The following is a 54984-nucleotide window of genomic DNA, read 5'->3' as shown; positions in this document are numbered from 1 at the left end:
GATCTGGTCCGCGACCGCGAGGCACAGCGTGGCGGGCAGCGACGCGAACGCGAGAAGCGTTCGCCGGAAGAGGAAGCCAAGCGGCGCGAGAAGATGGAAGAGCGCAAGGCCAAGGCGGTCGATCTGGTCTGTGCCACCTTTTCCGACCTCATGGCCGATCGCGGCGAAGCCGAACGCATCTGGGCTTCGGTGCTCAAGGAAGTGGTCAAGCGGCGCAATCCCGGCTTCAGCGAGAGCTATTACGGCTACCGAACCTTCGGCAACCTGCTCGAAGAGGCGGCTAGCCGTGGCCTGCTGCTGGTCGGGCGCGACGACAAGTCCGGCACCTACGTGACGCGTGCACGGCCGCAGGATAGCGAGCCGGTCGTCGCCGACGCAGCGCCTGAAGTGCAACTGGAAGCTCCGGAAACGCCGGCTGCCGGCGAAACGGAAGCTGTGGCGGCACCTGTCGAGGAAAAATCGGGCGGTCGTCGTCGCGGTGGCCGGCGTACGCGCAAGGATAGCCGGCCGGAAGAGCCAGCGCAGGTGTCCGTTGAGAGCGTTTCGCCAGTGGCCGAGCCTGTCTCGTCCGAGCCGCCTCAGCCAGCGCCGGTGGTGATCGCTGAAACCACGGACAAACCCAAGCGCGGCGCTCGACGCCCGCGCAAGGCGGCCGAGGCCGTCGTCGAAACGACGGAAGCGCCGGCGGCGACGCCGCTCGAAACAGTCGCCGTGGCGGAAGAGAAGAAGCCGGCCAGAAAAACGACGCGCAGCCGCAAGCCGAAAAAGGCCGATGGCGCCAAGAAGTCCGACGAATCGGCCGGCTAGATCACTTTCAGCAACATCGTCCGCAGTTCCTCGGCCCGTCGGCGACCCTCACGGGTCTGCACGACGGCATGGAACCAGGGATCGAACTGCAACCGCAACTCCTCATGCGTTTGCGCGGCGAAGGCGGCTTCGACGATGTGCAGATGGGCGAACGGGCCGCAGAAGGTCTTCAAGGTGTTCTGGATGAAGTTGCGCGCCTGCTCCATATCCTTGGAATTGGCCGGTTGCGGTGCCGGACGGAAGGCCGTGATCGACGGTAGCGGTTCGGCTGGTGCAGGTTGGGTGGCGCCGGTTGCGGCATCCTTGACGGCACCGATTTCGATGAAGCCGGATTCCTCAAGCAGTCCCAATGTGTGCTGGAGGTCGTCGGCCTGCAGCATCTCCCGCAATTCATCGACGGTACGTTTGCCGTCGACCATGATCAGTACTCGTCGCTGACGCGGGGTCAGCCCGCCGGACTTGGCGGTGAGCTCTTCATGCCCTTTCTGTGTCTTGGCGAATACCACGCCCATGTTTGTCTCCGTTGGTTTTTTTAAAAATAGTGCAACGGATTGTACAGAAAAAGAAAAGCCCGCCAAGAGGCGGGCTTCGTCATCGACGGTGCAGGTCGTCAGTTCAGGCGGCGGCCTGAACCGGAATCTTGTGGCCGCGACGGACGATACGGTTCTGCGAATCGACGTAGATCAGGTCCGGCTCGTGGCGGGCCAGTTCAACCTCGGTATAGGCGGCGAAGGTGGCAATGATCAGGATGTCACCCGGTGCGGCGCGGCGGGCAGCCGAGCCATTGACCGAGATCACGCCTGAACCGCGTTCGGCACGAATCGCGTAGGTGGTGAAACGCTCGCCGTTGTTGACGTTCCAGATGTCGATCTGCTCGTATTCCTTGATATTGGCGGCTTCCAGCAGATCTTCATCGATCGCGCAGGAGCCTTCGTAATGCAGGTCGGCGTGGGTTGCCGTCACGCGATGCAGCTTGGATTTCAACATGGTTCTCTGCATGGTTTTTCACTCATCCAGAAAGTTGGGGGAAGCGAATTTTAACGGCATTGGACTCGCTGTCAACGATCTTTTTCGAGTGAAATCAGTCCTCGCGGAATGTTCTGGCCAGCGCATTGCTGATCGGTTGGGCAAGATACTGGAGTAGCGTGCGTTCACCGGTGTTGATGATGACTTCGGCGGGAATGCCGGGTTGTATCCGCAGATTCAAACGCTTCAGGTGTTGCAGGCCTTCGGCGGTCAGATGGATGTGACTGGTGAAGTAGGGGGTACCGGTCATCTCGTCGATCAGGCGGTCGCCGGCCAGGTGCACCAGGCGCCCTTCGACCACCGGTGTGGTGGTGGCCTTGAAGCCGGTGAAACGGATGTCGGCGAGCTGGTCGATGCGTACGCTGTCGACGTCGGCCGGTGAAATACGCGCCTCGATCACCAGATCGGCGCCGGCCGGGACGATATCGAGAATATGGGTGCCGGGCTGCAGCACGGCGCCGGGTGAATTGGTGCGCAGGCCGATCACCTGGCCAGCCACCGGGGCCCGTATGCTGGCACGCTTGACGCGATCTTCCAGCGACATCGATTTTTTCAGCAACTCGTCGAGTTTCTTCTGGGTTTCGGTCAGTGCATCGATGTCGGCAGTGCGGAATTCGGCCTTGCGGAAGTCGATGAGCAGTCGGGTTTCCCGTTGCTGGACGCGAAGGTTGGCGATGTTGGCATCGTTTTCGGCAATATCGCCGCGCAATTCGGAAATCTGTCGATCGATCTGGCTGAGTTTGTGCCGGCTGATGAAATTGCCAGCGACCAGTCGTTGCAAGTCGCTGAGTTCGGATTGCAGGGACTGCAGTATTTCCTGTTTGCGGGCATTGATCTGCTGCAAGCCGGCAATCTGGGATTCGGATTGCTGGATGCGCCCCTGCAAGACCTTGATCTCGCCCTGGCGGGATCCCTTGCGTGCCTGGAAGAGTGCGCTTTCACTGTCGATGAATTGGGCGAGATGCGGGATCTCGCCGGCGAAATCGTCGGGAAAGACAATTGCCGGTAAACCGTCACGCTCGGCTTTCAGCCTGGCCTCGGTGGCGCGCAGGGCATGCACCTGGCTGTCGCCGACTTCCATGTCGGCCTGGAATTGCGTCTGGTCGAGCGTGATCAGCAATTGCCCCGGCTCGACATGCTGTCCCTCGCGGACATGAATCTCGCGAACGATACCGCCTTCAAGATGCTGGATGCTCTTGCGTTCAAGTTCGACCTTGACCACGCCGGCGGCAACCACGGCGCTGGCAATCGGGGCGAAAAAGGCCCAGCCGCCGAAGAGAACGAAGGCCGACAGGATGACGCCCAGGCCGATCCGGCGCGCCCGCCCCGTGTCGACAATGGCCGCCAGTTCGTCAGATACGGGGGGCAGTTCGGTGCCGACGGGGTTCATGCCCAGGCCTCCTTGATCTGTCGAACCGGCGCCAGTTTGTTCAGTTCGGCGAGTACGCGGTCGCGGGGGCCGAACATCGACAGGCTGCCATCGGCCAGCACCAGCAGTTTGTCGGTGGCGGAAAGAATCCGGGTCTTGTGGGTGATCAGGAACACGGTCGAGGCGTTTTCCCGAAGGATATCCAGCGTTTCCAGAAGCGCCTCTTCGCCGACGTGATCGAGGTTGGCGTTGGGTTCGTCGAGGACGATCAGGCACGGCCGGCCGTAAATTGCCCTGGCAATGCCCAGGCGCTGGCGCTGGCCGCCGGAAAGCTTGCTGCCGCCGTTGCCCAGTTGCGTATCGTAGCCTTGCGGAAGGCGCAGGATCATGTCGTGGATGCCGGCGTCGCGTGCTGCCTGGACGACCTTCTCCGGATCGGCCGGACCGAATCGGGCAATATTGTCGCTGACGCTGCCTTCGAACAGTTCGATGTCCTGGGGCAGATAGCCGATGTGACTGCCCAGCTCATCCTTGTTCCAGCCGTGGATTTCGGCACCGTCCAGTCTGACGCTACCTTTGACGCAGGGCCAGATGCCGAGGAGGGCACGGGCCAGCGTCGACTTGCCGGCGGCGCTGGGGCCGATCACGCCGACGATGGTCCCCGGGGCGCAGTGGAAGGAAACATCGCTGAGCAAGGGGCTGTTGCCGCCGGGTGCAGTCACGACGATGTCTTCGACGCGCACTTCGCCGCGCGGCGTCGGCAGTGTCATCCGGGTTTCTGGGGCGGGATCGGCGTGCAGACTGGCGTTCAGTCGCTGGTATTGTTCGCGGGCGGTGGCAAATTGCTTCCAGCTGCCAAGCATCTGATCGATCGGGGCCAGCGCGCGGCCAAGCAGGATCGAGCCGGCGATCATCATGCCCGGCGATATTTCCTGACGAATGGCCAGATAGGCGCCCAGGCCGAGGATCAGTGACTGGATGATGATGCGCAGGCTTTTCGAGACGGCGGTCAGGATCGACGAAATTTCCGCGGCGGCGTTCTGCTTGACCAGAGCACCCCGGCCTTCCGATAGCCAGCGCTGGCGGAGCCGGGACAGCATGCCCATGGCGCTCATGACTTCGCTGTTGCGCAGCACTTGCGTGAGCATCCGGCCGGCCTCGTGGTAAGCCTGTTCGGCCGCCTTCTGGTGCTGGCCGGTCAGGCGTTCGTTGGCCAGGGTGATGCCGAGTAGGAGCAGGGCGCTGAGCAGGCCGATCAAACCGATCCACGGATGGAAGGCAAACATCACCAGCAGATAGACGGGTACCCAGGGCGTATCGAAAAAGGCAAACAGGCCGTGCGATGAGACGAACTGGCGTATGCCCTTGAGATCCTGCAGCGGTTGCGTGCCTGCGGCCATGCCGGCGGAGAGCCAGGCCTGACGGTAACCGACATCGAACAGCAAGGGGGCAAGCTGCAGGTCGAGACGATTGCTGACCCGGCGCATGATGTCCTGGCGTGCCCATTCGAGCACCCCCATGGCGATCAGGAAAACCAGCATCAGCAGGGTCAGCATGTACAGCGTCGGCATGCTGGCGCCGACGACTACCCGGTCATAGACCTGCAGCATGTAGATGGCCGGAACGAGCATGGCAATGTTGATGCACATGCTGAACAGGCCCACGTTGATGAAGCTGTCCCGGCAGGCGCGCAGGGACAGCCGTATCGTCTGATGCGGAACGGTCAGCATCGAATGCGGGCCGGGCGCCGGGGCTTACTGGAAGCAGGGGATGGAATAGACATCGTCGACGAAATTGAGATCGACGATATCCGCTTCCGGGGTATCCGCGACGAACTTGATTTCCTCGAACCACCAGGCCGTCATCTTGTTGCCGTTGCTGATGTCGGTGATGTCCGTGTAGCCGCCGTACTTGTTCTTCTGGATGATGAACTGGCTGGCGTCACCGACCAGGGTCAGTGTGTCGTTACCGCAACCGCCATCGACCACGGTCTTGTTGGCAAAACTGCCAAGGATCAGTTGATCGTCGCCCGAACCCATGTGAATGAGCTTCTTGTTGGTCCCGACATAGACCGTGTCGTTGCCACAGGAGGCATCGAGGTAGCCTTCATTCACGCCAATCCAGGCCTGGTCGTGGCCGGCGCCGAGTTGAACGGTGTCGATGCTGCCGAGAACCACCAGCTTGTCGTCCCCCCAGCCGAGCGAGGCGTGTTTCAGGTTGCCGGCGACATGAATGCTGTCATTGTTCGATCCCCCATTGATCGAGCAGGTGACGTTACCGGCGACGTACACCTGATCGTTGCCATTGCCCAGGCTGGCGTAGCGCAGGTCGCCCTCGACCACGATGCGGTCATTGCCGCTGCCGGTGTGCAGGTTGTCGGCGTTACCCTCGGCGAGGATGACGTTGTCGCCGTCGTGCAGGCAAGCCGTCTTCAGGTCGCCACCGGCGCGGACGTAATCCTTGCCGCTGTAGCCGATGATGGTGTCGATGTTCTTTTCAACCACGGTACAGTTGTCGCCGTGGCCGAGGTTGGCGTGCCTCAGGTCGCCGCCGACCAGCAGTTTGTCATTGTTCTTGCCGGTGAATACGCAATCGGCGTTGCCGCCGACAGTGATCTGGTTATTGCCGTCGCCGAGGTGGGCGTAGCGGAGGTTGCCGCCGACAGTGACGATGTCGTCGCCAGCCCCGCAGGCCGCATTGACATGATCGAGATTGCCGCCAACTTCCAGTTGGTCGTTGCCTGCGCCAAGATCAACGTGGCGGGCGTTGCCCATGATCTTGACCGTGTCGTCGCCGCGGCCGGCGTTCACATGGTCGACATTGCCGCCAATGGTGATGCTGTCATTGCCGTCGCCGGTGTCGATGCTACGGACGTGCCCGGAAATCTTGAAGACATCGTTGCCCTTGCCGAGGCTGACATTACGGATATCCCCGGTGATGTCGTAAGTGGCGTTGATCGAGCGGTCGTGAATATCGGTTCTGGAATTGCTGCTCATGGTTTGCTCCTGGATTATGGCGCGCTTCACCGCAGGCTGCGGCTAGTGAAGTGGCATATTCTAAATGCAAACCGGTGCTTCGTGTATACCGTCGGTATATGTTATTGGATTAGATTTCCAGGTTGTCGATCAGCCGGGTCTTGCCCAGGCGGCTGGCGGCAAGGATCACCAGCGCCTGCTTGTCGTCGCCGGCCGGGGACAGGTCGTGCTGGCGACGGATGGCGATGTAATCGGTGGTCCAGCCCTTGGCATTCAGTTCGGCGATGGCGGCTTGTTCCAATACCGCGAAATCGCGGTTGCCATTGCGGACGGCGTCGCGGATTTCGTTGAGCAGCCGGTACAGGCGCGGTGCTTCGGCGCGTTCGTCGGCGCTCAGGTAGCCGTTGCGCGAGGACAGCGCCAGGCCGTCGTCGGCGCGCACGGTTTCGCCGCCGATGATGTCGATCGGCAGCAGCAGTTGCCGGGTCATGTTGCGGATGACCATCAACTGCTGGTAGTCCTTCTTGCCGAACAATGCCGCCTGCGGCTGGACGCAGTTGAACAGCTTGGTGACGACGGTGGCAACGCCGCGGAAGTGGCCGGGGCGGAACTCGCCGTCGAGGATGTTCTGGATGCCCGGCGGTTCGACGAAGTATTCCTGCGGCTCGGGGTAGAGGTCGGCTTCGGTCGGTGCGAACAGGACGTCGACGCCGGCGGCGGTGAGCTTGTCGCAGTCGGCCTGGAAGGTGCGCGGGTACTTGTCGAAATCCTCGTTCGGGCCGAACTGCAGGCGATTGACGAAGATCGACGCGACCACGGTGTCACCGTGCGCACGGGCCTGTTCCATCAGGCTGATGTGGCCGGCGTGCAGGTTGCCCATGGTCGGCACGAAAACGATGCGGCCACGCTTGGCCAGCGCGCCGCGCAGGTCGGCGATGCGGGAATGGATGTGCATGATCTCAGGCAGCGTAGGTGTGTTCCGGGCCGGGGTAGCTGCCGTCCTTGACGGCGGCAACGGCGCGGCAGGCAGCGTCGTGCAGGCTGCTGGCGCCGTCCATGAAATTGCGGACAAACTTGGCCTTCTTGCCCGGCGGGATGTCGAAAGCGTCGTGCAGCACCATGACCTGGCCCGAACAATCCTTGCCGGCACCGATGCCGATGGTGATGATGTGCAGCGCAGCCGTGACTTCGGTCGCAAGCGCGGCGGGAATCGCTTCGAGCACGATCATCGTGGCGCCGGCATGCTGTACTGCGACGGCGTCGTCGAGCAGCTTGCGGGCGGCGCTGTCGCCTTTACCCTGGACCTTGTAGCCGCCGAGCGCATGCACCGACTGCGGCGTCAGGCCGACGTGGGCGCAGACCGGGATGCCGCGGCTGACCAGGAATTGAATGGTCGGGGCCATCTCGGCACCGCCTTCGAGCTTGACCATCTGTGCCCCTGCGGCCATCAGCGTGACGGCGTTGCGGAAGGCGGCTTCCGGGGATTCCTGGAAACTGCCGAACGGCATGTCGGCAATGATGAAGGCGCGTTCGGCACCGCGCTTGACGGCGGCGGTGTGGTAGGCGACGTCGGCGACGGTGACCGGCAGCGTGGTGTCGTGGCCCTGGATGACGTTGCCGAGCGAATCGCCGATCAGCAGGCAGTCGACGCCGGCGCCGTCGAGCAGGCGGGCGAAGCTGGCGTCGTAGCAGGTGAACATGGCGACCTTCTCGCCGGCAGCATAGAGCTTGGCGAGGTCGGCCTGGGTCAGGCGGCGGGTGATGCTTTGAGCAGACATGGGCGTCCCGTGGCGTTGTTGACGGCGCCAAGGATACACAGCGGCGCCGAAGTGGCAAGGGTTAAATCAAAGGCGGCAGATACCCTGGTTGGCAACCGCCGGCAGCCAGGCGGCCAGACGGCCGCGACCGGGGATGGCCAAGTCCGGCGCCAGGTCGGCCAGCGGCTGCAGGACGAAGGCACGCAGGTGCAGGCGCGGGTGCGGCAGCGTCAGGCGCGGCGTCGCCAGCATCAGGTCGTCGTAGAGCAGGATGTCGAGGTCGAGCGTGCGCGGGCCGTTGCGTTCGGCACGGACGCGCCCGAAGGCTTGTTCGATGCCGAGCAGCGCGTCGAGCAAGGCTTCCGGCGCCAGCGTGGTGTCGATCAGGGCGGCGGCATTGACGAATTCCGGCTGGTCGGCGATGCCGACCGGCGCCGTGCGGTAAAGCGCCGATTTGGCCAGCAGACGGCTTTGCGGCAACTGGTCGAGCGCGGCAAAAGCGGCGTTGACGGTGGCCGCCGGGTCGCCAAGATTGGCGCCCAGGGCAATGTAGGCGAGACTCATGCGTCGCTGGCTTGGGGCGTGGCGTTGGCCGGTTTTTTCCGGCGCCGGCGCTTCTTCTTGTCGCCGGCGGCTTCCGGCAGCAGCATTTCGGCGCGCTTGTCGCCTTCGGCGTTCTGGAAGCGCGTCCACCATTCGACCAGTTCCATGTCGATTTCGCCGGCCTGCGCGCGCAGCAGCAGGAAGTCGTAACCGGCACGGAAGCGCGGTTGTTCGAGCAGGGCGTAGGGGCGCTTGCCGGCGCGCTGTTCGAAACGCGGTTGCAGCGCCCAGATGTCCTTGATGTCGCCGGCAATGCGGCGGGTGATGGCGAGTTTTTCGCCCTGCACGTCGAGGACCGTGTCCATGGCCTGGAACAGCGCCGGAATCTTGGCTTCGCCCTTGGCCTTCATCTTGTCCCAGTGCGCCAGCACTTCGTGCCAGAGCAGGGTCGCGAACAGGAAGCCGGGCGAGGTGCCCTTGCCGCGACGGACGCGTTCGTCGGTGCTGGCCAGCGCCAGCATGACGAACTTCTCGCCGAGCGGCTGTTCGAGGATCACGTCGAGCAGCGGCAGCAGGCCGTGGTGCAGGCCCTCGTCGCGCAGTTGCGTGATGCACTTGACCGAGTGACCCGAGGTCAGCAGCTTGAGCATCTCGTCGAACAGGCGGGCAGCGGGAACGTTTTCCAGCAGTTCGGCCATCTCGCGGATCGGCTTTTTCGCCTCGGGGTCGATCGACAGGCCGAGCTTGGCCGCCAGGCGCACGGCGCGCAACATGCGCACCGGGTCCTCGCGGTAGCGGGCACGCGGTTCGCCGATCATGCGCAGCGTCCTGGCCTTGAGGTCGCCGACGCCGTGGTGGTAGTCGATGACGGTTTCGGTCGTCGGATCGTAATACAGTGCGTTGGCGGTGAAGTCGCGGCGGGCGGCGTCTTCCGCCTGCGAGCCGAAGACGTTGTCGTGCAGCACGCGGCCGTGTTCGTCCTTCTTCGTCGTCTCGTCGAGCGTGCCGCGGAAGGTGGTCACTTCGATGACTTCCTGGCCCATCATCACATGGACGATCTGGAAGCGGCGGCCGATGATGCGCGAGCGGCGGAAGCAGCGGCGCACTTCTTCCGGCGTGGCATTGGTGGCGACGTCGAAATCCTTGGGGTCGGCGCCGATCAGCAGATCGCGCACGGCGCCGCCGACGACGTAGGCCTTGAAGCCTTCGGCCTGCAGCGTCTCGCAGGTACGCCGGCTGCCGCTGGACAGGCGGTCGCGGGTGATGCCGTGGCTGGAGACGGGAATCACGGCCGGCTCATGCCGGTTGCCCTTGTTCTTGTTGCCGCGGAAGACGCGGGAAATGAGTTTGCGGATCACGGGTGCCTGAGGGTCAAGCGCATGTTGCGCTGCGAAAAGCGGGAATTTTACCGCAATGTGATGATTTTCCAGCCCATTTCAGTGGCGTGATGACACAGTTTGTCATCCGGATCGACGGCGACCGGGGTGCGGACGTGCTTCATCAGCGGCAGATCGTTGTGCGAATCGCTGTAGAAATAGCTGTTGTCGAAGCTGCCCCACCACAGGCCGTGCGCTTCCAGCCACTGCTCGACGCGGACGATCTTGCCGGCCTGGAACGACGGCGTGCCGGTCGACGTGCCGAAGAAAGCGCCGTCCTTGACGTCGACCGCCGGAATCGTGCCGATCAGGTGATGGATGCCGAATTCGCGGGCAATCGGGCCGGTGACGAAACTGTTGGTGGCGGTGACGATCACGCACAGGTCGCCGGCATCGAGGTGGCTGCGCACCAGCGCCCGCGCCTGGTCGCCGATCAGCGGGCGGATGTGGCGGTCCATGTACTCGCGGTGCCAGGCGTCGAGTTCGGCGCGCGGGTGGCGGGTCAGCGGCGCCAGCTGGAATTCGAGGAAGGCGTCGATGTCGAGCGTGCCGGCCTTGTAGTGCTCGTAGAACTCGACGTTCTTGGCTTCCTGGACTTCGCGATCGACGACGCCCTTGGAAATAAGGAACTGCGCCCATTCGAAGTCGGAATCGCCGGCGAGCAGGGTGTTGTCGAGATCAAAAAGGGCGAGGTTCATACGGTGGCTTCCTGAGTGAGTAGTTCGCGCAGCAACGGCAGCGTCACCGCGCGCTTGTGTTCTAGGGTGTAACGGTCGAGGGCGACGATCAGCGCCGACAGCGCGCGCATGTTGCGCGGCGCGTGGCGCATCAGGTAGTCGATGGCTTCGGGCGTCAGCTTGAGCGCCCGTTCCCTGGCCTGGGCGGCGAGCGCGGCGGCCTTTTCGGCGTCGGACAGCGGCTGCAGCCGGTAGATCAGGCCGGCGCCGAGGCGGGTGCGCAGGTCCTCGCGCAGTGCCAGGTGCGAGGGCGGCTGGCCGGCGGCGGTGAGCAGGCGTTCGCCACTGGCGCGGAGCTGGTTGAACAGCGCGAACAGGGCAATCTGGCCGCTGGCGTCGAGTGCTTCGACATTGTCCACGGCCAGCGGGCCGTCGGCGGTGACGCCGTCGAGGCCGGGATTGGCGGCGGCGTCGATGTAGTTGAAACCGCAGGCGAGCAGCACGTGGGTCTTGCCGCAACCGGCCTCACCGTGCAGGCAGAAGGCGGTCGCTTCCAGCGTGCCGGCCAGCCAGCCGGTCAATGCCGCCAACGTCTCGTCGTTGCCGCCGGCAACGAAATTGTCCAGCGACGGCGGGCTTTCCGGCAGCAGGTCGAGGATCAGCTGGCGCATTGTCGGCTTATTGCCAGCGCAGCATCGCGTACTGCTTCTTACCCCGGCGCAGGATGGTGAAGCGGCCGTAGAGGCGGTCGTCGCCGACGAGGCGGTGGTCGAGCGAATCGGCCTTGTTGCCGTTGATCGTCACGCTGCCGCCCTGGATAAAGGTGCGCGCTTCCGACTTCGACTTGGCCAGGCCGCTGGCTGCCAGCGCGTCGATCAGGCCGTCGGCGGCGCTGTCGAGCGCAATGCCGGGCATGCCGTCCTGGGCCAGTTGTTCGAGGTCGTTTTCGGTCAGATCGGCCAGTTGGCCGGAGAACAGGCATTCGGTGATGCGCCGCGCCGCCATCAGCGCGACTTCGCCATGCACCAGGCGGGTCGCCTCTTCGGCCAGGATGCGCTGGGCTTCGGGCTTGCCGCCGCTGGCCTGGTCGGCCGCTTCGATCTCGTTGATGCGTTCGATCGGCAGGAAGGTGAAGAACTTGAGGAACTTGTAGACGTCGGCGTCGGCCGTGTTCAGCCAGAACTGGTAGAAGGCGTAGGGCGAGGTCTTCTTCGGGTCGAGCCAGATGGCGCCCGATTCGGTCTTGCCGAACTTGGTGCCGTCGGCCTTGGTGATAAGCGGCACGGTCATGCCATAGACCTGCGTCTGGTGCAGGCGACGGGTCAGGTCGGTACCGGCGACGATATTACCCCACTGGTCGGAACCGCCGACCTGCAGCTTGCAGCCGAATTGCTTGAACAGTTCGGCGAAATCGTAGCCCTGCAGCAGGCTGTAGGAGAACTCGGTGTAGGAAATCCCCTGGTCCTCGCGCACCAGTCGCTGCTGCACGGATTCCTTCTTGATCATGGCATTGACCGAGAAGTGCTTGCCGATGTCGCGCAGGAATTCCAGGCAGTTCATGGCGCCGAACCAGTCGTGGTTGTTCGCCATCAGCGCCGCGTTGTCGCCCTCGAAACTCAGGAAGGGCTCGACCTGGCCGCGAATCTTGCCGACCCAGGAAGCGATCACCTCCGGCGTGTTGAGCTTGCGCTCGGTCGCCTTGAAGCTCGGGTCGCCGATCATGCCGGTGGCACCGCCGACCAGCGCGATCGGCCGGTGCCCGGCCTGCTGGAAGCGCTTGAGGATGAGTACCGGCACCAGGTGGCCGAGATGCAGGCTGTCGGCGGTCGGATCGAAGCCGCAATACAGCGTGATCTTCTCCTCCTGCAGCATTTTGTCGAGCGTTTCCGCGTCGGTGAGCTGGGCGATCAGACCGCGCTCATGCAGATCCTGAAGCAGGGGGGACTGGTACATCGGTGAAATCTCCACGGGATGGGCGCCATGCCGGGCGCCGGAAAGACGGACCCGCGATTTTAGCAGACCCGGCGCCATGGGTTAGGGGCTCGGCCGGCTTTCGGGTAAAATCGCAGTTTTTTCCAGCGGCCCTTGGGCTGCTTCCGGCGAGCTTTCAAGATCATGACCCAGAATACCTCCCTCTCCTACCGTGATGCCGGTGTCGACATCGATGCCGGCGATGCCCTCGTCGAGCGCATCAAGCCCCTGGCCAAGAAGACGCTGCGCGACGGCGTGCTCGGCGGCATTGGCGGCTTCGGCGCCCTGTTCGAAGTGCCCAAGCGTTACAAGGAGCCGGTGCTGGTGTCCGGGACCGACGGTGTCGGGACCAAGCTGAAGCTGGCGTTCGACCTTAATCGTCACGACACCGTCGGCCAGGATCTGGTCGCGATGAGCGTCAATGACATTCTGGTGCTTGGCGCCGAATCGCTGTTCTTCCTCGATTACTTTGCCTGCGGCAAGCTCGATGTCGATACCGCCGCTGCCGTCGTCGGCGGCATCGCCAAGGGCTGCGAACTGGCCGGTTGCGCGCTGATCGGTGGCGAAACCGCCGAAATGCCGGGCATGTACCCGGCCGGCGAATACGATCTCGCCGGTTTCGCGGTCGGCGTCGTTGAAAAATCCAAGGCCATCGACGGCAAGTCGATTGCCCCGGGCGACGTCGTGCTCGGCCTGGCGTCTTCCGGCGCCCACTCCAACGGCTACTCGCTGGTGCGCAAGATCATCGACCGTTCCAAGCCGGACATGAACGCGCCGTTCGACGGCGATCGTTCGCTGGCCGACGTGGTCATGGCGCCGACCCGCATCTACGTCAAGCAGGTGCTGGCGACGATGGAAAAGGTCGCGATCAAGGGCATGGCCCACATCACCGGTGGCGGCCTGCTCGAAAACGTGCCGCGCGTGCTCCCGGAAAACACCGTCGCCGAACTGGAAAAGGCCGCCTGGCCGCGTCCCAAGCTGTTTGACTGGATGCAGGCCGAAGGCAATGTCGCCGAGAGCGAGATGCACCGCACCTTCAACTGCGGTATCGGCCTGGTCGTTGTCGTCGCTGCGGCCGACGCCGATGCGGCGATGGCCGAGCTGAAGGCGCAGGGCGAAGCGGTTTACCGCATCGGCACGATCCGGGCCCGTCAGGGTGACGAGGCGCAGACCGTCGTCATCTGATCTTGTCAGGCGGGTCGCGGCGCTCTGCTGCGGCCTGGGCCTGACCCTGGCGGCGGTTGCCGAGGCGCCGTCGCCGGTCGCCGTGGTCGAAGGGCTGGCCAGTTACTACGGCAGCAAGTTCCATGGCCGCAAGACGGCCAGCGGTGAGGTTTTCGACAAGACCGTCTTCAGCGCCGCCAGCAACCGCTTCCCGCTCGGCAGCCACGTTGCCGTGCTGCGTCCGTCCAATGGCCTGTGCGTCGTGGTCCGCATCAATGACCGCATGCATCGCCGGCATCGGACGCGGGTCATCGATATTTCGAAATCTGCCGCCGATTACCTGGAAATGCTCCAGGCCGGTGTCGTCAAGGTCAAGGTTGCCTTGCTCGACGAGTCCCTGCAGGCCCGTGGCCATCTCGCCTGCGCCGACGCCTTCGCTTCTCCCGCAAGGGAAAACGCTGACGCGGTCGGTGTCGGAGGCGATGTTGGGTACAATCCGTCTGGAATGATCAATCTCGGGCCAAGCCCAGGAATCTCCCCACCATGAACAAGATGAAACGTCGTGGCGTTCTTGCGCTTTCCTTTACCGGTCTGCTGGGACTTGGTTTCTATGCCTGGTCGGCCAACCGCAGCGAAGCGCCGGCGCCCGCGCCGGCCCAGAAGGCCGCCGCACCGGCAGCTCAGGCGGCACCGGCACGGCCGGTGGCGGTCGAAGTCGCCACCGTGCTGGCGGTTGATTTCGCCGATGACACCACCGCCGTCGGCACGCTGAAGGCTGCCGAATCGGTCGTGCTGCGTCCGGAAGTCAGCGGGCGCATCACCCGGATCGGCTTTCGCGATGGTGCGCTGGTCAACAAGGGCGATCTGCTGATCGCCTTCGATGCCACCATTCCCGACGCCGAACTGGCGCAGGCCCGGGCCAATCGCGACCTGGCGCTGGCCAGCTTCAAGCGCAACCAGGAACTACTGGAAAAGAAATTCATCAGCCCGCAGGCGCTCGATGCTTCGGCAGCGACGTTGAAGGTGCAGGAAGCGGCGGTCCAGCTGGCGGCGGCCAAGGCAGCGAAGATGCGCATCCAGGCGCCGTTCCGCGGCATCGTCGGGTTGCGTGACGTGAGCGTCGGCAGCTATATCAAGGAAGGCGAGGCGCTGGTCAATATCGAGGACGTCAGCAGCCTGCGCGTCGATTTCCGTCTGGCTGAAACCTGGCTGGAGCGGGTCAAGGCTGGGCAGTCGCTGGAGCTGGGCAGCGATGCGCTGCCGGGGCAGCGATTCGTCGCCAAGGTCGAGGCCATCGATCCGCAGATCGATCCGAACGGCCGCTCGATCGCCGTGCGTGCGCGGCTGGACAATGCCGCCGGTCAGTTGCGGCCGGGCATGTTCGTCCGTCTGCGGCTGGCCTTCGGCGAGCGCAAGGGCGTGCTGATGGTGCCGGAAGAAGCCATCATGCCGGGCGCCAAGCCGGCCGTGTTCAAGGTGGTCGATGGCAAGGCCGAGCGGGTTGTGGTCCGTACCGGCATCCGCCGCGATGCCCAGGTCGAGATTGTCGACGGACTGGCGGCGGGCGATGTCGTGGTCAGTGCTGGCCAGCTGAAGCTGCGCCCGGGGGCGCCGGTGACGGTGCCGGGAGCGAAGGCGGCTGAAGGCGCCCAGGGCAAGCCATGAGAATTTCGGAAATCTGCATCGAACGGCCGGTCTTCGCGACCGTGCTGTCGCTGGTCGTGATGCTGATCGGTATCGTTTCCTACGATCGCCTGTCGGTGCGCGAGTACCCGAAGATCGACGAGCCGGTGGTCACGGTGACCAGCGATTACCGTGGCGCCTCGGCCGACATCATCGAGTCGCAGGTGACCAAGCCGCTCGAGGATTCGCTGGCCGGCATCGAGGGCGTCGAGGTGATCACCTCGATCTCACGCGCCGAGCGCAGCCAGATTTCGGTGCGCTTCAAGCTCGAACGCGAGCCGGATTCGGCCGCTGCCGACGTCCGCGACCGCGTTTCGCGAGTGCGTAACCGCCTGCCCGACGAAGTCGACGAGCCGGTCATCGCCAAGGTCGAGGCCGACGCCAACCCGATCATCTGGCTGGCGTTCTCGTCCGAGAAACATTCGCCGCTGGAAGTCACCGACGTCGCCAACCGTATCGTCAAGCCCAAGCTGCAGACGCTGACCGGTGCTGCCGACGTGCGCGTGTTCGGCGAGCGCAAGTTCGCCATGCGCATCTGGCTGGACAAGCAGCGGCTGGCGGCCTATCGGCTGACGCCGGCCGATGTTGAGGATGCTTTGCGCCGGCAGAATGTCGAAGTGCCGGCCGGGCGTATCGAGAGCGTCGAGCGCGAGTTTTCCGTGGTGTCGACCACTGACTTGCGTACGCCGGAAGAATTCAGCGCGGTCATCCTGCGCAATGTCGATGGTTACCCGGTGCGTATCGGCGATGTCGCGCGGGTCGAGATCGGCGCTGCCGCCGAACGGACTTCGGTGCGCTTCAAGGGGCGCTCGGCGGTGTCGCTGGGCGTGATCAAGCAGGCCACGGCCAACCCGCTCGAACTGTCGAAGGCCCTGCGCGCCGAACTGCCGCGTATCACCGAAGAGCTGCCCGAGGGCATGCGCGTCGATATTTCCTACGATTCGTCGGTGTTCATCGACCGCTCGATCAAGTCGGTGTTCACCACCATCGCCGAAGCCATCGTGCTGGTGCTGGCGATCATCTTCTTCTTCCTGCGCAACCTGCGGGCGACGCTGATTCCGCTGGTCACCATCCCGGTCTCGCTGATCGGTGCCTTCGCCATCATGTTCGTGCTTGGCTTCACCATCAACACGCTGACGCTGCTGGCGCTGGTGCTGGCCATCGGCCTGGTCGTCGACGACGCCATCGTGATGCTGGAGAACATCTACCGCCACATCGAGGAAGGCATGTCGCGGCGCGAGGCGGCGTTCAAGGGGGCGAAGGAAATCGGCTTTGCCGTGGTCGCGATGACGTTGACGCTGGCCGCCGTGTACGCGCCGGTCGCGTTCATGACCGGGCGCACCGGCAAGCTGTTCATCGAGTTCGCGCTGACCCTGGCCGGCGCCGTGCTGGTGTCCGGTTTCGTTGCGCTGACGCTGTCGCCGATGATGTGCTCGGTGCTGCTCAAGCACGAGGAAAAGCATTCGAAGGGCTTCATGCTGATCGAGTCCTTCCTCAACTGGCTCAACACCGGCTATCGTCGCGTGCTGACGCAGGCGCTGGCCCATCGCTGGATCGTCTTCGTCGCTTTCGTCGCCGTCGCCGTCGCCTGCGGCGTCCTGCTCAAGGCGCTGAAATCCGAACTGGCGCCGATCGAGGATCGCGGCGTGATCATCGGCGTGTTCAACGGGCCGGATGGCGCCACGCTGGACTACACCGAGAAGTACGCGCAGCAACTGGAAAACATCTACAGCCAGACCCGGGATATCGAGCGCTATTTCGTCGTTTCCGGCAACCCGACCGTGAACCAGGGCATTTCCTTCGTCGGCCTGAGCGACTGGAGCGAGCGCTCGCGCAGTTCGTCCGACATCGCCAAGGAACTGTTCCCCAAGTTCGCCGCCGTGCCCGGCGTCATGGCTTTCCCGGTGACGCCGCCGTCGCTCGGCCAGAGTCCGCGCGAGCGGCCGATCAATTTCGTCATCGTCACCTCGGCGCCTTATGAGGAACTGCAGCAGGTGACCCAGCAATTCCTCGGCGAACTGGCGAAGAATCCGGGGCTGACCAACGTCGATACCGACCTCAAGCTGAACAAGCCGGAGCTGTCGGTGGTGGTGCGGCGCGACAAGGCGGCCGACGTGGGCGTACCGGTCGAGACCATCGGCCGGACGCTGGAAACCTTCCTCGGTGGCCGCCAGGTGACCCGCTTCAAGCGCGACGGCGAGCAGTACGACGTGATCGTCCAGGTCGCCGACAGCGACCGCCGGTCGCCCGACGACATCCGCGACATCTACGTGCGCGGCGGCGATGGCAGCATGATTTCGCTCGACAACCTGCTCGACGTCCAGGAAACCGTGGCGCCCCGGGAGCTCAACCACTTCGGCCAGCGCCGGGCGGTGACCATCACCGCCAACCTGGCGCCGGGCTACACCATGGGTGAGGCGCTGACCTACATGGACGGGGTCGCCGGGCAGATGCTCAAACCGGGCTACGCCGTCGATTACAACGGGCAGACGCGCGAGTTCCGCCAGTCGTCGGCGTCGCTGGCGATCACTTTCGTGCTGGCGCTGGCTTTCATCTACCTGGTCCTGGCGGCGCAGTTCGAGAGTTTCCGCGATCCGCTGATCATCATGCTAACCGTGCCGCTGTCGATGGCCGGCGCGCTGTTCGCGCTCTGGGCGACCGACGGCACGCTCAATGTTTACAGCCAGATCGGCCTGGTCACGCTGGTCGGCCTGATTACCAAGCACGGCATCCTGATCGTCGAATTCGCCAACCAGCTGCAGGAAAAGGGCCGGGAACTGCGCGAAGCGGTGATTGAAGCCGCCGAACTGCGCTTGCGTCCGATCCTGATGACTACCGGGGCCATGGTCCTCGGCGCCGTGCCGCTGGCGCTGGCCACCGGCGCCGGGGCCGAATCGCGTCAGCAGATCGGTTGGGTCATCGTCGGCGGTCTGCTGCTCGGTACCTTCCTGACGCTGTTCGTGGTGCCGGCGGTCTATACCCTGCTGGCCACCCGGATCCAGCCGCATCCTGCTGAAACCCCGCTTTCCGAAGAAGCTCATTGATGAAACTCTTTTCTCCCCTCTATCGCCGGGCCATGGACTGGTCGCGTCATCCACGCGCGCCCTGGTATCTGGGCGGTCTGAGTTTTGCCGAATCGTCCTTTTTTCCGGTGCCGCCCGATGTCATGCTGGCGCCGATGGCGCTGGCCAACCCGCCGCGCTGGTGGCGGCTGGCGCTGATCACCACCTTGGCATCGGTGCTTGGCGGTCTGGCCGGCTACCTGATCGGTTATTTCGCCCTCGATGCGATCCAGCCCTGGCTGCAGGAAAGCCGTTACTGGCCGGCTTACCAGACGGCGGTCGAGTGGTTCGGGAAATGGGGCTTCTGGGCGGTCTTCGTCGCTGGCTTCTCGCCCATTCCCTACAAGGTATTCACCATCGCCGCTGGTGCCTTGTCGATGGCGCTGTTGCCGTTTACGCTGGCTTCCATCGTCGGCCGCGGCCTGCGCTTTTTCCTGGTTGCCGGCCTGATGGCCTGGGGTGGGGCACGGATGGAGGAAGCACTGCATCGCTATATCGACAGGCTGGGCTGGGCAGTGGTGCTTGTCGTGGTGATCGTGGGCTTGTGGATCGGCCTGCGCTGAACCGGGATACGGGGAGAAAATAAATGGACAATAAACTCAAGGTGTTCATCGTCGACGACGATCCGATTCTGCTGGAGGTGCTCGGCGCCGTGCTTGAGGCGGATTTCGACCGGGAATTCTTCGGCTCGGGCGAGGATTGCCTGGCGCGGATTGCCGAGTGCAAGCCGGATATCGTCATCCTCGACCTGACCCTGCCGGGCATCAGCGGTTTCGAGGTCTGCCAGCGTTTGAAGGAGGATTGGGATACGCAGGATATTCCCATCCTGTTCGTTTCGGCCAGTGACGATATCGACACCCGGCTGCAATGCTACGAAGCCGGCGGCGAGGATTTCATCACCAAGCCTTTCGACCCGGACGAGCTTCTGCGCAAGGTCAAGGTGGCGGCGCGCATCCTGGGCGAGAAGCGCAACCTGCACGAGCAGGCCGGTTATGCGCAGCGCACGGCGATGTCGGCGATGGTCAGTATGGGCGAACTGGGCGTCGTCCTGCAGTTCCTGAGCAAGTCCTTCGCTTGCGGGACTTCGGAAGAACTGGCGGTGGCCTTGCTCGACAGCATGCGCCAGTATGATCTGAATGCCGCCGTCCAGCTGCGCATGGACGACCGTAGCCAGTCGTTCAGCGAAAATGGCCACGACCTGCCGCTGGAAGTCTCGGTACTCAATCATGTCCGGCATTCCGGGCGGATTTTTCAGTTCAAGACGCGCTGCGTGTTCAATTACGGACACGTCACCTTGCTGGTCAACAACATGCCGCTGGACGATCCGGACCGCTGCGGTCGTATCCGCGACAACGGGGCCTTGCTGGCCGAAGGCGCCGATGCCCGGATGCGGGCGATTGAGGCCGAGGAACTGGCGCGCCACCGGCGGGCGGGCATCGAGGCGGCCTTGCCGCGGGTGCAGTCCACGCTCGATTCAGTGCAGGCCAACTACCGCCGGAATTCGATGGAGCTGACCGAGATCATGATCGAATTCCAGGAAGCGCTGGGCCGCTCGATGATGTCGCTGGGGCTCACCGAAAGCCAGGAGGAGTCGATGACCACCTTGGCCGCGGATTACATGCAGCGCATGGTCGCCAGCCAGGATGCCAGTTTGCAGACCATCGGCCAGTTGCAGGAACTGGCGCAAAGCCTGGCGCAGGTGCTCAGGCGTTGAGGAAGCGGGCGACGCGCTCGCTGACGCGTTCGCTCAAGCCGGCGTCGATGCAGTCGAAAGTCTCGGCGGCAAAGGAATTGCCCAGCCAGGTGATTTGCCGCTTGGCCAGTTGCCGGGTGGCGAAGACACCGCGATCGCGCATTTCCTGGCGCGGAATCAGGCCATCCTGGGCCTCCCAGACCTGGCGGTAACCGACGCAGCGCATCGCCGGCAGTTCGGGGTCGAGCCGGTATTTCTGCCGCAGCATCGCCACTTCTTCGTCCAGGCCGGCGAGCAGCATTTCGTCGAAGCGGCGGGCGATGCGTTCGTGCAGGACGGCACGGTCCGACGGCAGCAAGGCCAGTTGCAGGAAATCCCAGAGCGGTTTTTCCTGTTCGCTTTCAGCGAGTTGCACCGACATCGGCCGGCCGCCGGCGAGGCAGACTTCGAGCGCCCGCTGGATGCGCTGACTATCGTTGGGCGGCAGTCGGGCGGCAGTCACCGGGTCGAGTTCGGCCAGGCGGGCATGCATCGCCGGCCAGCCCAGGCGGGCGGCGTCGGCGTCGATGCTGGCGCGCAGGGCATCGTCGGCCTGCGGCAGCTCGGCCAGTCCGTGCAGCAGGGCGCGGAAATAGAGCATGGTGCCGCCGACCAGCACGGGGACGCGTCCGTCAGCGTGGATTTCGTTCATCGCCGCCAGCGCATCGGCGCGGAAGCGGGCCGCTGAATAACGCTGTTCCGGCGTGATCAGGTCAATCAGGTAGTGCGGATAGCGGGCCAGCGTTTCCCGGTCCGGCTTGGCGGTACCGATGTCCATGTCGATGAAGACCTGCGCCGAATCGACGCTGATCAGGCCGACCGGCAAACGGTCGGCCAGCGCCATGGCGGCAGCGGTCTTGCCCGAGGCAGTCGGGCCCATGATGAGGATGGCTGGCGGTAATTTCATGGCGGGCAATGCTAGCACGGGGCGGGCTATAATCCGCTGACCATGACTGTCATTCTCCGTCGTCGTCGCCTGCTTTCCGCCGGCCTGCTCGCGCCGGTTGCCGGTCTGCAGCCATCGTTTGCTGATGCGGCTACTGAGCGCTTGCCGGGCTTGAGCGCGCGTCATGCCTATGTCGGTAACCTGGATCAAACCCTGCTGGCAATCGACGCCGACCGCCCGGTACAGATTGCCTCGATCAGCAAGCTGATTTCCGCCTGGGTGGTGCTGAGCGCCGAACTACCCCTGAACGAGACGATACGCATCGAGCAGGTGGATGTGGTGAGCTCGGAACATACCCGTTCCAGCCTGCCCGTCGGCTCGCGCTGGCGCCGTGAGCAGTTGCTCGAATGGCTGGTGGTGACCTCTGACAACCGGGCAGCGGCAGCGCTCGCCCGGACTTTTCCGGGTGGTTGGGATGCGTTCCGCTACGCGATGCGGGCGCTGATGACGCAGATGCAGCTATTCAGCTTCGATTTCGGCGATGCCGCCGGCTTGTCGCCAGTCAATCAGGCCAGCGCCCGCGACCTTGGCGTCCTCCTGGTGACCCTGGCGCAGATTCCCTATTTTCAATCACTGTCACGCAAGACGACGGTTGGCGGCAAGCTCAACGTGAATCGCTTTGCCCATGACCGCTCGGTCTCATTGCTCGCCGGCAAGACCGGGTTTACCTCGCTGGCCGGCTTCTGCCTGGCCGAAGCCGAGCAGTTCGACGGCCGGGTGGTCGCCATGGTCGTGCTCAACGCCAGCGACCGTGAAGCCCGGGCGCGCGACATGAACCGCCTGCGCAGTTTTGCTCGGGAAAACCTGGCTAAAGCCTGAATCGGTGTCGGTTTACCGGCGCATGGTGCGCAACATGGCTTCGGCGCTGGCCGCGTCGGCCGGCCGGCCGAAATGGTAGCCCTGCATCAGGTCGCAGCCCAGATTCAGAAGGAATTCGCGCTGTATGTCCTGCTCGACGCCTTCGGCAATGACTTCCTTTTGCAGGCTGGCGGCGATGGCGATGATGGCGCGGACGATGGCGATATCGTCCGCATCGTCCGGCAGATCGCGGACGAAGGATTGGTCGATCTTGATCCGGTCGAAAGGCAGGCGCTTGAGGTAACCGAGACTGGAGTAACCGGTGCCGAAGTCATCGACCGACAGCTTGATGCCGATCGCCTGCAGTTCCTGGAGGACATCGATGATCCGGTCGGTGTCGTGGATGAACGCGCTCTCGGTGATTTCCAGCTCCAGCCAGCGCGCATCGAGACCGGTTTCGGTGAGGATGGCGCCGACCCGTTGCGCCAGGTCGGGCTGACGTAACTGCACGGCTGACAGATTCACCGCCATCACCACCGGTGGTAATCCCATGTCCTGCCAGCGACGGTTCTGCTGACAGGCTTCGCGCAGCACGCGCTCGCCGATCTGGGAGATCAGGCAGCTTTCCTCGGCCACCGGGATGAAGCGTGTCGGCGGGATGATGCCGAGTTCGGGATGTTGCCAGCGGACCAGGGCTTCGAAGCCGACCAGGCGTTGTTTCCTGGCGTCGGTCTGGGGCTGGTAGTGGACAAAGATCTCGTCGCTGTCGAGTGCCCGGCGCAGATTGTTTTCGAGCGTGACGCGTTCCGAAATGCGCAGGTTCATTTCCTGCGTGAAGAAGCGATAGGTATTTCCGCCGCTTGCCTTGGCCTGATACATCGCCGTATCGGCGTTCTTCAGCAGGCTGCCGATGTCCTTGCCGTCCTGTGGATACAGGCTGATGCCGATGCTGGCGCCGACGCGCAATTCGTGGCCGCTGACGAAGAAGGTCTGGCCGAGGACGTTGATCAGGCGCTGGGCGATGCTTGCCAGTCGGGCCGGCGCACCATGGTGACGGATCAGGATGGCAAATTCGTCGCCGCCCTGGCGACTGATCGTATCGCGTTCGTCGAGACTGGCGCTGAGCCGCTGGGCAACCTGCAGCAGCAACTGGTCGCCGATGTCGTGGCCAAGGGTGTCGTTGATGTTCTTGAAATGGTCGAGGTCGAGGAAGATCAGTGCCAGTTCGGCCTGATCGCCGAGCGTTTCGGCCAGGGCGCTGGCCATGTGCTCGGCCAGCAGGAAGCGGTTGGGCAGATCGGTGAGTAGGTCGTGTTCGGCCAGATGGCGGATGCGTTGCTGGTCTTTGTGTAGTTGCGTGATGTCGCGAGCGACGCCGGCCACCCCGGCGAGTACGCCGCGATCGTCGAAGACCGGTGTGGCGATGTATTCATAATGGCGCTGGCCGCCCCGCTCGGTTGACTGGCTGCCGGTCTGTTTTTGTTGACATTGTTGCGACAGTGCCTCGCTGGAGAGTGTCGTCAGGGCCTCGGCGAGAGTCGGCGGGAGCACGGCTTCGGCGGGTTGCCCGAGAATGGCTTCGACCGGTTTGCCAGACAGTTCGGCGTAGGCGTCGTTGACCGCAATCAGCAAGCCCTGGCGGTCGCTCAGCCAGGCCGGGTCGGGCAGGCTGTCGAGCAGGGCGCGGGTGCGGCGGAAGGTGGTTTCGTAGGCCCGGGTCATGCCCTGGGCGATTTCCCGGGCGCGGTCGTAGGTGCGTAGCCAGACGATGATCCAGCCGGCCAGGACAAGGGCGAGCAGGCCGGTGCTCAGCGTCGCCCAGAAGGCTTGCTGGCGCCAGTTGCTGAGGAAGTGCTCCGGCGTGTGGCCGACGACCACGTAGAAGGGCAAGTCGCCCACCTGGCGGACGACGTAGAGGCGTTCGATGCCGTCGAGTGCCGAATGGGTAGTGAAATTGGTGTAGCTGCCTTGCTGCCGGATCAGTTCGGCGATTTTCGGATGGCTGACCGTCTGACCGATCTTGTCCGTTGCGGCCGGGTAGCGGGCAATGAGTTGCTCCTGGGCATTCACCAGGGCGATGCTCTGGCCGTCACCCAGGTTCAGGCTGGCGAAGAAATCCTGGAAGTGTTCGGCGCGAATCGCCGCCTGGATCAGGCCGGCGAAGTTTCCCTGCGGGTCGTCAATGCGGCGGCTGAGGGTGATGACCCAGTTGTGCGTGATGCGGGCGAACAGGGGTTCTGAAATGACCAGTGCGCCCGACTTGTCGTCGCGGTTGCGCTGGAAATAGGCGCGGTCGGCAATGCGTGCTGTCGCCGCTTTTCCAGCCGCGTCGAAGATGAAGCGGCCATTCTTGTCGGCAACGCGCAGGCTTTGCGATTCATCGTCAATCAGCCGCAAATAGCGGGCCAGGGTGGCGTTGATATCGACCTGATACTTGTCGCGCAGCGGCGAGAGATAGACCTTGCTGCCGAGCAGGATGGTGTCGATCTTGGCGATCGTGTTGCGGGCGTGGTCGTCGAGAACGTGCGCAAGATTCTCCAGGTTGCGCAGGGCGAAGCTGCTTTCGCGCTCGTGAGCGATGATCAGGCCGATTGCCAGCAGGCTGGCATAGGTGATGAACGCCAGCGTTCCCAGTCCGAGCAGGGCATAGCGGCGCCAATTGTCCTGCTGCGGCGAAACCAGTTGCTGGAATCGCGAAATAAGAGACTTCATCGAGGCTCCGGGCGTGATGAACCCGGATTATCGACCGCGAAGAAACAATTTGTCGAGTTCGTCAAGCGATAGCGCGGTCCACGTCGGCCGGCCGTGGTTGCACTGGCCGGCGCGTTCGGTCTCTTCCATCTGGCGCAGCAGGGCATTCATCTCCGGAATCGTCAGCTGACGGCGGGCGCGTACCGCACCGTGGCAGGCCATGGTTGCCAGCAGTTCGTTGCGGCGGGCGGTGGCCAGCTGGGTGATGCCGTGTTCGCGCAGATCGGCGATCAGCGAGCGCGCCAGCGCTGCCGGATCACCCGACTGGAGCAGGGCCGGCACGGCGCGCACGCCGAGTTGGCCGGGACCGAGCGGGGCGATCTGGAAACCGAGGTCGGCCAGCGCGTCGGCGTGCTCCTCGACCGCCGCAACGTCGACCGGATCGGCCGAAAAGACCGCCGGGATGAGCAGGTTCTGGGTCGCCACCTGGCGGCTGTCGAAGGCGGTCTTGAGCTTTTCGTAGAGGATGCGCTCGTGCGCCGCGTGCATGTCGACGACGATCAGCCCGCCCGCGTTCTGCGCCAGGATGTAGATGCCGTGCAGTTGCGCCAGGGCGTAGCCGAGCGGCGGCCCGTCACGGTCGACCGGCACCTCCGGACGGAATTGCGGCGCATCGGCTGCGCCCATGCTGGTCGTTACTGGGCGTTGGGCGGCCTGGGCGAAAGCCAAGTAAGCCGTGGCGGCGGGTTCGGCAACACCGAGGCTGCCCTGATGGCGCAGTGGCGGCGGGAAAGTGGGGGCCGTGGAGGCTGGGGATGTCCACGGCTTTTTCTCCGCGAAAACCGTGGTTTGTTCCCTGTTTTCATTGACCGGCGCCGGTTCGGTAGCCTGGATCGGCGTCGCCAAGGTGCGCTGTATGGCGTGATAAACGAACTGATGCACGGCGCGCGAGTCGCGGAAGCGGACTTCGGTCTTGGCCGGATGGACGTTGACGTCGACCAGCCCGGGGTCGATCTCGAGGAACAGGCAGACGGCCGGCTGGCGGGCACCGTGGAGGACATCACGGTAGGCCTCGCGCAGCGCGTGGCCGATGATCTTGTCGCGCACGAAGCGGCCGTTGACGAAGACGTTCTGGCCGTCCTTGGCCTCGCTGGCGCGGGTCGGGTCGATGGCGAAGCCGGTCAGCGAAATCGGACCGGCGGCAGCGTCGACCGTACGTGATGCCGTGACAAAATCGTCGCCGACCACTTCGGCGATGCGCCGGGCGCGGTCGGCCGGCGCCAGCTGGAACAGGCTGCGGCCGTTGTGCGTCAGGCTGATGGCGACATCGGGCCGGGTCAGCGCCAGGCGGCGGACGGCGTCGGCGCAGTGGGCGAACTCGGTGCTCTCCGACTTGAGGAATTTGCGCCGCGCCGGGGTGTTGTAATAGAGGTCGCGCATCTCGACCACGGTGCCGGCCATCAGCGCCGCCGGTTCGGGTTCTGCGCCATTTTCGCCGCGCAGCTTCCAGGCGTGCGCCGCGCCGCGTTCGCGGCTGGTGATGGCGAGCCGGGCGACGGCGGCGACCGAGGCCAGTGCCTCGCCGCGAAAGCCGAAGCTGGCGACGCGTTCGAGGTCGTCGAGGCTGGCGATCTTCGAGGTGGCATGCCGGGTCAGCGCCAGCGCCAGCTCGTCCCTGGCAATCCCGCAGCCGTCGTCGGTGATGCGGATCAGCTTGACGCCGCCTTCCTCCAGGTGCACCTGGATCGCCGTGCTGCCGGCGTCGAGGCTGTTTTCGAGAAGCTCCTTCAATACGGAGGCGGGTCTTTCAACGACCTCGCCGGCGGCAATCTGGCTGATCAGGAGGTCGGGGAGGCGGGCGATGGTCGGCATGCCCGGATTATAATGCGGCCTCCTTCATTCCCCGGAACGTTCGCATGAGACGTTTGAGCCTTGGCGCGAATCTCCTTGCCGGCCTTTTGCTGGCGGGTTTTTTGGGTGCCTGCTCAACCCGCATGGGCAGTGACGGTCGTACCGAAACCCGGGTTGATGCCCGGTATCTGCTGAAAACCGAGGTTGATCGCATTGCCGATACGACGCGGCGCGAGATTGTCGATGGTTTGCTGCTGATTGCCGACAAACTCTACAAGCGCAACCCGCGCGAGTGGCGCCAGGCCGGACTGCCCAGCCGGGAGGCTGCCGTCGATCGGCTGCGCCGGAGACTCCATCATGACTGGCCTGAACTCCTTGGTCAGCGCGAGCGCTTTGCCGCGCAGTTGGCGTTTTCCGAAGGCTTTTCCGGTGATCGTGTGGCGGCGCTGGTGTTCGGCCTGCTGACCATGGTCGATGCTGCCTTCGAGCACAAGGACGACTTCTACGTCCTCGACAGCCTGAACGAAACCAAGTTATACAATGCGGCGCGCAATATGGAAGTCGCCATCTGGAAGCTCGGCCAGGACCGGCGTGCCGGCGGCGAGCTTTTCCTGCTGTCCAATGAACTTGATCCGGCCAATCGCAATCTCTCGTTCGAACGGGAGTTCGGTCGTGTCATTGGCTTGCTTGACCTGATTGCCCAGGTTGTTGCCGACCGTAACGGCCGCACCTTGTCGCGGATGACGCAATCCGTGGCCACGGCCATCTTTCTTCCTGTAGGTTTCTGAACATGAAAAACATCGTCATCCTGATTTCTGGCCGGGGCAGCAACATGGAGGCACTGATCGCCGAGCGCGATGCGGGGCGTCTCCCCGTCAATATTGCCGCCGTGATCAGCAACCGCGCGGATGCCAAGGGACTGGAAACGGCCGCCGCTGCCGGAATCGCGACGCGTTGCCTGGATCACAAGGCCTTCGCCGGCCGTGAGGCCTTCGATGCGGCGCTCGCTGCCTGCATTGACGAATTTTCCCCGGACCTGGTCGTTCTCGCCGGCTTCATGCGCATTCTGACGCCGGATTTCGTCCGCCACTATGCGGGCCGTCTGCTCAATATCCATCCTTCCTTGCTGCCGTCCTTCCCCGGTTTGCACACGCACCAGCGGGCACTGGACGAAGGGGTGCGCATTCATGGCTGCACCGTGCATTTCGTCACTGCTGAACTCGATCATGGCCCGGTGGTCGTTCAGGCGGCAGTCGCCGTGCTTGACGACGACGACGAGGCGAGCCTGGCGGCTCGTGTCCTGCGTCAGGAGCATCGCGTTTATCCGCAGGCCGTGCGCTGGTTTGCCGAAGGCCGGTTGACCCTGGTTGACGGGCGTGTCCGGGTTGCTGGCGAGGTGTTCGAACAGGACGCGTTACTGGCGCCAGCCTTGCGCTGAACCCGATGCGGAAGCTGTTCATCGCAGCCTTGCTGCTTTCCTTGCTGGTCCATGCCTTCGCCTTGTTCGGCATCGACTACGGGATGTTCGGGGAGCCGCCGGAGAGCGTCCCCCTGAAGGCCGAGTTGCGAGCCTTGCCGCCGTTGCCGGTTCCCGAACCATCGCCACCCCCCCGGCCGAAGCCGCCGGTCGAGCCAATCCCCGCGCCTGCGCCGGTGCCGCCGGTTGATACCGCTGCTGGCTTGGAAGCGATGCCAGCCCGGGATGATGCCGCGGCGAACGATGCTTTGGCGACTGCCGTGGCAGACGAGGCGGTCAGTCCGCCCCGGCCGCCTGCCGTTGAGCCGGTCTTGTCGGGTAGCGGCCGACTGGCCTTTGTGGTGGTCAAGGAGTCTCTTGGCATGCAGATCGGGCGGGCCCTGCATCAATGGGACTTTCCGGGTGATGGCAGTTATCACCTGAGCAGCATGATCGAGACCAGCGGCCTGGTCGCCTTGCTCAAGCCCTTGCGCCAGGAGCATGAAAGCTTCGGTCGGCTGGTGGCGCATGGCCTGCAGCCGGAGGGCTTCCGCATTCTGCGCAATGGCAAGCCGCGCGGAGATAACGCCGATTTCGACTGGGCGACCGGAGAGGTGAGGCTGGAGCGCGACGGCAGTGTGCTCAAGATTGCGCCGGGTACGCAGGATCTGTTGTCGCTGATTTATCAACTGGCTTATCTCCGGTCGCCGGAAAATGGATCGACGATAGGTGTGGTTGCCGGTCGCAGCTACGAGCGCTACCAACTGGATTCGCTTGGCGAGGAAGAGATCGAGACGCCGGCCGGCCGTTTTCGTACCTTGCACCTGCGCGCTGCGGGTGAAACACTGACCGAGATCTGGATTGCGCTGGATCGGCAGCGTCTGCCGGTTAAAATCCGCTTTACCGATAAAAAAGGTGACAGTTACACCCAGCTTGCCATCACGCTAGATATTTCCGGCACCGGGCCGGAAATGCCGTCAGGAAAACCATGAAAGTCCGCTTCACGCCCGCCCTCTTTGCCCACGCCGAAATCCTGCTGGGGCAGTTGCTGAATTTCGATCATCCGGCCGACGCCGTGGTCTCGCGTTATTTCCGTGAGCATCGCCAGCTGGGTCACGCCGATCGCGGTTTCGTCGCCGAAACGGTGTTCGCGGTCCTGCGCCGGGGGCGCAGTATCGAAGCGCGTTGTGCCGACAATCTGTCCGACCGGCGGCGTCTGCTGGTTGCCTTGCTGGTCGTGCGTGGCTGGAATCTGCGCGAGCTGGCCCCGGTGCTGAAAGCCGGCGAGGAAGCCTGGCTGGCCGGTGTGGCGGCGTTCGACGAGTCGGCCTTGTCGCCAGCGGTGCGCTGCGACCTGCCGGACTGGCTCTACGAGCGCCTGCTGACGAGTTTTACCGCGGATGAAATTCCGGTCCTGGCGGAAGCGCTGAACCGACCGGCGCCGCTGGACCTGCGGGTCAATACCCTGAAAACCGACCGTCAGGCCCTGCTCGCCCAACTGGCCGAAGCCGGCATTGCCGCCCAACCCGGTGCCTGGTCGCCGCTGGCGGTCCGCCTGCGCGACAAGCCGGCGCTGGCCAAGCATCCCTTGTTCCTGGGCGGGGCTTTCGAGGTGCAGGACGAAGGCAGTCAGTTGCTGGGGCTGCTGGTCGAAGCCAAACGCGGCGAGATGGTCGTCGATTTCTGCGCTGGCGCCGGCGGCAAGACGCTGCTGCTCGGTGCGCAGATGCGCAATACCGGCCGCCTTTACGCGCTCGACGTTTCCGAGCGCCGCCTGAGCAAACTCAAGCCGCGTCTGGCGCGTTCGGGGCTGTCCAATGTCCATCCGGTGCGCATCGAGCACGAGCGTGACCAGAAGGTGAAACGCATGGCCGGCAAGGTCGATCGCGTGCTGGTCGATGCGCCGTGTTCGGGGCTGGGCACGCTGCGGCGCAACCCCGACCTGAAATGGCGCCAGGACGCGGCGTCGATTGCCGAACTGACCGCCAAGCAGACCAGCATCCTGGCTGCGGCGGCGACCCTGCTGCGCCCGGGCGGACGGCTGGTCTATGCCACCTGCAGCCTGCTGGCCGAGGAAAACGAGCGCATCGTCGACGCTTTCCTGGCCGCCCATCCGGCGTTCCGCCTGGTGCCGGCCGAACAGGTGCTGGCCCGCCAGGGCGTGGCCGTGAGCGGCGACATGCTGCATCTGCTGCCGCATCTTCACGATACGGACGGCTTCTTCGCCGCCGTGCTGGAGAAGCAGAATGGATGAGTCGACGCGTCAGGCGCTGAGCCTGATCGGCAAATTACTGGCGGACTTCGGCGATCCGCTGTTCGTCTGGCAGTTGGTCGCACTGGGCAGTTGTCTGGTGCTGGCCTGGGGGATCGCCCACTGGTGGCAACGGACGCATCGTGAAGATGCCGGCGGACGCTTCCGCCAGCTCGGCGGGCGCCTGGCTTTCCCGGTGTCGGGGATGGTGTTGACCGGCGCGACTCAGATGGCGCTCAAATCCTTCATGCCGGTGACCGTGCTGCAGGTGGCGATGCCCTTGCTGGCGTCGATGGCGCTGGTCCGCAGTGTCGTCTATGTGCTGCGCCAGGCCTTTCCCGGGGCCAGTTGGCTGACTTCCTGGGAAAAGCTGATCGCCACGCTGGTCTGGGGCTGGCTGGCGCTGTACATCACCGATCTGGCACCGTTCGTGATCGAGGCGATGACCCAGGTCGGTTTCAGCATCGGCAAGCAGCAACTGAACCTGTGGCTGATTTTCAGTGGTCTGGTGACCATATTCCTGACCGTGGTCTTTGCGCTGTGGATCTCCGGCGTCATCGAGGCCCGCCTGATGGGCATGCGCTCGCTCGACGGCAATCTGCGTATCGTCGGCGTCCGGGTTGCCCGGGCCGTGCTGACGGTGCTGGCCGTGCTGGTCAGCCTGTCGATGGTCGGCATCGACATGACTGCCCTGTCGGTGTTTACCGGGGCGCTTGGTGTCGGTCTCGGTTTCGGCTTGCAGAAGATCGCCAGCAATTACGTGTCCGGTTTCATCATCCTGCTCGAGCGTTCGATCCGCATCGGCAATATCGTTCAGATTGGCGCTGACAGCGGGGTGGTCAGCCAGATCACCACGCGCTATACCGTCATCCGTAATCCGGGCGGCATTGAATTCATCGTGCCCAATGAAATGCTGATCGGCACGGTGGTCCAGAACCAGACCTATTCCGACAACAGCCTGCGTCTGAGTACGACGGTCGGTGTGGCTTACGACAGCGATCTCGAACTGGCGATGCGCCTGATGGTCGAGTCGGCCCGGCGCCAGCCGCGGGTGCTGCCTGACCCGCCGCCTCGGGTGCTGCTCACCCAGTTTGCCGACAGCAGCATCAATCTCGAACTGGGTTTCTGGGTGGCCGATCCGGAAAACGGCAAGATGAACGTCGTTTCGGACATCAATCTGGCCATCTGGCAGGCCTTCCGCGAGCATGGTGTGCAGATTCCCTTCCCGCAGCGCGAGGTCAGGTTGCTGGCGGATCGCTGAACAACAAATTTTTACCACATTGTGGCGACACAGGCAGGTGAATTCGTTGTGTTTCTCGAAACGACTGCATATACTCCTCATACAGCTTTGATCTGTTGAGGTTTTTATGCTCGCTGGGACGATAAGCAAGTACCTTTTCCGGATACGGACGCGTAATGGCGTTATCGTTGAGCATCTCTCTTTCTACGGTCGGGATGAGGAAGAGGCTCGCCGCAAGGTCGCGCAGATCTACAACTACTGCGAAATTCTGGAGTGCAAGCACCATCAGGTCAGCATGAACGGCCGCCTGGGGTCGATCAACTACGAAGACGTGGTCGATCTGATCAGCGCGTCGTGACTGGCAGGCTGCCGCGTTCCAGCAGTTCGTTGAACAGTTTCCGGTAATCGTGGGCGCCCGTGCTGCTGGCGTTGTGCCGGAACACGTCCTGATTCAGTGAGGGGCTTTCGGCCACCGTCACATTCTCGGAAATCACCGTATCGATGACTTCGTCGCCATAGCGTTCGCGCAGGCGGTTGCGTACGTCCTCGCTCATCCGGCGGCGGCGGTCGAAGCGTGTCAGCAGGTAGTAACGCGGGACACGGCGCTTCATCACCGGTTCCAGAACCTGCAGCGTTCGCGTGATGTGGTCGGCGGCCTGTAGCGACAGGTAATCGGTGGATACCGGGATGACCAGACAGTCGCAGGCGAAAATCGCGTTCAGCGCCAGCACGCCGATGTAGGGACAGCAGTCGATCAGGCAATGCCGTTCCGGATTGGCTTCCTCGAGGACGTCCAGGCCATGGCGCAACTTGTTGAGAATGGCCGGTCCTTTACCGAAGATCGAATCGACCTTGATCAGTTGCTGGTGAGCGGGGATCAGGCGGCCGATATGCTCCCACTCAACCTCGAGTTCCTGCAGGGTGCGCAAATCCTGGAAAAAGGCGAACAGGCTCTGTCCGGCATCGAGTGGCGCCTGGCCGTGGATGCTCGACAGGTGACCCTGAGGATCGAGGTCGATCAACAGCGGCGGGTTGCCCGAGCGGTTCAGGGCTGCGCCGAGATTGAGCGTGGTGGTCGTCTTTCCGACGCCGCCTTTCTGGTTGAATATGGCGATTCGCATGGTTTGACCGTTCTATACAAGGCGCTATTTTTCACTTAACATTCAGCTTTCTGCAACTCTTTCCGGATTTATTTGCCGGTACGGGTTGTGATCGTTCCGGCGGCGGTAGCCGCCGTTTTCGTTTTATGGGGTTGCCTCATGTCGCATGTCATGAATACCTACGCCCGCTTGCCGGTGGCTTTCAGCCATGGCGCCGGCAGCCGGATCACGGATACCGAGGGGCGGGAATACCTGGATGCCTTGTCCGGCATCGCCGTCAATACCCTGGGTCACGCCCATCCCAAGCTGATCGCTGCGATCGCGGCGCAGGCCGGGCGGATGCTGCACACCTCGAATCTCTACGGGGTGACCGGCCAGGAACAACTGGCTGACAAGCTGTGCGCGCTGTCGGGCATGGACGAAGTTTTCTTCGCCAATTCCGGTTGTGAAGCCAACGAAGCAGCGATCAAGCTGGCACGCTACTACGGTCACAAGAAGGGCATCGAACTGCCGACCATCATCGTCATGGAAAAGGCCTTCCACGGCCGCACCATGGCGACCCTGTCGGCGACCGGCAACCGCAAGGTGCAGGCCGGTTTCGAGCCGCTGGTCGCCGGCTTCATCCGCGTCCCTTACGGCGATCTCGAGGCGGTCCGCGCCGTCGCCGAACACCACAACAACATCGTCGCCGTGATGCTGGAAATCATTCAGGGCGAGGGCGGCATTCATCTGTGCGATGCGGCCTACTATCAAGGCGTGCGCCAGCTGTGCGACGCCCACGAGTGGCTGATGATCTGCGACGAAGTCCAGTGCGGCATGGCGCGCACCGGCAAATGGTTCGGTTACCAGCAGGTCGGCGTCCAGCCGGATGTGGCGACGCTGGCCAAGGGGCTGGGTTCCGGCGTACCGATCGGTGCCTGCATGACCGGCGGGCGGGCCACCGGCCTGTTCGGGCCGGGCAACCATGGTTCGACCTTCGGCGGCAACCCGCTCGCCTGCACGGCAGCGCTGACCACCATCGCATGTATCGAGGAAGAAGGCCTGCTCGACAACGCCGCCCGGATCGGTGCGCTGATCCGTCAGGGTTTTGCCGAGGGGCTGGCCGGGGTCGCCGGTCTGGTCGATATCCGCGGCCACGGCCTGATGATCGGTATCGAACTCGATCGCCCTTGCGGCGATCTGGTCAAGCGGGGCCTGGCTGCCGGCCTGCTGATCAACGTCACCGGCGACACCGTGATCCGCCTGCTGCCGCCGCTCAACTTCAGCGAGGCTGACGCCCGCGAGCTGGTCGAGCGGATGCTGCCGCTGATCAAGGCCTTCCTGGCGGAGTGAGGCAATGACGATCAAGCATTTCCTGCAGTTCAAGGATTTCAGCCGTGACGAACACCAGTACGTGTTCGAACGTACGCGCTGGATCAAGGACCAGTTCAAGTCCTACCAGAAGTACTGGCCGCTCAGCGACCGTACGCTGGTGATGATTTTCGAGAAGGCCAGCACGCGCACCCGCCTGTCGTTCGAGGCCGGCATGCACCAGCTCGGCGGTTCGGCAATCTACCTGAACACCCGCGATTCCCAGCTCGGGCGCGGCGAGCCGGTCGAGGATGCCGCCCAGGTCATCTCGCGCATGAGCGACATCGTGATGATCCGCACCTTCGAGCAGGACATCATCGAGCGCTTTGCCGCCAATTCGCGCGTGCCGGTGATCAACGGCCTGACCAACGAATACCATCCCTGCCAGATCCTCGCCGACATCTTCACCTACATCGAGCATCGCGGTTGCATCCAGGGCAAGACCGTGGCCTGGGTCGGTGACGCCAACAACATGTGCAACACCTGGCTGCAGGCTGCCGACGTCCTTGATTTCAAGGTCCATGTGTCGACGCCGCCGGGTTACGAACTGAATCCGGCCCTGATCGCCGGCGTCGATCCGTCGCGCTACGCAGTCTTTGCCGACCCGATGGACGCCTGTCGCGGTGCCGACCTGGTCACCACCGACGTGTGGACCTCGATGGGCTTCGAAGCCGAAAACGAGGAACGCATGAAAGCCTTCGCCGACTGGTGCGTCGACGCCGAGATGATGGCGGTGGCCGATGCCAAGGCCGTGTTCATGCACTGCCTGCCGGCGCATCGCGGCGAGGAAGTGACGGCTGACGTCATCGACGGTCCGCAATCGGTGGTCTGGGACGAGGCGGAAAACCGCCTGCACGTCCAGAAGGCCCTCATGGAATACCTGCTGCTCGGCCGCCTCAAGGTCTGATCGGCATTGTCAAAACGCAACTGGAAAAGCAAATGAGCGACGTCAAGAAAGTGGTTCTCGCCTACTCGGGCGGTCTGGATACCTCGGTCATCCTCAAGTGGCTGCAGGATACCTATCAATGCGAGGTGGTGACCTTCACCGCCGACCTCGGTCAGGGCGAAGAGCTCGAGCCGGCGCGCGCCAAGGCGCTGAAGTTCGGCATCAAGCCGGAAAACATCTTCATCGACGACCTGCGCGAGGAGTTCGTGCGCGACTTCGTCTTCCCGATGTTCCGCGCCAACACCGTCTATGAAGGCGAATACCTGCTCGGCACCTCGATCGCCCGCCCGCTGATCGCCAAGCGCTTGATCGACATCACCAACCTGACCGGTGCCGACGCCATTTCGCACGGCGCCACCGGCAAGGGCAACGACCAGGTCCGCTTCGAGCTCGGCGCCTACGCGCTCAAGCCGGGCGTCAAGGTCATCGCCCCGTGGCGTGAGTGGGACCTGCTGTCGCGCGAAAAGCTGCTCGCCTACGCCGAACAGCACGGCATCCCGGTCGAGATGAAGCACAAGCAGGGCGGCTCGCCGTACTCGATGGACGCCAACCTGCTGCACATCTCCTACGAAGGCCGTCACCTGGAAGACCCGGCGGCCGAAGCCGAGGAAAGCATGTGGCGGTGGACGGTGTCGCCGGAAGCGGCACCCGATGCGGCCGAATACCTCGACATCGAATACGAGAAGGGCGACATCGTTGCGCTGAACGGCGAACGCCTGAGCCCGGCCCAGGTGCTGACCAAGCTCAACCAGCTCGGCGGCAAGCACGGCATCGGCCGCCTCGACCTGGTCGAGAACCGCTACGTCGGCATGAAGTCGCGCGGCTGCTACGAAACCCCGGGCGGCACGATCATGCTGCGCGCCCACCGCGCCATCGAGTCGGTCACCCTCGACCGCGAAGTCGCCCACCTCAAGGACGACCTGATGCCGCGTTACGCCAGCCTGGTGTACAACGGCTACTGGTGGAGCCCGGAACGCGTCGCGCTGCAGACCCTGATCGACCACACCCAACAGAACGTCAACGGCTTCGTCCGCGTCAAGCTGTACAAGGGCAATGTGATCGTCGTCGGCCGCGATTCCAAGACCGATTCGCTGTTCGACTCGACCATCGCCACCTTCGAGGACGACGCTGGCGCCTACGACCAGAAGGATGCCGGTGGCTTCATCAAGCTCAATGCGCTGCGCATGCGCATTGCCGCTAATCTCAAGGCACGCAAGGGCGGTTGATCGGTGGAAGGTACTGTATTCGGCTTCAACGAGGAGCAGATCGCCGACTTTTTCTCGACCTGGGGCGTCGGCGCCTTCATCCTGTTCATGCTGTTCATCATCGGCGAAATCGCCTGGAAGTCGAAAGCCGGCAAGACCGGGACCTTCGTCCTGTTCTTCGTGCTGGCTTTCGGCATGGTCGGTTTCATCGCCAAATCCATTATTGAAAAACTCTGGGGTATCTGATGTCTCAATTCGACAACGTTTCCGTGGTCAAGGCTGCCAACGTCTATTTCGACGGCAAGTGCGTCAGCCACACCGTCATCCTCGCCGATGGCACCAAGAAGACCGTCGGCGTGATCCTGCCGTCGTCGCTGACCTTCAACACCGGCGCACCGGAAGTCATGGAAGGCGTCGGGGGTTCCTGCCGCGTCAAGCTCAAGGGCGAGAGCGAGTGGAAGACCTACGGCGCCGGTGAGTCGTTCAACGTGCCGGGCAATTCCAGCTTCGAGATCGCCTGCGACGCGCCTTACCACTACGTCTGCCATTTCGAGTAATCGCCATGCCGAGCTTTGACTTCACCTCCGAAGCGGACATGGTGGCGTTGAAGAATGCCGTCGACGTCACCTCGCGCCAGATCGATAACCGCTACGACTTCAAGGGCACCTCGGCCAAGGTCGAGTTGAACGAGAAGGACAAGCTGATCACCTTGTGGGGCGACTCCGACTTTCAGCTCGACCAGATCAAGGACCTGCTTTTCCCGGCACTGGAAAAGAAGGAAAAGGACAGCGTCAAGCGGCTCGATGCGCAGAAGGTGCAGAGCGTTTCCGGCAACAAGGCCAAGCAGGAACTGAAGATCCGCGATGGCATCGACAGCGAGCTGGCCAAGAAGATCGTCAAGCTGATCAAGGACGCCAAGCTCAAGGCGCAAGCCTCGATCCAGGGCGACGCGGTGCGGGTGTCGGGCAAGAAGATCGACGAACTGCGCGAAGCGATTGCGCTGGTCCGCTCGAAAATCACCGATTTCCCGATCAAGGACGGCAACTACCGCGATTGATCGCAGGAGAATCGCTCAGGAAAGGCGGCTGCGGCCGCCTTTTTCCATTCAGTGGCGCAGGCCCTTGATCCAGACCGAGTAGAGCTGTTCCGACAACTGGCGCATCACCGGCAGCTGGGCGGCAATGTCGGCCTGCATTTCAGCCGGCGTCTGGGCGCTGGGCTGGTCGGCCACCGACAGCGCTTCGTCGGCCCATTGCTCGCACCAGGTGGCGATCATTTCCGGCGTCATCTCGACGTGGCACTGCATGCCCAGGTGCGGACCGAGCACGTACATCTGGTTGGTGCAGTAGGCATTGCCGAACAGCCGGGTGGCGCCGGGCGGGATGCTGAAGGTTTCGCCGTGCCACTGGAACACCGTGCCCGTCCGGCCGGCCAGTTCGCCCAGCCAGTGGCGGGCGGTTGCGTCGTCCTGCGCGTCGGCCGTGCCCCAGCCGATTTCCTTGACCGGGTTCCGGGTCACCTGACCGCCGAGGGCCTTGCTGATCAGCTGGCCGCCCAGACAGTGACCGATCACCGGGATGTCGCGGGCGACCGCGTCGCGGATCAGCGCGCAGACCAGGGCGATCCAGGGCAGTGGGTCGTTCACGCTCATCGGCCCGCCCATGAAGCACAGGCCGGCGTAATCTTCGGCGCTGACGGGGACGGTTTCACCCTCGTCGATGGCGATCAATGTCCATGGAATCCCTTGCTGCTCAAGGAATATGGCAAAATAGCCCGGACCTTCGGTAGGGGAGTGACGAAAGATGGCGACCGGTTTCATGGCTGTGCTGCGCTTGGCGGGAAAGGGCGTTCATTTTACGCTCGCCGCGTTTTGTCTGTTGCTGTCCTCCGCGCTGACCGCGCAGGAAGTCGGCCTGGCCGGCATCATTGGCAGCAAGGCGCTGCTCAAGATCAACGGCGGGGCGCCGCGCGCGGTTCCCGTCGGGGCGACGGTCGATGGCGTCAAGGTCGTTTCGGTCCAGGGCGAGCAGGTGGTGGTCGAGATCAACGGTCGCAAGCGTCCGCTGAAGGTCGGGCAGAACGCAGTCGGCGTGGCTGCCAGCAGTGATTCCGACCGTCTGGTATTGCAGGCCGACGGGCAGGGACATTTCTTCACGACCGGGACGATCAACGGCGTGTCGGTACGCTTTCTGGTTGATACCGGGGCCAGCATGATTTCCCTGGGCGCCAGCGACGCGCGGCGCATGGGGCTGGATTTCAACCGTGGCCAGAAGGGCATTTCGCAGACCGCGAACGGCCAGGTCGTGGTCAGCAAGATACAACTTGATAATGTGCGGATCGGCGGCATGACACTGCATCAGGTCGATGCGGTGATCCACCAGACCGATCTGCCGATTGCGCTGCTGGGAATGAGTGTGCTCAACCGCATGGAGATGCAGCGTGACGGCAGCACGATGACGCTGAAAAGGCGCTTTTAGGAGAGAGAATATGCCGCAAAAAGATCAGGAAATCGCGCTCTTGCGTACCGAACTGGAAATGCTGATGCGCGAGCGCCAGTCGCTGTTGCGCGTGGTCGGCGCCAGCGCTGCGCTGATCGCCTCGCTCGACAGCAAGCGCCTGCCGGTCGGCGCCGTCGAGGCGGCCGACGTGGTGGCGACGGCGATCAACGGACTGCCGGAAGAAACGCTACAGGATGCACTGAACGCCGTGCATGCGGAAATCGAGGAAGGGCCGGTGGCTTGACCGAAGACGAACTGGTCCGTTTGCGCCGCAGCCTGCTGCCGGCGCCGGCAGCAGGGGAGGCAGTGATCGAGGATGGCGCTCGCAGCAGCGAGCTGACGCCGGCCGCCGTCCTGTTTCCCATCGTCCGGCGCGAACCGGGTTTCACTGTGCTGCTGACCCAGCGCACCGCGCACCTGCGCGATCATGCCGGGCAGGTGAGTTTTCCCGGCGGCCGGGTCGAGGCCGAGGACGCTTCGCCGCTGGAGACGGCCTTGCGCGAGACCGAGGAGGAAATCGGGCTGGCGCGCCGCCACGTCGATATCCTCGGTTACCTGCCGGAATATCGTACCGGTACCGGTTTTTGCGTGGTGCCCGTGGTCGGGCTGGTGACGCCGCCGTTCTCGTTGGCCCTCGATCCTTTCGAAGTGGCCGAGGTTTTCGAGGTGCCGCTGGCCTTCCTGCTCGATGAGGCCAATCACCAGCGCCATTCGGTTCATCTGCGCGGTGCCTTGCGTCATTATTATGCAATGCCCTACGGCGATCATTTCATCTGGGGAGCGACGGCTGGCATGATCCGCTCGCTGACCGAAAGGCTTGTGGTATCTTGATGCCTTGGCCTGGAACAAACCGCTGCGCAGGGTAATACACCGCCCATGAGTCTTTTTTCGTTGATCGCCGTCTTCCTGATCGAGCAATTCAAGCCGCTGGACTATCGGCGCATCGTCGCCGAGCCGCTGGGCTTGTGGGCCGGCTTCGTCGAGTCGAAGTTCAATGCCGGCAGCCGCCACCATGGCGTGGCCGCCTGGTTGATCGCCGTTCTCCTGCCGGTGGTGCTGGTCGGCCTGCTCTACGTCCTGCTGTATTCGCTGAACCCGCTGCTCGGCTGGCTGCTCAACGTCGGCGTCCTCTATCTGACCATGGGTTTTCGCCAGTTCAGCCACCATTACACGGAAATCCAGCTGGCGCTGCGTCTCGGCGACCTGGAACGGGCGCGTCAGTTGCTCGCCGATTGGCAGGGCATCGCCACCCAGGGCCTGAGTGCCCGCGATGTGTCCCGGCTGTCCATCGAGGGCGCGCTCGGTGCCTCGCATCGCCACGTCTTTGCTGTGCTGCTGTGGTTCATCCTGCTGCCCGGTCCTTGTGGCGCCTTGCTCTACCGTCTGGCGCTGATCGTGCGCGACCGTTGGACAGCCGATGCCCCGACGGCGCATAATGAATTTCCGATATTCTCCCGCCGGGCTTTCGGTATCATCGACTGGCTGCCTTTGCGGACTACGGCTGCGGCATTTGCCGTGGTCGGCGATTTCGAGGATGCGGTGCACTGCTGGCGAACCCAGCCGGCGCTGTGGCCAGACCGCGATCTCGGGATCGTGCTGGCCAGCGGCGCCGGCGCTCTTGGCGTGCAACTGGGCGGTTCGGTGATCGAAGAGGGCGAGGTCTCCGACCGCGCCGAACTCGGGATCGGCGATCCGGCCGATGTGGATTTCATGCAAAGTGCCGTCGGCCTGGTCTGGCGCGCTACTGTGCTATGGATGTTGTTGCTCTTTTTGTTGGGGCTTGCCAGTCTGGCGGGCTGAAAATAATTTTTAAGAGGAGTTCTACATGAGCAGAGAAGTTGTCGTTCTGAGCGCGGTCCGTTCCCCCATCGGTTCCTTTGGCGGCTCCCTGGCTGATTTCGATACCAGCGAACTGGCCGGTATCGTGATGAAGGAAGCGATTGCCCGCTCCGGCGTCGATCCCCAGCAGATCAATTACGTCACGGTGGGCACCACGATGCCGACCGATTCCCGTTATGCCTACGCCTCGCGCGTCGCCTCGATCCAGGCCGGCCTGCCGATGGAATCGGTGTCCATGCAGGTTTCCCGCCTGTGCGCCTCCGGTCTGCAGGGCATCGTCACCACCGCCCAGAACATCATGCTGAACGATGCCGACTACGGTATCGGCGGCGGTGTCGAAGTCATGTCCAAGGCTGCCTACCTGCTGCCGGCACTGCGTTCCGGTGCGCGCATGGGTGATACCAAGGCAATCGACTCGATGGTTGCCGTCCTGACCGACCCGTTCGGCGTCGGCCACATGGGCATCACTGCCGAAAACCTGGCTGCCAAGCACGGCATCAGCCGCGAAGAGCAGGATGCCTTCGCCGTTGAGTCGCAGCGTCGTGCCGCTGCTGCCCAGGATGCCGGTTACTTCCAGTCGCAGATCGTCCCCATCGTCAAGCAGACGCGCAAGGGTGACGTGGTTTTCGATGCCGACGAGTACATCAAGCGCGGCACCACGATGGAAACCCTGGCCAAGATGAAGCCGGCGTTCAAGAAGGACGGTACCGTTACCGCCGGTAACGCTTCCGGCATCAACGACGGCGCTGCCTTCTTCGTGCTGGCCGCCGCCGATGTCGCCGCCAAGGCTGGTTACAAGGCCCGTGCCCGTATCGCCGGTTACGCCGTTGCCGGCGTGCCGAACGACGTCATGGGCGAAGGTCCGATCCCGGCGACCAAGCTGGCGCTCAAGAAGGCCGGCCTGACGCTGGACCAGATGGACGTCATCGAATCGAACGAAGCCTTCGCCGCGCAAGCCCTGTCGGTGTCCAAGGTGCTCGGTCTCGATCCGGCCAAGACCAACCCGAACGGCGGCGCCATCGCCCTCGGCCACCCGGTTGGCTGTTCCGGTGCCTTCATTGCCACCAAGGCGTTGTACGAACTGGAACGCGTTGCCGGCAAGTACGCACTGGTCACCATGTGTATCGGTGGCGGTCAGGGTATCGCAGTCATCCTCGAGCGCGCCTGATCTCTTGCCTGCTTTGCCAAAAACCCGCCGGATCGCTCCGGCGGGTTTTTTTATTGGTGCGCACCATGTTGTCACTTCGCACCAGCATGGGGCGTGCATATTCATCGGAATTTCCTAATCCGCTGTTTCAATGAGGTTTTGGGTCGTGGCACGGTTTCTGCTGAATTGAAAACGAGAGCATCCTCATAAAAGAGTCGGACATGAACTTCTATAACGAGATGTACGACGCCGACGGTGGCGTCCGGGAGCACTACAAACGCTACGAAGCGTGGTTGAAGGAGACGCCGCCCGAGCGCATCGAGCGCAAGCGCGCCGAAGCCGATCTGGCTTTCCACCGCGTCGGCATCACCTTCGCCGTCTATGGCGAGGAGGCCGGCAAGGAGCGCCTGATTCCCTTCGACATCATTCCGCGCGTCATTCCGTCGAAGGAATGGAAGGCGATGGAACGCGGCATGCGCCAGCGGGTCAAGGCGCTGAACATGTTCCTGTGGGATATCTACCACGATCAGGAAATCCTCAAGGCGGGCAAGATCCCGGCCGAACAGGTACTGGACAACGCCCAGTACCGTGCGGTGATGAAGGGCGTCGACGTGCCGGCCGGCATCTACGCCCATATCGCCGGGGTCGACCTGGTCCGCGCCGGCGCCGGTGAGTTCTACGTGCTCGAAGACAACCTGCGCGTGCCGTCGGGTGTGTCGTACATGCTCGAAGACCGCAAGATGATGATGCGCCTGTTCCCGGAGCTGTTTGCCCGGCACAAGGTGGCACCGGTCCAGCACTACCCCGACATGCTGCTGGAAAAGCTGCGCGCCGTTGCGCCGCAGGGCATCACCGATCCGACCGTGGTCGTGCTGACGCCGGGGGCTTACAACAGCGCCTATTTCGAACACAGCTTCCTGGCCCAGCAAATGGGCGTCGAACTGGTTGAAGGCCGCGACCTTTTCGTCAAGGACGAGACGGTGTACATGCGCACGACGCAGGGTCCGCAACGCGTCGACGTGATCTATCGCCGGATCGATGACGACTTCCTCGATCCGCTCGCTTTCCGCGCCGATTCGGCGCTCGGCGTGCCCGGCATCCTCAAGGCCTACCAGGCCGGCAACGTGACCCTGTCGAACGCCATCGGCACCGGCGTCGCCGACGACAAGTCGATCTACCCCTATGTGCCGGAGATGATCCGTTTCTACCTCGGCGAGGAGCCCATCCTCAACAACGTGCCGACCTACATGTGCCGCAAGAAGGACGATCTGGCTTACGTGCTCGATCACCTGGGCGAACTGGTGGTCAAGGAAGTGCATGGCGCCGGCGGTTACGGCATGCTGGTCGGTCCGGCCTCGACCAGGGAGCAGATCGATAAATTCCGCCAGTTGCTGCTGGCCAAGCCGGACGGTTACATTGCCCAGCCGACGCTGGCCTTGTCCAACTGTCCGACCTTTGTCGAGGAAGGCATTGCGCCGCGCCACCTCGATTTGCGCCCCTTCGTGCTGTCGTCGGGCAAGTGCGTGAACATGGTGCCCGGCGGGCTGACCCGCGTCGCCCTGACCAAGGGCTCGCTCGTCGTCAATTCGTCGCAGGGCGGCGGTACCAAGGACACCTGGGTTCTGGAGGATTAATCATGCTGAGCCGAACTGCCGATCACCTGTTCTGGATGTCGCGCTACATCGAGCGCGCCGAAAACCTTGCCCGCCTGCTCGACGTCACCTGGCAGATGTCGCTGGTGCCCCAATCCGAAGAAGCCGCCAACCAGAGCTGGGCCGCGATCATCGCGTTGAACAGCCTGGAGGAGGCCTACGCCGCCAAGTACGACACGGTCAATGGCGAGAACGTGCTGCGTTTCATGGTCAGCGACCACGACAATTTCTCGTCGATCTACAGCTGCCTGCGCATGGCCCGCGAGAACGCGCATGCGGTGCGCGGCACGCTGACCACCGAGATGTGGGAAACGATGAACTCGACCTGGCTGGAAGCCCGTGAAAAGAGCTTCGAGCAGATCGTCAATGCCGGCGTCGGCGATTTCTTCGAGTGGGTCAAGCTGCGTTCCTCGCTGTCGCGCGGGACCACGCTGGGGACGTTGCTGCAGGACGAGGCCTTCCACTTCATCCGCCTTGGCACCTTGCTCGAACGTGCCGACAACACGGCGCGCATCCTCGACGTGAAATACCACGTCCTGCGTCCGCACGGGGAGGAAGAGGAAGCCACCGATTTCTACCAGTGGGGCGCCTTGCTCCGTTCGGTGTCGGCCTTCGAGGTCTATCGCAAGGTGTACCGCGATGTGATCACGCCGGAGCGGGTCGCCGAGCTGCTGATCCTCAACAGCGACATGCCGCGTTCGCTGCGCTTCTGCCTGAACGGCGTGGTCAAGAATCTCGAACTGCTGTCGAACAACCATTCCGGCGAAACCCTGCGCCAGGCCGGTCAGCTCTACTCGCAACTGCGTTACGGCCGGATCGAGGACATCCTCAAGGACGGCCTGCACGAGTGGCTGACCGACTTCATGGACCGCATCTACCTGATCGGCAACGGCATCAGCAAGGACTTCCTGGTGCCGATGGACGAAGCGGCCTAGGCGCTTTCCAGCGAGACGGGTGCGCTGCCGGCCACCGGGTCCAGGGTTTCCAGCATGCGGGCTGCCTTGTTCGCCTGTTCGACCAGGCGGCGCAGGGCGCTGAAACCGCTCATCAGTTCGTCCATCTGCTCGATCGGGATGCTGCCGGCAGCGCCCGCTTCGAGCAGTTTTGCTTTCAGCGCGTGGTAGGCCAGTTCGAAACCGCCCAGTTGTTCGGCTTCGGGCAGGGTCTGACCGGCGAGCAGGGGATCGACCCGTTCGAGCAGCCCGACGGCCTGGGCGGCCAGGCTGCGGCTTTCATCGACCAGGTCGTGAACGGCGATCAGCGGCAGCGTCGAATGAATCCGCCCGAGTTCGGCGCACAGTTCGTGGCAGGTATCGTAGTAGCGGTGCACGCGCAGCAGCGTCGCCAGGTTGTGCGCCGTGTCCTGGGGCATCGGATGCCGGTTGACCTCGGCAACGAAGTCGAGGATCGCCCGCGATAGCGGCGGGAAAGGATTGACCCGAGGCCAGGCGGCCGGGCCGGCACCATCCGGCGTGCTGCGCAGGCGGGCCATGTCGAGGACGATGTTGCCCAGCCGCGAGACTTCGCGGTGCAGGGCATCGACCGCCAGTGAAGGTACCGAGCCGACGTTGCGGTCGATGTAGTGCGGCCGGCCGATTTCCTCTTCCTCGGTCCGGAAGCGGCCTTCCAGGAAACGCGCCAGACGGCCGGTCAGCGGCCACATCAGGATCACCCCGAGCAGGTTGAAGACGGTATGGAACAGGGCCAGGCTGACGGCGGGCTGGGCACCGAGTTCGAGCCAGTCGCGCAGCATGCCGATCAGCGAGAGCAGCGCCGGCAGCATGAACAGGGCGACAATGCCAGTCAGGAAATTGAACATGACGTGGGCGGCGGCGGCCCGGCGTGCGTTCGGCGTGGCGCCGATGGCGGCGAGCAGGGCGGTGGCGGTGGTGCCGATGTTGGCGCCGATGACCGCGGCGGCGGCTTCATTCATCGGCAGGACGCCGGCTTCGGCCAGTGTGAGCACGATTGCCAGGACTGCGGCGGAGGCCTGCATGACCACGGTCAACAGCACCCCGGCCAGTACGAAGGCCAGGATCGACCAGATGCCGTGTCCGGAAAGGGCGCTCAGATCGAGCCCGCTGCCGCCGGCGGCAAAGGCCTGCTGCAGAAAACCGATGCCCAGGAACAGCACGCCGAAGCCGCCAATGGCGTTACCGACGGCGCCACGCCGGGTTTCCGCACCGGAAATGCGCAACATGATGCCGATGCCGATCAAGGGCAGCGCGGCCGCCTCGATTTTCAGCTTGAAGCCGATCACGGCGACCAGCCAGCCGGTGAAGGTGGTGCCGACATTCGAACCAAAGAACACCCACAGCGATTGTCCCAGCGGCAGCAGGCCGGCATTGACGAAGCCGATGGTGGCGACGGTGATCGCCGTCGATGACTGCACCAGGGCGGTCGAGAAAATGCCGAACAGCAGGCCGCGCAGCCGGGTCGCCGTCCAGGTGTGCAACAGGCTGGCCAGCGAGGGGCCCAGCGCCAGCTTCAGCCCGTCGGTCATCATCGTCATCCCGAGCAGGAAGAGGCCGATGCCGCCGAGCATGGCAGGCAGGTTGATTCCGTCCATAACGCACCATACTGTTTGTGTGTGCATAGCGTGGCGCCAGACGCCCGCGCCGTCAAGCATTGCGCCGATGTTAGAATGCGCCGCCTGATGCCGAGCGAAGCGATGTGCCATGCAATTTGACGTGATCATCATCGGTGCCGGTGCCGCCGGCATGATGTGTGCCGCCCAGGCCGGGGCCCGCGGGCGGCGCGTGCTGCTGGTCGACCATGCCGAAAAGCTCGGCGAGCGCATCCGGATTTCCGGCGGTGGCCGCTGCAATTTCACCAACCGCAGCGTCAGCGCCGACAACTACCTGTCGCAGAACCCGCATTTCTGCCGCTCGGCGCTGGCCCGTTTCACCCAGCACGATTTCATCGCGATGCTCGACAAGCGCCGCATCGCCTACCACGAGCGCGAACACGGCCAGTTGTTCTGCAACGATTCAGCCGAGGAAATCATCGCCATGCTGCGCGACGCCTGCGCGGATGCCGGCGTGCGCTGGGCGATGCCGTGCGCGGTGCAGGGCGTCGAGCGCCTGAGCAATGACGCGGCGCTGCCGTGGCGGGTGCTTAGCGATCAAGGAACATTCCGTAGCCAGTCGCTGGTCGTTGCCACCGGCGGCCTGGCGATCCCGAAAATCGGCGCTTCGCCCTTCGGTTATCAACTGGCCGAACAGTTTGCCATTCCCGTGGTGCCGCCGCGACCGGCATTGGTGCCGCTGGCGCTGGCACCGGAACTGCTCGAACCGCTGAAGCCGATGGCCGGCGCCACGCTCGATGCCAGTGCCAGCTTTTCCACGGCAGCCTTCCGCGAAAACGTGCTGATCACCCACCGCGGCCTGTCCGGCCCGGCCATCCTGCAGATTTCCAGCTACTGGCAGATGCAGGAATACGGCAGCGGCAAGAAACGGCCACTGGAAATCGACCTGCTGCCGGGCATCGACGCCGGCGACTGGCTGGAAGGACAGCGCCAGGGTCGGGTGCATCTGCCCAACTTGCTCGCCGAACGCCTGCCCCGGCGCTTCGCCCACGAGTGGTGTGCGCTGGTCGGTGGCGACAAGGCAGTCAGCCGGCCTATCGGTGAACTCGGCCGGCGCGACCTCGAACATATCGCCAGCCAGCTCAATGCCTGGTCGCTGATGCCGGCGGGCACGCTGGGTTTCGCCAAGGCCGAAGTCACGCTCGGCGGCGTGTCGACCGCGGCATTGTCGTCAAAAACCATGGCGGCGCGCGACGTGCCCGGCCTTTACTTCATCGGCGAAGTGGTCGATGTCACCGGCTGGCTGGGCGGCTACAACTTCCAGTGGGCCTGGTCGTCGGGCTGGGTGGCCGGTCAGTTCGCCTGATCAGGTTTGCGTCATTGCCCGGGCCACGGCTTCCGCCACCTTGATGCCATCGACGCCGGCCGACAGGATGCCGCCGGCGTAGCCGGCGCCTTCGCCGGCCGGGTAGAGGCCGCGGGTGTTGATGCTCTGGAAGTCGTCGCCGCGTTTGATGCGGATCGGTGACGAGGTGCGCGTCTCGACGCCGGTGAGTACCGCGTCGGCCATGGCGAAGCCGTGGATCTGGCGGTCGAAGGCGGGGATGGCTTCGCGCAGCGCGTCGATGACGAAGGCCGGTGCGCAAGTGCTGAGGTCGGTCATGTGCACGCCGGGCTGGTAGGACGGATCGACCTTGCCGAGTGCGGTCGACGGCCGGCCGGCGAGGAAGTCGCCGACGCGTTGCGCCGGCGCGTCGTAGTTGCTGCCGCCGGCGATGAAGGCCTGGCTCTCCCAGTGGCGCTGAAAATCGACGCCGGCCAGCGGGTTTTTACGGTAGTCGCCGGGGAAATCCTCGGGTTCGACATTGACCACCAGCGCCGAATTGGCGTTGCGCTCGGCGCGCGAGTACTGGCTCATGCCGTTGGTGACGACGCGGCCGGGTTCCGAGGTGGCGGCGACCACCTGGCCGCCCGGGCACATGCAGAAACTGTAGGCGGCGCGGCCGTTGGCGCAGTGGTGCACCAGCTTGTAGTCGGCGGCGCCGAGCAACTCGTTGCCGGCGTTGGGGCCGAAGCGGGCCTTGTCGATCAGCGTTTGCGGGTGCTCGATGCGGAAGCCGATGGCGAAGGGCTTGGCTTCGACATAGACGCCGCTGTCGTGAATCATCTGGAAGGTATCGCGGGCACTGTGGCCGATCGCCAGCACGACATGGCGGCTGGCGATGCGCTCGCCGCCGGCGAGCTCGACGCCTTCGATCTGGCCGTTGGCGATCTGCAGGCGCTCGACGCGGGCGCCGAAGCGAATTTCGCCGCCCAGCTCGCGGATCGTCGCGCGCATGTTCTCGACCATCTTGACCAGCCGGAAGGTGCCGATGTGCGGCTTGCTCACGAACATGATCTCTTCCGGCGCGCCGGCCTTGACGAACTCGGCCATGACCTTGCGTCCGAGGAAGTTCGGGTCCTTGATCTGGCTGTACAGCTTGCCGTCGGAGAAGGTACCGGCGCCGCCTTCGCCGAACTGGACGTTCGATTCCGGGTCGAGCACGTGCTTGCGCCACAGGCCCCAGGTGTCCTTGGTCCGCTCGCGCACGGCCTTGCCGCGTTCGAGGATGATCGGCCGGAAACCCATCTGCGCCAGCAGCAGCCCGGCCATCAGGCCACAGGGGCCCATGCCGATGACCACCGGGCGCTCGTTCAGGCCTTCGGGCGCGCGGGCGACGAAGTGGTAGTCCATGTCCGGCGTCGGCACGATGTGGCGGTCGTCCTTCAGGCGGGCAGCGACGCGGGCCTCATCGCGCAGTTCGACGTCGATCTGGTAGAGCAGGACGATGGCCGATTTCTTGCGCGCATCGTGGCTGCGCTTGAAGATCGTGTAGCCGATCAGTTCGTCGTCGGCGATGCCGAGCCGCGTACACAGCGCCGGGCGCAGGGCCTCCGGCGGGTGATCGAGCGGCAGCTTGAGTTCGGTCAGGCGCAACATGCCGGGTCAGCGCGCCTTGAACGGGTTGTGGCAGCTCTTGCAGCTGTCGTAGACCGCCTGGTAGGCGGGCTCGATGCGCTTGAGGTCCTTGCTCTGTGCGGCGGCCAGCAGTTCGTCGGTGGTCGTGAAGAAGCGCTTGCGCTCTTCCTCGAAGCGCGCCGGTTCTTCCCAGACGCGTGGCGTCGATTTGGTCGGCGGGTAGTTGGTGTCGGGGCCGAAGTGTGCCCAGGGCAGCTCGCGTTTCTCGACCAGCACGGTGGCCATGCGCAGGAAGCGGTCTTCCTCGTAGCGCTTTTCGCGCAGCATCACGCCCATCGGCTCGAACACCCGCAGCATTTCCTTGAACGCATCCTGGCGGGTTTTCACTGGCTGGCCGGGGCGGGTGTCCTCGACTTCGCCGCAGGCGGGCAGCAGCAGGGCAGGGATCAGGGCAAGGAGGGCGGTTCTGGCGATCTTGTGCATGGATATCAAGCGGCGGATGAAGCAAAGGCCGGATTATAACCGGCGCCACCTGCATCCACCGCCTTACCAGGCGCGCGCACCCCGCATGTAGCTGCGTGTTTCGGCGGTGCGCTGCACCGCTTCGACCGGCTTCGCTTCGGGCGCGGCAATGACTTCGGTGTCGCGGGCAACCGGCAGCAGCAGGTCGCGCAGGCGCAGGACCATGATCAGCAAATCCTCGTCGTCGGCGGCATCTTCGACTTCGTTGAGGCGCTGGCGGGCGTAGGCGGGTTCGCGGGTCAGTCGTTCCAGGTCAACGGTCTCGCCCAGGCTGCGCTTCACCTGCAATTTGAAGCGGGCCAGCAACTGCGCGGTTTCCATTTGCTTGTCCATTGGCCGATTTCTCCTTTTTTTGGGTACATCTCCCCGTCGGGGTCGGGTACCGAAAATTAGCGAAAATCGTGCCGGATGTTGCGCTGCAATATAGTGTTTTCCAATCAATGCTTTAGGCATTTCCCTTTGACTGGTGTGGATTTCCTGGTGTTTGCCGATGGTGCGGCCTGCCCGATGATGGTGCGTTACAGCATGCCGCGTTCACGAATGAAGGCGATGATGGTTTCCAGCCCTTCGCCGGTTTTCAGATTGGAAAAGACGAAGGGGCGCTGGCCGCGCTGCGCCTTGGCGTCGGTCGCCATGACGTCGAGCGAGGCGCCGACCATGGGCGCCAGGTCGATCTTGTTGATCACCAGCAGGTCGGATTTGGTGATGCCGGGGCCGCCCTTGCGCGGGATCTTCTCGCCGGCGGCGACGTCGATCACGTAGAGGGTCAGGTCGGAGAGTTCGGGCGAGAAGGTCGCCGCCAGGTTGTCGCCGCCGGATTCGACGAGGATCAGCTCGACGCCGGGAAAGGCGCGCTGCAGGCGGTCGACGGCTTCGAGGTTGATCGAGGCGTCCTCGCGGATGGCCGTGTGCGGGCAGCCGCCGGTCTCGACGCCGATGATGCGCTCGGGCGCCAGTGCCGAGTGATTGACCAGGAACTTGGCGTCCTCGGCGGTGTAGATGTCGTTGGTGACCACGGCCATGTCGATCTTGTCGCGCAGGGCCTGGCACAGCGCCAGGGTCAGGGCGGTCTTGCCGGAACCGACGGGGCCGCCGATGCCAACGCGCAGGGCTTGTTTGCTCATGTTTTTCCTAGGATCTGAAGAGACGGGAGTATTGGGTTTCGTGGCGGGCGCAGGCGATGGCGAAGGCCGGGGTGAAGTTCGACCATTCGCCTTCCGGCAGTTTCAGGGCAAGGGCAGCAATTTCGGGCAGGCGCCCGCCGAGTTTGGCAAGTAGTCGTTGGCCGCTGGCCTGGCCGAGCGGCACCGCTTTCAGCGCGGCCATTACCTGGTTTTCGGCCCAGGCCCAGAGATAGGCGGTCAGCGCCGCTTCCGGGGCTATCTGCCAGGTCGCGGCGATGCCGGCCCAGCCGGTGGGGAAGGCGATCTCGCCAAGTCCGGCGAGTGTCGTTTCGACGCCGCTCAGCGCCGGATCGCGCAGGTCGCGTACCAGCCGGTGCAGCGAAAAGCCCATCTGGGCCGTTTCCGCGCGCAGCTCGGCGGATTCGCGACTGGCCAGGAATTCGGCGTTGAGGCGGGCGATTTCCGCGCGGTCTTCTGCGGTCCACGCGTGCATCAGCGCAAAAACCAGCGGCGCTTCGTAGCGGCCGATACCGTGTGCGAGCAGATCGGCAATCCAGCGGCCGGCGCTTGCCTCGTCACGAATGACGCCGGATTCGACCGCCCATTCCAGGCCCTGCGAATAGGTGTAGGCGCCGACCGGCAGGGCCGGGCTGGCGAGCTGGAGCAGGCGGGCGAGTTGCAGTGAAGGGGTCAACGCGGTTTGAACTCGTGGATTTTCGGCACGGAACGGTGCGGGCCGTGGCCGGGGTTGTGCAGATCGGCATGGTCGGGCTCGTCACCGTGGTGATGATGGCCGCCGTGCGCCCCATAGGCGCCGGATTCCGGCTGAAACGGCGCTTCCGTCTCGCTGATGATGCAGCCTAGGCCGCGTGCCATGTCGGCGAGCACGTGGTCGGTCTGGAAGCGCAGCTTGCCGCCGTTTTCCGTGGGCAGGATCTGCACCGGCACATGGCGGTTGCCGAGATGGTAGGCGGCGCGGGCGAACAGCAGCGGGCTGTCGGCGACGGCCTCGATCAGTTTTTCCGGCGCGGCGAGGATTTCGACGACGGTTGAGCTGTCTTCGGCAATCAGTTTGTCGCCGCCGTGCAGGTGGTCGCCGCGTTCGAGGAAGATGCCGGCTTCAACGCCGGAAGCCAGCGTCACCTTGAGGCGGCTGCGCTTGCGTTCGTCGTAGGCCAGCGCCACTGTGTCGGTGGCGGGGGCGGTGGTGCGTTTGTTCAGGATCAACATGGTCAGAACAGGAAATAGCGTTGGGCCAGTGGCAGTTCGGTCGCCGGTTCGCAGACGAGATGCACGCCGTCGGCCTTGACCACGTAGGTTTCGGGATCGACGGTGATTTCCGGCGTGGCGCCGTTGTGCACCATGTCGGACTTCTGCACGCCACGGCAACCGGAAACGGCGATCAGCGGCTTGCTCAGGCCGAGCGCGGCGACGGCAGGGTTCTGCAGTGCCGCCTGCGAGACGAAGGTGACCGAGGTTTTCAGCGCCTTGCCGAAACTGCCGAACATCGGCCGGTAATGCACCGGCTGTGGCGTCGGGATCGAGGCGTTGGGGTCGCCCATCGCGGCGGCGGCGATCATGCCGCCCTTCAAAATCAGCGACGGTTTGACGCCGAAGAAGGCCGGCTTCCACAGCACCAGGTCGGCCAGCTTGCCGACCTCGATGGAGCCGACGGTGTGCGCGATGCCGTGCGTCAGCGCCGGGTTGATCGTGTATTTGGCGATGTAGCGCTTGACGCGGAAATTGTCGTGGCGCGCGTTGTCTTCCGGCAGCGTACCGCGCTGGACTTTCATCTTGTGCGCCGCCTGCCAGGTGCGGATGATGACCTCGCCGACGCGGCCCATGGCCTGCGAGTCGGAGCTCATCATCGAGAAGACGCCGAGGTCGTGCAGGATGTCTTCGGCGGCGATGGTCTCGCGGCGGATGCGCGATTCGGCGAAGGCCACGTCCTCGGCGATGCTCGGGTCGAGGTGGTGGCAGACCATCAGCATGTCGAGATGCTCGTCGATGGTGTTGACCGTGTACGGCATGGTCGGATTGGTCGAGCTGGGCAGGACATTGGGCAGCCCGGCTGCCTTGATGATGTCCGGCGCGTGGCCGCCGCCCGCGCCTTCAGTGTGGAAGGTGTGGATGGTGCGTCCCTTGAAGGCATCGATGGTGGCTTCGACGAAGCCCGATTCGTTGAGCGTATCGGTATGGATGGCGACCTGGATGTCCATTTCTTCAGCCACTGACAGGCAGCAGTCGATGGCAGCGGGCGTCGTGCCCCAGTCCTCGTGCAGTTTCAGGCCGATGACGCCGGCTTCGACCTGCTCGCGCAGCGCGGCCGGCAGGCTGGCGTTGCCTTTGCCGAGGAAACCGAGGTTCATCGGAAAGGCCTCGGCGGCTTCAAGCATGCGGTGGATGTGCCAGGGGCCGGGCGTGCAGGTGGTGGCGTAGGTGCCGGTCGCTGGGCCGGTGCCGCCGCCGATCATCGTGGTGACGCCGGAATTCAGCGCTTCCTCGATCTGCTGCGGGCAGATGAAATGGATGTGGCTGTCGATGCCGCCGGCGGTGACGATCATGCCTTCACCGGCGATGACTTCGGTGCCGGGACCGACGACGATGGTCACACCGGGCTGGATGTCCGGGTTGCCGGCCTTGCCGATGGAGGCGATGCGGCCGTCCTTCAGGCCGATGTCGGCCTTGACGATGCCGGTGACGGCATCGACGATCAGCGCGTTGGTGATCACGGTATCGACCGTTTCCGCTGAAACGCGCTGGCTCTGGCCCATGCCGTCGCGGATGACCTTGCCGCCGCCGAATTTCACTTCCTCGCCGTAGATCGTGTAGTCCTTCTCAACCTCGATGATCAGCTCGGTGTCGGCCAAGCGGAGACGGTCGCCGGTGGTCGGGCCGAACATCTCGGCATAGGCCTGACGGGTAATCTTGTTCGCCATCACAGTGCTCCCTGAACGAGGCCGCGGAAACCGTAAACCTTGCGCTCGCCGGCCAGCGCGACCAGTTGCACGGTGCGGCTCTGGCCCGGCTCGAAGCGCACGGCGGTGCCGGCGGCGATGTCGAGGCGGTAGCCGCGCGCGGCTTCACGATCGAAGCTCAAGCCGGCATTGGTTTCGTAAAAATGGTAGTGCGAGCCGACCTGAATCGGCCGGTCGCCGGTATTGGCCACCACGAGGGTGATGGTCGGGCGGCCGACGTTCAATTCGAGTTCGCCGGTTTCGGCGAGGAGTTCTCCGGGGATCATCGCGTTCTCCTCAAACAATCGGGTGATGGACCGTGACCAGCTTGGTCCCGTCCGGGAAGGTGGCTTCGACCTGGATTTCCGGGATCAGCTCGGCGATGCCGTCCATCACGTCGGCGCGGCTCAATACCTGGGTGCCGGCGTGCATCAGCTCGGCCACCGTCCTGCCTTCGCGGGCGCCTTCCATGATCGCGCAGGTGATCAGCGCGACGGCTTCCGGGTAGTTGAGCTTCAGGCCCTTGGCCTTGCGCCGCTCGGCCAAGAGGCCGGCGGTGAAGATCAAGAGCTTGTCCTTTTCACGTGGTGTCAGTTCCATGACGACTCCTTCAGGTATTCCAGATTCGGGGCAGCACGGCCGGACGGCCGCAGCCGGCCGGACGCAGGATTTTCCACAGTTCGGCGAACCACTGCCGGGCGGCTTCGCTGTTGTCGCCCAGGTAACGGGCGATGAGCAGGCCGGGCGGGGCGGTGATGCCGTGTAGCGCAGCATCGGCGGGGGCGATGGTGCGCAGGCTTTCGAGCAGCGCAGCAGCCTGTTGCGGCAGTTCAGGGAAACTGCACAGCAGCATGCCGCAGACCGTCTTGCCGGCCCAGGCGGCCGGGCTGGCGAGCAGCGCATCGCTGCCCGAGACACCGCCGCGCTCGATCCACAGCGGCTTGCCGTCGCGGTCGATGCGGCAGAAGAGGTCGAAACGCCCGTGCTCGAAACGTTCGCCGGACGCCGCGCGGCCCAGGCAGAGGATGTCCCAGCCCAGGTAGCGGCTGTCGGCGGCGAGCGTGACGCGGGTGTCCATGCGGGCGATGGCGCCGGCGAAGACGATGCTCTCCTGCGGCAGCCATTCCAGCGTCGCGCCGGCAGCGACGTTCAGCGTCACCGTCTGCGATGCAGCGGCGCCACCCGAGCGGTACCACTTGCCGGCCCCCGGTGTGGTGATCTGGGCATGTGCGTCGGCATCGACCGTGACGCTGATCGTCAGTTCATCGCCTCCGGCGATGCCTGAGGGCGGATGCAGCAGCAGTGCCTGGCAGACGGCCTCGCCTTCCGGGTAAAGCGCTTTCTGCACGCGCAGCGGACCGCGATGGCGGTTTTCGCGCAGCACACTACGGGCACCTTGCCGGGTGAAGGCGAGGTGCAGTTCGGCGTGCCAGGTGGCTGTGTTGTCCGCCTGGTAAACGGGGAGGCGCGAAGTCATGACCGGATTATCCGGGAAACGGCTGGCGACGGGGAATACGCAGGAATGCGCAGGTGGTGTTCGCCGGTAAACGCCGGGCGGCCGCCCGGAAGCGGCCGCAGCATGCAAGATGGTTGGAGGAAAACGCCTCAGAAGTGATATTCGGCGCGGATCATCGGGGTCTTGGCGTAGGCACCATTGCCGGCGGCACCCTTGTGGTCGTTGCCGAACTTGTTCTTCCAGTACTGGTAGCCAACACCCGCCTTGAACGTGTTCTTCTGGGCGCCGATCAGACCGCTGAAATCGTAGAGCAGGGCCATGTCGATG

General features: G+C 64.0%; 57 protein-coding genes (2 of these 57 cut by a window edge). 27 read left to right on the top strand and 30 right to left on the bottom strand.

Translation table 11 applies throughout. The features are described 5' to 3' along the window. A protein-coding gene (locus tag G471_RS0115080; RefSeq protein ID WP_028996065.1) for an NYN domain-containing protein crosses the window boundary here: on the top strand, positions 1-807 show its 3' portion. The gene continues 459 nt to the left of window position 1, outside the view; only the last 807 of its 1266 coding nucleotides appear in the window; its start codon lies beyond the left edge, outside the window; its stop codon occupies positions 805-807. On the opposite strand, the gene G471_RS0115075 is transcribed toward G471_RS0115080, so the two are convergent. The 12 genes from G471_RS0115075 to tyrS all read right to left on the bottom strand — a co-directional run bounded on the left by G471_RS0115075 (position 804) and on the right by tyrS (position 12483). Then, complete coding sequence (locus tag G471_RS0115075) at positions 804-1319, bottom strand: hypothetical protein (protein WP_028996064.1); 516 nt, start codon at positions 1317-1319, stop codon at positions 804-806. The two genes, G471_RS0115080 and G471_RS0115075, sit on opposite strands and share 4 nt — an antisense overlap. Before the next feature lie 103 nt (positions 1320-1422). Further along, positions 1423-1794, bottom strand: a complete 372-nt coding sequence (gene panD / locus G471_RS0115070) for an aspartate 1-decarboxylase (protein ID WP_245580567.1) — start codon at positions 1792-1794, stop codon at positions 1423-1425. A 94-nt stretch (positions 1795-1888) separates the two neighbouring features. Continuing rightward, the gene (locus G471_RS0115065) at positions 1889-3223 is read right to left on the bottom strand and encodes an HlyD family type I secretion periplasmic adaptor subunit (RefSeq protein WP_028996062.1); all 1335 of its coding nucleotides are present in this window, start codon (positions 3221-3223) and stop codon (positions 1889-1891) included. Next, positions 3220-4932 (bottom strand): type I secretion system permease/ATPase, encoded by a 1713-nt coding sequence (locus G471_RS0115060; RefSeq protein ID WP_028996061.1) that lies wholly within the window; start codon positions 4930-4932, stop codon positions 3220-3222. Before G471_RS0115060 ends, G471_RS0115065 begins: the two co-directional genes overlap by 4 nt. 24 nt (positions 4933-4956) lie before the next feature. Further along, the gene (locus G471_RS0115055; protein WP_028996060.1) at positions 4957-6198 is read right to left on the bottom strand and encodes a calcium-binding protein; all 1242 of its coding nucleotides are present in this window, start codon (positions 6196-6198) and stop codon (positions 4957-4959) included. Positions 6199-6307: 109 nt separating this feature from the next. Beyond that, complete coding sequence (gene panC / locus G471_RS0115050) at positions 6308-7132, bottom strand: pantoate--beta-alanine ligase (protein ID WP_028996059.1); 825 nt, start codon at positions 7130-7132, stop codon at positions 6308-6310. Between the two features lie 4 nt (positions 7133-7136). Further along, positions 7137-7955: a 3-methyl-2-oxobutanoate hydroxymethyltransferase gene (gene panB / locus G471_RS0115045; RefSeq protein ID WP_028996058.1), complete on the bottom strand. Its 819-nt coding sequence runs from the start codon at positions 7953-7955 to the stop codon at positions 7137-7139. A 66-nt stretch (positions 7956-8021) separates the two neighbouring features. Further along, the gene (gene folK, locus G471_RS0115040; RefSeq protein WP_028996057.1) at positions 8022-8498 is read right to left on the bottom strand and encodes a 2-amino-4-hydroxy-6-hydroxymethyldihydropteridine diphosphokinase; all 477 of its coding nucleotides are present in this window, start codon (positions 8496-8498) and stop codon (positions 8022-8024) included. Beyond that, complete coding sequence (pcnB, locus tag G471_RS0115035) at positions 8495-9835, bottom strand: polynucleotide adenylyltransferase PcnB (RefSeq protein ID WP_028996056.1); 1341 nt, start codon at positions 9833-9835, stop codon at positions 8495-8497. The genes folK and pcnB overlap by 4 nt, the downstream gene beginning before the upstream one ends. Before the next feature lie 47 nt (positions 9836-9882). Continuing rightward, on the bottom strand, positions 9883-10551 hold the full coding sequence (locus G471_RS0115030) for a histidinol-phosphatase (protein WP_028996055.1): 669 nt from the start codon (positions 10549-10551) through the stop codon (positions 9883-9885). Continuing rightward, positions 10548-11201: a DnaA regulatory inactivator Hda gene (gene hda, locus G471_RS0115025; RefSeq protein WP_028996054.1), complete on the bottom strand. Its 654-nt coding sequence runs from the start codon at positions 11199-11201 to the stop codon at positions 10548-10550. The genes G471_RS0115030 and hda overlap by 4 nt, the downstream gene beginning before the upstream one ends. Positions 11202-11208: 7 nt before the next feature. After that, complete coding sequence (gene tyrS, locus G471_RS0115020; protein WP_028996053.1) at positions 11209-12483, bottom strand: tyrosine--tRNA ligase; 1275 nt, start codon at positions 12481-12483, stop codon at positions 11209-11211. Between the two features lie 162 nt (positions 12484-12645). Between tyrS and purM the strand changes: the two genes are divergently transcribed. The 6 genes from purM to G471_RS17955 are packed head-to-tail and all read left to right on the top strand — an operon-like array spanning position 12646 to position 20124. After that, on the top strand, positions 12646-13686 hold the full coding sequence (purM, locus tag G471_RS0115015; RefSeq protein ID WP_028996052.1) for a phosphoribosylformylglycinamidine cyclo-ligase: 1041 nt from the start codon (positions 12646-12648) through the stop codon (positions 13684-13686). Further along, positions 13658-14212 carry a septal ring lytic transglycosylase RlpA family protein gene (locus G471_RS18500; protein WP_081700297.1) on the top strand — a complete coding sequence of 185 codons (555 nt, stop codon included), beginning with the start codon at positions 13658-13660 and terminating at the stop codon, positions 14210-14212. Before purM ends, G471_RS18500 begins: the two co-directional genes overlap by 29 nt. Further along, the gene (locus G471_RS0115005; RefSeq protein WP_245580566.1) at positions 14209-15330 is read left to right on the top strand and encodes an efflux RND transporter periplasmic adaptor subunit; all 1122 of its coding nucleotides are present in this window, start codon (positions 14209-14211) and stop codon (positions 15328-15330) included. Before G471_RS18500 ends, G471_RS0115005 begins: the two co-directional genes overlap by 4 nt. Further along, positions 15327-18392, top strand: a complete 3066-nt coding sequence (locus G471_RS0115000) for an efflux RND transporter permease subunit (RefSeq protein ID WP_028996050.1) — start codon at positions 15327-15329, stop codon at positions 18390-18392. The genes G471_RS0115005 and G471_RS0115000 overlap by 4 nt, the downstream gene beginning before the upstream one ends. Beyond that, positions 18392-18973 (top strand): YqaA family protein, encoded by a 582-nt coding sequence (locus G471_RS0114995; RefSeq protein ID WP_028996049.1) that lies wholly within the window; start codon positions 18392-18394, stop codon positions 18971-18973. The genes G471_RS0115000 and G471_RS0114995 overlap by 1 nt, the downstream gene beginning before the upstream one ends. Positions 18974-18996: 23 nt before the next feature. After that, positions 18997-20124 (top strand): response regulator, encoded by a 1128-nt coding sequence (locus tag G471_RS17955; protein WP_051295524.1) that lies wholly within the window; start codon positions 18997-18999, stop codon positions 20122-20124. On the opposite strand, the gene miaA is transcribed toward G471_RS17955, so the two are convergent. Further along, complete coding sequence (gene miaA, locus G471_RS0114985; protein ID WP_028996048.1) at positions 20114-21049, bottom strand: tRNA (adenosine(37)-N6)-dimethylallyltransferase MiaA; 936 nt, start codon at positions 21047-21049, stop codon at positions 20114-20116. The two genes, G471_RS17955 and miaA, sit on opposite strands and share 11 nt — an antisense overlap. A gap of 42 nt (positions 21050-21091) precedes the next feature. On the opposite strand from miaA, the gene G471_RS0114980 reads away from it, so the two are divergent. Next, positions 21092-21907, top strand: a complete 816-nt coding sequence (locus G471_RS0114980) for a D-alanyl-D-alanine carboxypeptidase family protein (RefSeq protein WP_028996047.1) — start codon at positions 21092-21094, stop codon at positions 21905-21907. Between the two features lie 12 nt (positions 21908-21919). Here the strand turns inward: G471_RS0114980 and G471_RS0114975 are convergent, their stop codons facing one another. Beyond that, positions 21920-24598 carry a bifunctional diguanylate cyclase/phosphodiesterase gene (locus G471_RS0114975; RefSeq protein WP_211226435.1) on the bottom strand — a complete coding sequence of 893 codons (2679 nt, stop codon included), beginning with the start codon at positions 24596-24598 and terminating at the stop codon, positions 21920-21922. A 27-nt stretch (positions 24599-24625) separates the two neighbouring features. Continuing rightward, a complete protein-coding gene (gene mutL / locus G471_RS0114970; protein WP_028996045.1) occupies positions 24626-26449 on the bottom strand; it encodes a DNA mismatch repair endonuclease MutL in 1824 nt (607 codons plus the stop codon). Between the two features lie 44 nt (positions 26450-26493). On the opposite strand from mutL, the gene G471_RS0114965 reads away from it, so the two are divergent. The 5 genes from G471_RS0114965 to G471_RS0114945 are packed head-to-tail and all read left to right on the top strand — an operon-like array spanning position 26494 to position 31396. Next, the gene (locus G471_RS0114965) at positions 26494-27216 is read left to right on the top strand and encodes a hypothetical protein (protein ID WP_043421688.1); all 723 of its coding nucleotides are present in this window, start codon (positions 26494-26496) and stop codon (positions 27214-27216) included. A gap of 2 nt (positions 27217-27218) precedes the next feature. Beyond that, complete coding sequence (gene purN, locus G471_RS0114960) at positions 27219-27866, top strand: phosphoribosylglycinamide formyltransferase (protein ID WP_028996043.1); 648 nt, start codon at positions 27219-27221, stop codon at positions 27864-27866. Positions 27867-27871: 5 nt separating this feature from the next. Then, positions 27872-28876 (top strand): DUF3108 domain-containing protein, encoded by a 1005-nt coding sequence (locus G471_RS0114955; RefSeq protein ID WP_028996042.1) that lies wholly within the window; start codon positions 27872-27874, stop codon positions 28874-28876. Next, positions 28873-30138 (top strand): RsmB/NOP family class I SAM-dependent RNA methyltransferase, encoded by a 1266-nt coding sequence (locus G471_RS0114950; RefSeq protein ID WP_028996041.1) that lies wholly within the window; start codon positions 28873-28875, stop codon positions 30136-30138. Before G471_RS0114955 ends, G471_RS0114950 begins: the two co-directional genes overlap by 4 nt. Next, positions 30131-31396, top strand: a complete 1266-nt coding sequence (locus G471_RS0114945; protein ID WP_028996040.1) for a mechanosensitive ion channel family protein — start codon at positions 30131-30133, stop codon at positions 31394-31396. Before G471_RS0114950 ends, G471_RS0114945 begins: the two co-directional genes overlap by 8 nt. Here the strand turns inward: G471_RS0114945 and G471_RS19285 are convergent. Further along, positions 31374-31661, bottom strand: a complete 288-nt coding sequence (locus G471_RS19285) for a hypothetical protein (protein ID WP_157272556.1) — start codon at positions 31659-31661, stop codon at positions 31374-31376. The two genes, G471_RS0114945 and G471_RS19285, sit on opposite strands and share 23 nt — an antisense overlap. A gap of 58 nt (positions 31662-31719) precedes the next feature. Beyond that, entirely contained in the window at positions 31720-32496 is a 777-nt protein-coding gene (locus G471_RS0114935; protein WP_028996039.1) for a ParA family protein, read from the bottom strand. A gap of 138 nt (positions 32497-32634) precedes the next feature. Here G471_RS0114935 and G471_RS0114930 point away from each other — a divergent pair, with 138 nt between their 5' ends. From G471_RS0114930 to G471_RS0114905, 6 genes are read left to right on the top strand one after another with little or no spacing between them, the layout of a single operon-like run. Continuing rightward, positions 32635-33807: an aspartate aminotransferase family protein gene (locus tag G471_RS0114930; RefSeq protein WP_028996038.1), complete on the top strand. Its 1173-nt coding sequence runs from the start codon at positions 32635-32637 to the stop codon at positions 33805-33807. 4 nt (positions 33808-33811) lie between these two features. After that, the gene (gene argF, locus G471_RS0114925) at positions 33812-34732 is read left to right on the top strand and encodes an ornithine carbamoyltransferase (protein WP_028996037.1); all 921 of its coding nucleotides are present in this window, start codon (positions 33812-33814) and stop codon (positions 34730-34732) included. Between the two features lie 32 nt (positions 34733-34764). Beyond that, positions 34765-35997 (top strand): argininosuccinate synthase, encoded by a 1233-nt coding sequence (locus G471_RS0114920; protein ID WP_028996036.1) that lies wholly within the window; start codon positions 34765-34767, stop codon positions 35995-35997. A 3-nt stretch (positions 35998-36000) separates the two neighbouring features. Continuing rightward, positions 36001-36222, top strand: coding sequence for a DUF2788 domain-containing protein (locus G471_RS0114915; protein ID WP_028996035.1), 222 nt, complete (start codon positions 36001-36003; stop codon positions 36220-36222). After that, positions 36222-36533, top strand: a complete 312-nt coding sequence (gene ppnP / locus G471_RS0114910) for a pyrimidine/purine nucleoside phosphorylase (RefSeq protein WP_028996034.1) — start codon at positions 36222-36224, stop codon at positions 36531-36533. The genes G471_RS0114915 and ppnP overlap by 1 nt, the downstream gene beginning before the upstream one ends. Before the next feature lie 5 nt (positions 36534-36538). Further along, complete coding sequence (locus tag G471_RS0114905) at positions 36539-37033, top strand: YajQ family cyclic di-GMP-binding protein (protein ID WP_028996033.1); 495 nt, start codon at positions 36539-36541, stop codon at positions 37031-37033. Positions 37034-37081: 48 nt separating this feature from the next. On the opposite strand, the gene G471_RS0114900 is transcribed toward G471_RS0114905, so the two are convergent. Next, positions 37082-37795, bottom strand: a complete 714-nt coding sequence (locus tag G471_RS0114900) for a type 1 glutamine amidotransferase (RefSeq protein WP_028996032.1) — start codon at positions 37793-37795, stop codon at positions 37082-37084. Here G471_RS0114900 and G471_RS0114895 point away from each other — a divergent pair. The 7 genes from G471_RS0114895 (at position 37779) to G471_RS0114865 (ending at position 44047) form a co-directional block, all read left to right on the top strand. Beyond that, a complete protein-coding gene (locus tag G471_RS0114895) occupies positions 37779-38453 on the top strand; it encodes a retropepsin-like aspartic protease family protein (protein ID WP_081700296.1) in 675 nt (224 codons plus the stop codon). The genes G471_RS0114900 and G471_RS0114895 overlap by 17 nt on opposite strands. A 10-nt stretch (positions 38454-38463) precedes the next feature. Then, entirely contained in the window at positions 38464-38718 is a 255-nt protein-coding gene (locus tag G471_RS0114890; protein WP_028996030.1) for a hypothetical protein, read from the top strand. Then, the gene (locus tag G471_RS17945; protein WP_043421682.1) at positions 38715-39305 is read left to right on the top strand and encodes a CoA pyrophosphatase; all 591 of its coding nucleotides are present in this window, start codon (positions 38715-38717) and stop codon (positions 39303-39305) included. Before G471_RS0114890 ends, G471_RS17945 begins: the two co-directional genes overlap by 4 nt. Positions 39306-39350: 45 nt before the next feature. Further along, positions 39351-40274, top strand: coding sequence for a CobD/CbiB family protein (locus tag G471_RS0114880; protein ID WP_028996029.1), 924 nt, complete (start codon positions 39351-39353; stop codon positions 40272-40274). Positions 40275-40299: 25 nt separating this feature from the next. Next, entirely contained in the window at positions 40300-41481 is a 1182-nt protein-coding gene (locus tag G471_RS0114875) for an acetyl-CoA C-acyltransferase family protein (RefSeq protein WP_028996028.1), read from the top strand. A gap of 200 nt (positions 41482-41681) precedes the next feature. Then, positions 41682-43094 carry a circularly permuted type 2 ATP-grasp protein gene (locus G471_RS0114870; RefSeq protein ID WP_028996027.1) on the top strand — a complete coding sequence of 471 codons (1413 nt, stop codon included), beginning with the start codon at positions 41682-41684 and terminating at the stop codon, positions 43092-43094. Positions 43095-43096: 2 nt separating this feature from the next. Next, a complete protein-coding gene (locus G471_RS0114865) occupies positions 43097-44047 on the top strand; it encodes an alpha-E domain-containing protein (RefSeq protein ID WP_028996026.1) in 951 nt (316 codons plus the stop codon). Here the strand turns inward: G471_RS0114865 and G471_RS0114860 are convergent. Beyond that, a complete protein-coding gene (locus G471_RS0114860) occupies positions 44044-45681 on the bottom strand; it encodes a Na/Pi cotransporter family protein (RefSeq protein ID WP_028996025.1) in 1638 nt (545 codons plus the stop codon). The two genes, G471_RS0114865 and G471_RS0114860, sit on opposite strands and share 4 nt — an antisense overlap. Positions 45682-45790: 109 nt before the next feature. On the opposite strand from G471_RS0114860, the gene G471_RS0114855 reads away from it, so the two are divergent. Next, a complete protein-coding gene (locus tag G471_RS0114855) occupies positions 45791-47005 on the top strand; it encodes a BaiN/RdsA family NAD(P)/FAD-dependent oxidoreductase (RefSeq protein WP_028996024.1) in 1215 nt (404 codons plus the stop codon). Here G471_RS0114855 and G471_RS0114850 read toward each other — a convergent pair whose 3' ends face one another. The 11 genes from G471_RS0114850 to G471_RS0114800 all read right to left on the bottom strand — a co-directional run. Beyond that, positions 47006-48619, bottom strand: a complete 1614-nt coding sequence (locus G471_RS0114850; RefSeq protein ID WP_028996023.1) for an NAD(P)/FAD-dependent oxidoreductase — start codon at positions 48617-48619, stop codon at positions 47006-47008. Positions 48620-48625: 6 nt separating this feature from the next. Further along, positions 48626-49081, bottom strand: coding sequence for a c-type cytochrome (locus G471_RS0114845; RefSeq protein WP_028996022.1), 456 nt, complete (start codon positions 49079-49081; stop codon positions 48626-48628). A gap of 63 nt (positions 49082-49144) precedes the next feature. Next, the gene (locus G471_RS18495) at positions 49145-49453 is read right to left on the bottom strand and encodes a hypothetical protein (protein ID WP_051295522.1); all 309 of its coding nucleotides are present in this window, start codon (positions 49451-49453) and stop codon (positions 49145-49147) included. A gap of 185 nt (positions 49454-49638) precedes the next feature. Then, positions 49639-50244, bottom strand: coding sequence for an urease accessory protein UreG (gene ureG / locus G471_RS0114835; protein ID WP_028996021.1), 606 nt, complete (start codon positions 50242-50244; stop codon positions 49639-49641). 7 nt (positions 50245-50251) lie between these two features. After that, positions 50252-50938 carry an urease accessory protein UreF gene (locus G471_RS0114830; RefSeq protein ID WP_043421680.1) on the bottom strand — a complete coding sequence of 229 codons (687 nt, stop codon included), beginning with the start codon at positions 50936-50938 and terminating at the stop codon, positions 50252-50254. Next, on the bottom strand, positions 50935-51474 hold the full coding sequence (ureE, locus tag G471_RS17935; RefSeq protein WP_043421679.1) for an urease accessory protein UreE: 540 nt from the start codon (positions 51472-51474) through the stop codon (positions 50935-50937). The genes G471_RS0114830 and ureE overlap by 4 nt, the downstream gene beginning before the upstream one ends. A 2-nt stretch (positions 51475-51476) precedes the next feature. Continuing rightward, positions 51477-53183 carry an urease subunit alpha gene (ureC, locus tag G471_RS0114820; RefSeq protein ID WP_028996019.1) on the bottom strand — a complete coding sequence of 569 codons (1707 nt, stop codon included), beginning with the start codon at positions 53181-53183 and terminating at the stop codon, positions 51477-51479. Continuing rightward, positions 53183-53488 (bottom strand): urease subunit beta, encoded by a 306-nt coding sequence (locus G471_RS0114815; protein ID WP_028996018.1) that lies wholly within the window; start codon positions 53486-53488, stop codon positions 53183-53185. Before G471_RS0114815 ends, ureC begins: the two co-directional genes overlap by 1 nt. A gap of 10 nt (positions 53489-53498) precedes the next feature. Beyond that, complete coding sequence (gene ureA, locus G471_RS0114810) at positions 53499-53801, bottom strand: urease subunit gamma (RefSeq protein ID WP_028996017.1); 303 nt, start codon at positions 53799-53801, stop codon at positions 53499-53501. Positions 53802-53811: 10 nt separating this feature from the next. Beyond that, the gene (locus G471_RS0114805; RefSeq protein ID WP_028996016.1) at positions 53812-54678 is read right to left on the bottom strand and encodes an urease accessory protein UreD; all 867 of its coding nucleotides are present in this window, start codon (positions 54676-54678) and stop codon (positions 53812-53814) included. A 128-nt stretch (positions 54679-54806) separates the two neighbouring features. Next, positions 54807-54984 carry the 3' portion of an outer envelope protein gene (locus G471_RS0114800; RefSeq protein ID WP_028996015.1) on the bottom strand. Its footprint extends 695 nt past the window's final position, so 178 of the gene's 873 nt are visible here — the last part of the coding sequence; its start codon lies off the right edge, out of view; it ends in the stop codon at positions 54807-54809.

Source organism: Azonexus hydrophilus DSM 23864 (assembly GCF_000429605.1).
GTDB classification, from domain to species: Bacteria; Pseudomonadota; Gammaproteobacteria; order Burkholderiales; family Rhodocyclaceae; genus Azonexus; species Azonexus hydrophilus.
Note: the sequence above shows the minus strand (reverse complement) of the source record. Positions and strands in the feature narration are given on the sequence as shown.

What these genes read in the sequence shown, in the direction of transcription:
- G471_RS0114950 (WP_028996041.1), top strand. Translation starts at nt 28,873, where the DNA reads ATGAAAGTCCGCTTCACGCCCGCCCTCTTTGCCCACGCCGAAATCCTG.
- mutL (WP_028996045.1), bottom strand. Translation starts at nt 26,449, where the DNA reads ATGCCGACCATCGCCCGCCTCCCCGACCTCCTGATCAGCCAGATTGCC.
- G471_RS0114895 (WP_081700296.1), top strand. Translation starts at nt 37,779, where the DNA reads ATGGCGACCGGTTTCATGGCTGTGCTGCGCTTGGCGGGAAAGGGCGTT.
- argF (WP_028996037.1), top strand. Translation starts at nt 33,812, where the DNA reads ATGACGATCAAGCATTTCCTGCAGTTCAAGGATTTCAGCCGTGACGAA.
- G471_RS18495 (WP_051295522.1), bottom strand. Translation starts at nt 49,453, where the DNA reads ATGGACAAGCAAATGGAAACCGCGCAGTTGCTGGCCCGCTTCAAATTG.
- ureA (WP_028996017.1), bottom strand. Translation starts at nt 53,801, where the DNA reads ATGGAACTGACACCACGTGAAAAGGACAAGCTCTTGATCTTCACCGCC.
- G471_RS0114875 (WP_028996028.1), top strand. Translation starts at nt 40,300, where the DNA reads ATGAGCAGAGAAGTTGTCGTTCTGAGCGCGGTCCGTTCCCCCATCGGT.
- hda (WP_028996054.1), bottom strand. Translation starts at nt 11,201, where the DNA reads ATGCGCCAGCTGATCCTCGACCTGCTGCCGGAAAGCCCGCCGTCGCTG.
- G471_RS0114900 (WP_028996032.1), bottom strand. Translation starts at nt 37,795, where the DNA reads ATGAAACCGGTCGCCATCTTTCGTCACTCCCCTACCGAAGGTCCGGGC.
- panD (WP_245580567.1), bottom strand. Translation starts at nt 1,794, where the DNA reads ATGTTGAAATCCAAGCTGCATCGCGTGACGGCAACCCACGCCGACCTG.
- ureC (WP_028996019.1), bottom strand. Translation starts at nt 53,183, where the DNA reads ATGGCGAACAAGATTACCCGTCAGGCCTATGCCGAGATGTTCGGCCCG.
- G471_RS0115005 (WP_245580566.1), top strand. Translation starts at nt 14,209, where the DNA reads ATGAACAAGATGAAACGTCGTGGCGTTCTTGCGCTTTCCTTTACCGGT.
- G471_RS17955 (WP_051295524.1), top strand. Translation starts at nt 18,997, where the DNA reads ATGGACAATAAACTCAAGGTGTTCATCGTCGACGACGATCCGATTCTG.
- G471_RS0114890 (WP_028996030.1), top strand. Translation starts at nt 38,464, where the DNA reads ATGCCGCAAAAAGATCAGGAAATCGCGCTCTTGCGTACCGAACTGGAA.
- G471_RS0114880 (WP_028996029.1), top strand. Translation starts at nt 39,351, where the DNA reads ATGAGTCTTTTTTCGTTGATCGCCGTCTTCCTGATCGAGCAATTCAAG.
- G471_RS0114980 (WP_028996047.1), top strand. Translation starts at nt 21,092, where the DNA reads ATGACTGTCATTCTCCGTCGTCGTCGCCTGCTTTCCGCCGGCCTGCTC.
- miaA (WP_028996048.1), bottom strand. Translation starts at nt 21,049, where the DNA reads ATGAAATTACCGCCAGCCATCCTCATCATGGGCCCGACTGCCTCGGGC.
- G471_RS0115075 (WP_028996064.1), bottom strand. Translation starts at nt 1,319, where the DNA reads ATGGGCGTGGTATTCGCCAAGACACAGAAAGGGCATGAAGAGCTCACC.
- G471_RS0114920 (WP_028996036.1), top strand. Translation starts at nt 34,765, where the DNA reads ATGAGCGACGTCAAGAAAGTGGTTCTCGCCTACTCGGGCGGTCTGGAT.
- G471_RS0114995 (WP_028996049.1), top strand. Translation starts at nt 18,392, where the DNA reads ATGAAACTCTTTTCTCCCCTCTATCGCCGGGCCATGGACTGGTCGCGT.
- G471_RS0115000 (WP_028996050.1), top strand. Translation starts at nt 15,327, where the DNA reads ATGAGAATTTCGGAAATCTGCATCGAACGGCCGGTCTTCGCGACCGTG.
- panC (WP_028996059.1), bottom strand. Translation starts at nt 7,132, where the DNA reads ATGCACATCCATTCCCGCATCGCCGACCTGCGCGGCGCGCTGGCCAAG.
- purN (WP_028996043.1), top strand. Translation starts at nt 27,219, where the DNA reads ATGAAAAACATCGTCATCCTGATTTCTGGCCGGGGCAGCAACATGGAG.
- ureG (WP_028996021.1), bottom strand. Translation starts at nt 50,244, where the DNA reads ATGAGCAAACAAGCCCTGCGCGTTGGCATCGGCGGCCCCGTCGGTTCC.
- G471_RS0114870 (WP_028996027.1), top strand. Translation starts at nt 41,682, where the DNA reads ATGAACTTCTATAACGAGATGTACGACGCCGACGGTGGCGTCCGGGAG.
- G471_RS0114930 (WP_028996038.1), top strand. Translation starts at nt 32,635, where the DNA reads ATGTCGCATGTCATGAATACCTACGCCCGCTTGCCGGTGGCTTTCAGC.
- G471_RS0114845 (WP_028996022.1), bottom strand. Translation starts at nt 49,081, where the DNA reads ATGCACAAGATCGCCAGAACCGCCCTCCTTGCCCTGATCCCTGCCCTG.
- purM (WP_028996052.1), top strand. Translation starts at nt 12,646, where the DNA reads ATGACCCAGAATACCTCCCTCTCCTACCGTGATGCCGGTGTCGACATC.
- G471_RS0114850 (WP_028996023.1), bottom strand. Translation starts at nt 48,619, where the DNA reads ATGTTGCGCCTGACCGAACTCAAGCTGCCGCTCGATCACCCGCCGGAG.
- ureE (WP_043421679.1), bottom strand. Translation starts at nt 51,474, where the DNA reads ATGTTGATCCTGAACAAACGCACCACCGCCCCCGCCACCGACACAGTG.
- G471_RS0115030 (WP_028996055.1), bottom strand. Translation starts at nt 10,551, where the DNA reads ATGAACCTCGCCCTTTTTGATCTCGACAACACCCTGCTCGCCGGCGAT.
- G471_RS0114860 (WP_028996025.1), bottom strand. Translation starts at nt 45,681, where the DNA reads ATGGACGGAATCAACCTGCCTGCCATGCTCGGCGGCATCGGCCTCTTC.
- G471_RS0114945 (WP_028996040.1), top strand. Translation starts at nt 30,131, where the DNA reads ATGGATGAGTCGACGCGTCAGGCGCTGAGCCTGATCGGCAAATTACTG.
- panB (WP_028996058.1), bottom strand. Translation starts at nt 7,955, where the DNA reads ATGTCTGCTCAAAGCATCACCCGCCGCCTGACCCAGGCCGACCTCGCC.
- tyrS (WP_028996053.1), bottom strand. Translation starts at nt 12,483, where the DNA reads ATGTACCAGTCCCCCCTGCTTCAGGATCTGCATGAGCGCGGTCTGATC.
- G471_RS0114975 (WP_211226435.1), bottom strand. Translation starts at nt 24,598, where the DNA reads ATGAAGTCTCTTATTTCGCGATTCCAGCAACTGGTTTCGCCGCAGCAG.
- G471_RS19285 (WP_157272556.1), bottom strand. Translation starts at nt 31,661, where the DNA reads ATGGTGCTTGCACTCCAGAATTTCGCAGTAGTTGTAGATCTGCGCGAC.
- G471_RS0115065 (WP_028996062.1), bottom strand. Translation starts at nt 3,223, where the DNA reads ATGAACCCCGTCGGCACCGAACTGCCCCCCGTATCTGACGAACTGGCG.
- folK (WP_028996057.1), bottom strand. Translation starts at nt 8,498, where the DNA reads ATGAGTCTCGCCTACATTGCCCTGGGCGCCAATCTTGGCGACCCGGCG.
- G471_RS0115055 (WP_028996060.1), bottom strand. Translation starts at nt 6,198, where the DNA reads ATGAGCAGCAATTCCAGAACCGATATTCACGACCGCTCGATCAACGCC.
- G471_RS0114965 (WP_043421688.1), top strand. Translation starts at nt 26,494, where the DNA reads ATGAGACGTTTGAGCCTTGGCGCGAATCTCCTTGCCGGCCTTTTGCTG.
- G471_RS0114955 (WP_028996042.1), top strand. Translation starts at nt 27,872, where the DNA reads ATGCGGAAGCTGTTCATCGCAGCCTTGCTGCTTTCCTTGCTGGTCCAT.
- G471_RS0114865 (WP_028996026.1), top strand. Translation starts at nt 43,097, where the DNA reads ATGCTGAGCCGAACTGCCGATCACCTGTTCTGGATGTCGCGCTACATC.
- ppnP (WP_028996034.1), top strand. Translation starts at nt 36,222, where the DNA reads ATGTCTCAATTCGACAACGTTTCCGTGGTCAAGGCTGCCAACGTCTAT.
- G471_RS0114805 (WP_028996016.1), bottom strand. Translation starts at nt 54,678, where the DNA reads ATGACTTCGCGCCTCCCCGTTTACCAGGCGGACAACACAGCCACCTGG.
- G471_RS0114905 (WP_028996033.1), top strand. Translation starts at nt 36,539, where the DNA reads ATGCCGAGCTTTGACTTCACCTCCGAAGCGGACATGGTGGCGTTGAAG.
- G471_RS0115060 (WP_028996061.1), bottom strand. Translation starts at nt 4,932, where the DNA reads ATGCTGACCGTTCCGCATCAGACGATACGGCTGTCCCTGCGCGCCTGC.
- G471_RS0114935 (WP_028996039.1), bottom strand. Translation starts at nt 32,496, where the DNA reads ATGCGAATCGCCATATTCAACCAGAAAGGCGGCGTCGGAAAGACGACC.
- G471_RS0114855 (WP_028996024.1), top strand. Translation starts at nt 45,791, where the DNA reads ATGCAATTTGACGTGATCATCATCGGTGCCGGTGCCGCCGGCATGATG.
- G471_RS0114815 (WP_028996018.1), bottom strand. Translation starts at nt 53,488, where the DNA reads ATGATCCCCGGAGAACTCCTCGCCGAAACCGGCGAACTCGAATTGAAC.